Origin of the sequence: Pseudomonas sp. TYF_14, from assembly GCF_043105275.1 — a bacterium.
In the GTDB taxonomy this organism is placed as follows: domain Bacteria; phylum Pseudomonadota; class Gammaproteobacteria; order Pseudomonadales; family Pseudomonadaceae; genus Aquipseudomonas; species Aquipseudomonas alloputida.
On record NZ_JBICLK010000027.1, the window covers coordinates 1 to 57,671 of the forward strand.

At 63.4% G+C, this 57,671-nt stretch carries 49 protein-coding genes and 2 pseudogenes (1 of these 51 running past the window's edge); 28 read left to right on the forward strand and 23 right to left on the reverse strand.

The genetic code is table 11. The features are described 5' to 3' along the window. Positions 1-29: 29 nt before the first annotated feature. From ACF8O8_RS06985 to ACF8O8_RS07010, 6 genes are read right to left on the reverse strand one after another with little or no spacing between them, the layout of a single operon-like run. Positions 30-503, reverse strand: coding sequence for a chemotaxis protein CheW (locus ACF8O8_RS06985; RefSeq protein WP_003249336.1), 474 nt, complete (start codon positions 501-503; stop codon positions 30-32). Next, complete coding sequence (locus ACF8O8_RS06990; RefSeq protein ID WP_392509437.1) at positions 496-5,436, reverse strand: Hpt domain-containing protein; 4,941 nt, start codon at positions 5,434-5,436, stop codon at positions 496-498. Before ACF8O8_RS06990 ends, ACF8O8_RS06985 begins: the two co-directional genes overlap by 8 nt. 12 nt (positions 5,437-5,448) lie before the next feature. Next, on the reverse strand, positions 5,449-7,473 hold the full coding sequence (locus ACF8O8_RS06995; protein WP_232014163.1) for a methyl-accepting chemotaxis protein: 2,025 nt from the start codon (positions 7,471-7,473) through the stop codon (positions 5,449-5,451). 47 nt (positions 7,474-7,520) lie between these two features. Next, positions 7,521-8,075: a chemotaxis protein CheW gene (locus ACF8O8_RS07000; protein WP_010955559.1), complete on the reverse strand. Its 555-nt coding sequence runs from the start codon at positions 8,073-8,075 to the stop codon at positions 7,521-7,523. Beyond that, on the reverse strand, positions 8,072-8,437 hold the full coding sequence (pilH, locus tag ACF8O8_RS07005) for a twitching motility response regulator PilH (RefSeq protein ID WP_003249327.1): 366 nt from the start codon (positions 8,435-8,437) through the stop codon (positions 8,072-8,074). Before pilH ends, ACF8O8_RS07000 begins: the two co-directional genes overlap by 4 nt. Positions 8,438-8,484: 47 nt before the next feature. Further along, on the reverse strand, positions 8,485-8,886 hold the full coding sequence (locus ACF8O8_RS07010) for a PleD family two-component system response regulator (protein WP_010955560.1): 402 nt from the start codon (positions 8,884-8,886) through the stop codon (positions 8,485-8,487). A 238-nt stretch (positions 8,887-9,124) separates the two neighbouring features. Between ACF8O8_RS07010 and gshB the strand changes: the two genes are divergently transcribed. The 14 genes from gshB (at position 9,125) to ACF8O8_RS07080 (ending at position 23,206) form a co-directional block, all read left to right on the forward strand. Beyond that, positions 9,125-10,078, forward strand: coding sequence for a glutathione synthase (gene gshB / locus ACF8O8_RS07015; RefSeq protein WP_010955561.1), 954 nt, complete (start codon positions 9,125-9,127; stop codon positions 10,076-10,078). 91 nt (positions 10,079-10,169) lie between these two features. Next, positions 10,170-11,075 (forward strand): energy transducer TonB, encoded by a 906-nt coding sequence (locus ACF8O8_RS07020; protein WP_014592660.1) that lies wholly within the window; start codon positions 10,170-10,172, stop codon positions 11,073-11,075. A 355-nt stretch (positions 11,076-11,430) separates the two neighbouring features. After that, complete coding sequence (locus ACF8O8_RS07025; protein ID WP_003249318.1) at positions 11,431-12,000, forward strand: YqgE/AlgH family protein; 570 nt, start codon at positions 11,431-11,433, stop codon at positions 11,998-12,000. After that, entirely contained in the window at positions 12,000-12,425 is a 426-nt protein-coding gene (ruvX, locus tag ACF8O8_RS07030) for a Holliday junction resolvase RuvX (protein WP_010955563.1), read from the forward strand. Before ACF8O8_RS07025 ends, ruvX begins: the two co-directional genes overlap by 1 nt. Before the next feature lie 49 nt (positions 12,426-12,474). Next, complete coding sequence (gene pyrR / locus ACF8O8_RS07035) at positions 12,475-12,993, forward strand: bifunctional pyr operon transcriptional regulator/uracil phosphoribosyltransferase PyrR (RefSeq protein WP_392509438.1); 519 nt, start codon at positions 12,475-12,477, stop codon at positions 12,991-12,993. Between the two features lie 12 nt (positions 12,994-13,005). After that, entirely contained in the window at positions 13,006-14,010 is a 1,005-nt protein-coding gene (locus ACF8O8_RS07040) for an aspartate carbamoyltransferase catalytic subunit (protein WP_003249311.1), read from the forward strand. Next, the gene (locus ACF8O8_RS07045) at positions 14,007-15,278 is read left to right on the forward strand and encodes a dihydroorotase (protein ID WP_010955564.1); all 1,272 of its coding nucleotides are present in this window, start codon (positions 14,007-14,009) and stop codon (positions 15,276-15,278) included. The genes ACF8O8_RS07040 and ACF8O8_RS07045 overlap by 4 nt, the downstream gene beginning before the upstream one ends. A 212-nt stretch (positions 15,279-15,490) precedes the next feature. Beyond that, entirely contained in the window at positions 15,491-16,021 is a 531-nt protein-coding gene (hslV, locus tag ACF8O8_RS07050; protein ID WP_003249309.1) for an ATP-dependent protease subunit HslV, read from the forward strand. Positions 16,022-16,097: 76 nt separating this feature from the next. Then, complete coding sequence (hslU, locus tag ACF8O8_RS07055; RefSeq protein ID WP_119713224.1) at positions 16,098-17,441, forward strand: ATP-dependent protease ATPase subunit HslU; 1,344 nt, start codon at positions 16,098-16,100, stop codon at positions 17,439-17,441. A gap of 166 nt (positions 17,442-17,607) precedes the next feature. After that, on the forward strand, positions 17,608-17,985 hold the full coding sequence (locus ACF8O8_RS07060) for a gamma-butyrobetaine hydroxylase-like domain-containing protein (RefSeq protein WP_003249306.1): 378 nt from the start codon (positions 17,608-17,610) through the stop codon (positions 17,983-17,985). Between the two features lie 268 nt (positions 17,986-18,253). Beyond that, complete coding sequence (phaC, locus tag ACF8O8_RS07065) at positions 18,254-19,933, forward strand: class II poly(R)-hydroxyalkanoic acid synthase (RefSeq protein WP_010955566.1); 1,680 nt, start codon at positions 18,254-18,256, stop codon at positions 19,931-19,933. Between the two features lie 62 nt (positions 19,934-19,995). Beyond that, positions 19,996-20,847, forward strand: coding sequence for a poly(3-hydroxyalkanoate) depolymerase (gene phaZ, locus ACF8O8_RS07070; RefSeq protein ID WP_010955567.1), 852 nt, complete (start codon positions 19,996-19,998; stop codon positions 20,845-20,847). 49 nt (positions 20,848-20,896) lie between these two features. Next, positions 20,897-22,579, forward strand: a complete 1,683-nt coding sequence (gene phaC, locus ACF8O8_RS07075; protein ID WP_392509439.1) for a class II poly(R)-hydroxyalkanoic acid synthase — start codon at positions 20,897-20,899, stop codon at positions 22,577-22,579. Positions 22,580-22,591: 12 nt separating this feature from the next. Then, positions 22,592-23,206 (forward strand): TetR/AcrR family transcriptional regulator, encoded by a 615-nt coding sequence (locus tag ACF8O8_RS07080; RefSeq protein WP_010955569.1) that lies wholly within the window; start codon positions 22,592-22,594, stop codon positions 23,204-23,206. A 111-nt stretch (positions 23,207-23,317) separates the two neighbouring features. Here ACF8O8_RS07080 and ACF8O8_RS07085 read toward each other — a convergent pair whose 3' ends face one another. Beyond that, positions 23,318-24,103, reverse strand: a complete 786-nt coding sequence (locus ACF8O8_RS07085) for a phasin family protein (protein WP_010955570.1) — start codon at positions 24,101-24,103, stop codon at positions 23,318-23,320. A 10-nt stretch (positions 24,104-24,113) separates the two neighbouring features. Next, entirely contained in the window at positions 24,114-24,533 is a 420-nt protein-coding gene (locus ACF8O8_RS07090; protein ID WP_010955571.1) for a phasin family protein, read from the reverse strand. Positions 24,534-24,713: 180 nt separating this feature from the next. On the opposite strand from ACF8O8_RS07090, the gene ACF8O8_RS07095 reads away from it, so the two are divergent. Further along, entirely contained in the window at positions 24,714-29,474 is a 4,761-nt protein-coding gene (locus tag ACF8O8_RS07095; protein WP_010955572.1) for a DUF6543 domain-containing protein, read from the forward strand. Between the two features lie 18 nt (positions 29,475-29,492). On the opposite strand, the gene ACF8O8_RS07100 is transcribed toward ACF8O8_RS07095, so the two are convergent. Further along, entirely contained in the window at positions 29,493-29,768 is a 276-nt protein-coding gene (locus tag ACF8O8_RS07100) for a polyhydroxyalkanoic acid system family protein (RefSeq protein ID WP_003249289.1), read from the reverse strand. Between the two features lie 124 nt (positions 29,769-29,892). On the opposite strand from ACF8O8_RS07100, the gene ubiE reads away from it, so the two are divergent. The 13 genes and pseudogenes from ubiE (at position 29,893) to ACF8O8_RS07165 (ending at position 40,396) form a co-directional block, all read left to right on the forward strand. Beyond that, positions 29,893-30,663, forward strand: coding sequence for a bifunctional demethylmenaquinone methyltransferase/2-methoxy-6-polyprenyl-1,4-benzoquinol methylase UbiE (gene ubiE / locus ACF8O8_RS07105; protein ID WP_004576729.1), 771 nt, complete (start codon positions 29,893-29,895; stop codon positions 30,661-30,663). Then, positions 30,663-31,286: an SCP2 sterol-binding domain-containing protein gene (locus tag ACF8O8_RS07110; protein WP_350298488.1), complete on the forward strand. Its 624-nt coding sequence runs from the start codon at positions 30,663-30,665 to the stop codon at positions 31,284-31,286. The genes ubiE and ACF8O8_RS07110 overlap by 1 nt, the downstream gene beginning before the upstream one ends. After that, on the forward strand, positions 31,283-32,905 hold the full coding sequence (gene ubiB, locus ACF8O8_RS07115; RefSeq protein ID WP_049587492.1) for a ubiquinone biosynthesis regulatory protein kinase UbiB: 1,623 nt from the start codon (positions 31,283-31,285) through the stop codon (positions 32,903-32,905). The genes ACF8O8_RS07110 and ubiB overlap by 4 nt, the downstream gene beginning before the upstream one ends. Positions 32,906-32,977: 72 nt before the next feature. Continuing rightward, positions 32,978-33,370, forward strand: coding sequence for a phosphoribosyl-AMP cyclohydrolase (gene hisI / locus ACF8O8_RS07120; RefSeq protein ID WP_003249284.1), 393 nt, complete (start codon positions 32,978-32,980; stop codon positions 33,368-33,370). Between the two features lies 1 nt (position 33,371). Next, positions 33,372-33,707 (forward strand): phosphoribosyl-ATP diphosphatase, encoded by a 336-nt coding sequence (locus ACF8O8_RS07125; RefSeq protein WP_350298487.1) that lies wholly within the window; start codon positions 33,372-33,374, stop codon positions 33,705-33,707. Between the two features lie 81 nt (positions 33,708-33,788). Further along, entirely contained in the window at positions 33,789-34,061 is a 273-nt protein-coding gene (locus tag ACF8O8_RS07130) for a twin-arginine translocase TatA/TatE family subunit (RefSeq protein ID WP_010955575.1), read from the forward strand. A gap of 3 nt (positions 34,062-34,064) precedes the next feature. Continuing rightward, complete coding sequence (gene tatB / locus ACF8O8_RS07135) at positions 34,065-34,442, forward strand: Sec-independent protein translocase protein TatB (protein ID WP_010955576.1); 378 nt, start codon at positions 34,065-34,067, stop codon at positions 34,440-34,442. Continuing rightward, positions 34,439-35,227, forward strand: a complete 789-nt coding sequence (gene tatC, locus ACF8O8_RS07140; RefSeq protein WP_010955577.1) for a twin-arginine translocase subunit TatC — start codon at positions 34,439-34,441, stop codon at positions 35,225-35,227. Before tatB ends, tatC begins: the two co-directional genes overlap by 4 nt. Then, the gene (locus ACF8O8_RS07145; RefSeq protein ID WP_020192065.1) at positions 35,224-35,931 is read left to right on the forward strand and encodes a 16S rRNA (uracil(1498)-N(3))-methyltransferase; all 708 of its coding nucleotides are present in this window, start codon (positions 35,224-35,226) and stop codon (positions 35,929-35,931) included. Before tatC ends, ACF8O8_RS07145 begins: the two co-directional genes overlap by 4 nt. A 218-nt stretch (positions 35,932-36,149) precedes the next feature. Next, a pseudogene (locus tag ACF8O8_RS07150) lies at positions 36,150-37,094 on the forward strand (methyl-accepting chemotaxis protein); the annotation flags it as partial. A 141-nt stretch (positions 37,095-37,235) separates the two neighbouring features. After that, positions 37,236-37,949 carry a methyl-accepting chemotaxis protein gene (locus ACF8O8_RS07155; RefSeq protein WP_371928153.1) on the forward strand — a complete coding sequence of 238 codons (714 nt, stop codon included), beginning with the start codon at positions 37,236-37,238 and terminating at the stop codon, positions 37,947-37,949. A 503-nt stretch (positions 37,950-38,452) separates the two neighbouring features. Further along, a pseudogene (locus ACF8O8_RS07160) lies at positions 38,453-39,541 on the forward strand (methyl-accepting chemotaxis protein); the annotation flags it as partial. A gap of 150 nt (positions 39,542-39,691) precedes the next feature. Continuing rightward, on the forward strand, positions 39,692-40,396 hold the full coding sequence (locus ACF8O8_RS07165; protein ID WP_392509470.1) for a methyl-accepting chemotaxis protein: 705 nt from the start codon (positions 39,692-39,694) through the stop codon (positions 40,394-40,396). Positions 40,397-40,504: 108 nt separating this feature from the next. On the opposite strand, the gene ACF8O8_RS07170 is transcribed toward ACF8O8_RS07165, so the two are convergent. From ACF8O8_RS07170 to hutC, 14 genes are all read right to left on the reverse strand, one after another. Beyond that, complete coding sequence (locus tag ACF8O8_RS07170) at positions 40,505-41,239, reverse strand: amino acid ABC transporter ATP-binding protein (protein WP_003249271.1); 735 nt, start codon at positions 41,237-41,239, stop codon at positions 40,505-40,507. Further along, positions 41,232-42,194: an amino acid ABC transporter permease gene (locus ACF8O8_RS07175; protein WP_392509440.1), complete on the reverse strand. Its 963-nt coding sequence runs from the start codon at positions 42,192-42,194 to the stop codon at positions 41,232-41,234. The genes ACF8O8_RS07170 and ACF8O8_RS07175 overlap by 8 nt, the downstream gene beginning before the upstream one ends. 79 nt (positions 42,195-42,273) lie before the next feature. Beyond that, positions 42,274-43,071 carry a transporter substrate-binding domain-containing protein gene (locus ACF8O8_RS07180; RefSeq protein ID WP_026031986.1) on the reverse strand — a complete coding sequence of 266 codons (798 nt, stop codon included), beginning with the start codon at positions 43,069-43,071 and terminating at the stop codon, positions 42,274-42,276. A 296-nt stretch (positions 43,072-43,367) separates the two neighbouring features. Then, positions 43,368-45,941 (reverse strand): glucans biosynthesis glucosyltransferase MdoH, encoded by a 2,574-nt coding sequence (gene mdoH, locus ACF8O8_RS07185; RefSeq protein WP_010955584.1) that lies wholly within the window; start codon positions 45,939-45,941, stop codon positions 43,368-43,370. Next, the gene (locus tag ACF8O8_RS07190; RefSeq protein ID WP_218277938.1) at positions 45,934-47,673 is read right to left on the reverse strand and encodes a glucan biosynthesis protein G; all 1,740 of its coding nucleotides are present in this window, start codon (positions 47,671-47,673) and stop codon (positions 45,934-45,936) included. The genes mdoH and ACF8O8_RS07190 overlap by 8 nt, the downstream gene beginning before the upstream one ends. A gap of 263 nt (positions 47,674-47,936) precedes the next feature. Then, complete coding sequence (dtd, locus tag ACF8O8_RS07195) at positions 47,937-48,374, reverse strand: D-aminoacyl-tRNA deacylase (RefSeq protein ID WP_003249262.1); 438 nt, start codon at positions 48,372-48,374, stop codon at positions 47,937-47,939. Next, positions 48,371-49,342: a prolyl aminopeptidase gene (gene pip / locus ACF8O8_RS07200; protein ID WP_003249260.1), complete on the reverse strand. Its 972-nt coding sequence runs from the start codon at positions 49,340-49,342 to the stop codon at positions 48,371-48,373. The genes dtd and pip overlap by 4 nt, the downstream gene beginning before the upstream one ends. 169 nt (positions 49,343-49,511) lie before the next feature. After that, positions 49,512-50,315, reverse strand: coding sequence for an N-formylglutamate deformylase (hutG, locus tag ACF8O8_RS07205; protein WP_010955586.1), 804 nt, complete (start codon positions 50,313-50,315; stop codon positions 49,512-49,514). A gap of 10 nt (positions 50,316-50,325) precedes the next feature. Next, positions 50,326-51,531, reverse strand: a complete 1,206-nt coding sequence (gene hutI, locus ACF8O8_RS07210) for an imidazolonepropionase (protein ID WP_392509441.1) — start codon at positions 51,529-51,531, stop codon at positions 50,326-50,328. Between the two features lie 15 nt (positions 51,532-51,546). Further along, positions 51,547-52,950, reverse strand: a complete 1,404-nt coding sequence (locus ACF8O8_RS07215; RefSeq protein WP_010955588.1) for an amino acid permease — start codon at positions 52,948-52,950, stop codon at positions 51,547-51,549. A gap of 156 nt (positions 52,951-53,106) precedes the next feature. Further along, positions 53,107-54,639, reverse strand: a complete 1,533-nt coding sequence (gene hutH, locus ACF8O8_RS07220) for a histidine ammonia-lyase (protein WP_392509442.1) — start codon at positions 54,637-54,639, stop codon at positions 53,107-53,109. 108 nt (positions 54,640-54,747) lie between these two features. Then, positions 54,748-56,421 (reverse strand): urocanate hydratase, encoded by a 1,674-nt coding sequence (gene hutU, locus ACF8O8_RS07225; protein WP_004577162.1) that lies wholly within the window; start codon positions 56,419-56,421, stop codon positions 54,748-54,750. A 201-nt stretch (positions 56,422-56,622) separates the two neighbouring features. Next, positions 56,623-57,195 carry a HutD family protein gene (locus tag ACF8O8_RS07230; RefSeq protein WP_350298483.1) on the reverse strand — a complete coding sequence of 191 codons (573 nt, stop codon included), beginning with the start codon at positions 57,193-57,195 and terminating at the stop codon, positions 56,623-56,625. Further along, positions 57,192-57,671: the 3' portion of a histidine utilization repressor gene (gene hutC / locus ACF8O8_RS07235; protein ID WP_172830964.1), read on the reverse strand. It continues 231 nt past the right edge of the window; the window shows 480 of its 711 coding nt (coding positions 232-711); the start codon falls outside the window, past its right edge; its stop codon occupies positions 57,192-57,194. Before hutC ends, ACF8O8_RS07230 begins: the two co-directional genes overlap by 4 nt.

The window sequence follows — 57,671 nt, forward strand, 5'->3', positions numbered from 1 at the left end:
CCAGACCACCAGGCCCTGCGCCTCACATCCTAACCAAGGTCAGGTTGCAGATCCGCGTCACGCACCAGCCTTTCCAATGCGACCAGGTCCGGTACCCGCGCCACCTGCTCACCCACCTGCACCGCTGCCAGCTCCAACCTGCCCAGCGCCACATCCACGTAGTTCAGCTGGCTGTCGAGCTTGCACGAGCGCGGAATGTCCTGCAGCAACAGCGCCAGGTAGCGCAAACCGGTATCGCCCAACGCATTGAGCACCACCACGCGAGCCCGCTCGCCGCACGGCGTCTCACCACCGCACGCGGCCTCGAAACCGATCAACGGCAGGCGTTGCTGACGCCAGTCGATCCACCCCAGGTGCCAGGCGGGGTCGCCATGCTGGCACACCAGGTTACGCTGCCCGCTCAACTCGGCCACCGCCACGTTGGGCAACACCAGCGTGCGGTCGCCCAACGGCAGCAACAGCCCGGTCAGGCTGCTGCGCTGGCCGGAAATCAGTTCAAGCATGGGCCTGGCTCCAATGGGCGATGCTCTGCAACAGCAGCGATTCCTGGTACGGCTTGCCCAGGTATTCGTTGACGCCGATGACCATGGCGCGGTCCCGGTGCTTCTGCCCGGTACGCGAGGTGATCATGATGATCGGCAAGTCTTTCAGCCGTGCGTCACGGCGGATGCGTGTGGCCACCTCGAAGCCGTCCATGCGCGGCATTTCGATGTCCAGCAACAACACGTCGGGCCGGTGCTCTTCCAGCAGGGCCATGGCATCTACACCATCCTTGGCCGTAAGCACGCTCATGCCGTGGCGCTCCAGCAGGCGGCTGGTTACCTTGCGTACGGTTACCGAATCGTCCACCACCATCACCAGCAAGGCACGGCGCGGCGCCGGGCCAAGCAACTGGCGTTGGCTACCGCCACCAGGCAAGCGGGCCAGCCGTCGCTGCTGGCCGCGCAGCTGGCCCAGCAGGTCAAGAATCAGCACCACCCGGCCATCGCCCAGCAGTGTCGCCCCCGATAACCCGGCAACCGCGGCAAACTGCGGCCCCAGGCTTTTCACCACGATCTCGCGGCTGGGCGACAGGCTGTCGGCCTGGATGGCGAACGACTGCTCCTTGGAATGCACCAGCAGCACCGGCAACGGCACGCTCTGCCCCAGCAGCGCGGGGCGCGGCAGGCCTTGCAGCAACTCGCCCAGGTAGCGCAGCTCGTATTCGTGGCCGGCATAGACATAGCGCGGCGAGTCCAGCTGGTAGCACGCCGCAAGCTCGGCAGGTGGCACGCGGACGATGCCCTCGATGGTATTGAGCGGAATGGCGTATTGCTCTTCGCCCAGGTGCACCATCAGCGCACGGTTGATCGACACGGTGAACGGCAGGCGGATCAGGAAACGCGCCCCCTTGCCCTGCGCCGACTCGATACTCATCGAGCCACCCAGTTGCTTGACCTCCTCGTGCACCACATCCATGCCCAGCCCGCGCCCGGAAATCTGGGTGATCTTTTCGGCGGTGGAAAAGCCTGGCCGCAGGATGAACTGCAGGATCTCGTGGTCACTCAACTGCGCCTGCGGGTCCAGCAGGCCGCGCTTGATGGCCTTGCGCCGCACCGCCTCCAGGGGCACGCCGGCACCATCATCCGTCATTTCGATGACGATATCGGCGCCCTCATGCAGCAAATTCAGGTGAATGGTGCCCTGCTCCGGCTTGCCGGCGGCCAGGCGCATTGCGCGGCTTTCCAGGCCGTGGTCAACGGCGTTGCGCAGCATATGCTCCAGCGGCGCCACCATACGTTCCAGCACGCTGCGGTCCAGTTCGCCCTCGGCATTGCCAACCACCAGTTCCACCTGCTTGCCCAACTCGCTGGCCACCTGCCGCACCACGCGCTGCAAGCGCGGCACCAGGCGCTCGAACGGCACCATCAGGGTGGCCGTCAGGCCCTCCTGCAACTGGCTGTTCACCCGCGCCTGCTGTTGCAGCAGGCTGTAGGCCTCCTGAGCGCGCTGAGCCAGGGTCTCCTTCAGGTCGAGCAGGTCCGAGGCAGACTCGAAGAGGGCCCGTGACAGCTGCTGCAGCTGGGAGTGGCGGTCCATTTCCAGCGGGTCGAAGTCGTCATAGGCATCGCCTTCGAACTGCTGCCGGCTGGAGATTCGCCCCTGGGTCTCGACATCCAGACGCAGCAACTGATCACGCATGCGCTCGAGTGTGGTCTCCATCTCGTTGAGGGCGAACTGCGCGTCGTTGACCTGTTGCTCGATGCGCCCCCGGATGATCGAGTGCTCGCCTGCCAGGTTACCCAGGTCGTCGAGCAGCTCGGCGTCGACCTTGACCATGTCACCCGGTGCCCGCTCTGGCGCTGCTGCCGGTATTTCGGCGGTGGCAGCTTCTGGCGGCCCCTGGCCCGCGGCACTGTCTGTCAGTGCGGCGCTACTGAAGTTGCGAATGTAGTCGATCAGCGCTGTAGCGGCATGCAGCGGCTGCCCCAGGCGCACAGCGTCAAGCATATGCGCCAGCCGGTCGTGGCAGTTCTGCAGCAGTGCGAACAGTGGCGCGCTTGGCGGCAATCTACCCGCAGCCAACAGCTCATAGAGGAACTCCAGTTCGTGGGCCAGGTCGCCGATCGGGGTAATTTCGACCATGCGCGCCACGCCCTTGAGGGTGTGCAGGTCGCGCATCAGGTTGTCCACCTCGACGCTGCTGCGCGGGTCGGCCTGCCAGCGCGCCAGGGCCGCCGCGGCGCTCTCGACGATGTCCGAGCTTTCTTCCAGGAACACTTCCAGCAGCTCTTCGCCGGGGCTTTCCGGCTCCTCGGCAAGCGGCTCGGCCACCTGCGGCTGCAACGGCGGGCGTGGCAACCCCAAGGTATCGGACAGGTCCATGTCCGGGTGCAGTGGTGTGACCGTATCGATGCCCACCAGGCCGGTGGCATCTGGCGCCAGGGCCTGGTCCAGCAGGTTGCGCAGGCGGTCGACCAGCTCCGGGCGCGGTGGAATATCCTGCCCGGCCGCCACTTCGTCCAGCATGTCCAGCAAGGCTTCATGGGCCCGCTGCGCCTGGCTGAAGAAGCGGGCATCGGCAGGCAGGCTGCCCTCCTCCACAGCGCCATACAGGTCCAGCAACGCCTCGCACACGTCATCCATCTGCCACAGGTCGGCCAGGTGCGCAGCGTGCCCCAGGGTGGTCATCTGGTCGAGCAGGTTATCCAGAGCGTCACGCTGGCCGGGCTGTTGCTGCCAGCGCGACAACAACGTCTCTGCATCGAGCAGGATGTCCATGGCCTGGGCCAGGAAGCTGGCGACCAACTGCGGATCACGCTTGCTGCGGCCGGCATGGTGCGGGTCTTCATGCAGGCTGGCCAGGCGGCGGTCCACGGCCTGGCCAACCTGCTCGATCAGTTCCGCGGCACCGGGGATGGCGGCCAGGGGCGTGCTATCGAGTTGCGCCAAGCCCAGATGGAACAACGACCGCGCAGCCTCCAGCCATTCCATTTCGGCCATTTGCAGTGGCAGTTGATGGCCCTTGTACTCACGGGCCAGGCGGTCGAAGGCAGTGGCCAGTTCGGCCACCGGCATCACACCGGCCATGGCGGCACTGCCTTTGAGTGTGTGCAAGGCACGCTGCAAGTCATCGCTGACCGGCGTGTCGTGGCCGCCGGTGCTTTGCAGATAAACCTCAAGGCTGGCCAGATGGCCCTGCGCCTCGCTGCGAAAAATGCCCAGCAACTGCGGATCGAGGCCATCGACACCGGCAGCCGCCGGGGCATCGTTTTCGGCCAGGCTGTGCAGATGCCCGGCCAATTGCTCGATTTCAGTCAGTTGCGGCAACTGGCCGGCGGCAAAGTCGGCCAGCAGGTCAGGCAGGTGAACGAACACCTGCTGCAGCGCTACAACCCCTTCCGGGCTGAGCACGCTGCGGCCCTCGAGCACCCGGTTCAGCAGGTGCTCGGCGCCCCAGGCCAGTTCAGCCACCGCCTCGGCATGGACCATGCGGCCGCTGCCTTTGAGTGTATGCAGCGCGCGACGCACTTCACCCAGTGCCTCGCGCTGCTGGTTGTCGGCACGCCAGCGCAGCCAGTGGCGCTCGATTTCCGGCAGCAGTTCGCCCGCCTCGTCAAGGAACACTTGGCGAAGCTCATCATCGATGCCATCGCCATTGCCGTCCTGGTCTGGGCTGGCCCCGACCACCACGCACTGCACACCCAGCGCCGCCAGGCTGGCCCGTGCCATCTCGATAAAGGGTTGGCCATCGGCCAGCGGGTCTGCCGCCCGCCATTGCAGATAGCATTCGGCAGCGCTCAGTGCCTCGGCCAAGTGCGTCAGCTCATCAATCGGCGGCTCTTCCTCCAGGTGCTGCAACCAACGCTGCACATAGCTTGCGCAGCCGACAAACAGCTCGGCCACGGCGGGCAGCATCAACATGGCCAATGCCCCGCGGATCTGCTGCAACAGCCCCGGCAAGGGCTGCAGGCGTTGCCGGGGCCAGTCGGACTCCAGGTAATCGCCGATCAGATCCTTGGCCTGCTGCAACACGTTCAGCGATTCATTCAGCACCAGCTGGCGTATCTCGGCCAGGTCCGAGCCCGGCAGGCTGCCTTGGCCGTTTTCCTCCAAAGGGCCGACCATGCCGTTCAGGGAGGCTTCCACGTACAACAGAGCCCCCGCCACATCCATCAACACCGCGTCGTCCACCGCCCGCTCGCCCTGAGCCAATGCCTGCAACGCCAGCACCTGGTCGATGATCACCCGCCGCGGTTGCTGAAAGCCCAGTACCGCCAGGGTGTCAGCCACGTGGCGCAACGGCGCCAACAGCGCATCGAGCTGTTCGCGGTGCTGACGGTCGCCGCGCCCGAACTGGTCCAGGCGCTCCTTGATGCGCATCAAGTCATCGCACAGTGCAGTCACCACCGAACGCAGCGCATCGCGCCCCGACCCGGCCTGCAGTTGGTCACGCCAGTTGCCCAGCGACAGGTCGAGGTTGGCAAGGTCATCGTCACCCGCGAAGCGTTGGGCGGCGCCGGTCATCAGGCTGGCCTGAGCCAGCGGTTCCTCCCCCCGGCAGGCGCGCAGCTGGTTGAGCAACGGCAGCATCACCAGTGGCAGGTCATGGCGAGCACCGCGCAACCGCTCCAGGTACGAGGGCAACTGCTCCAGGCCGCGGAACAATGCACCCAGGCAATCACCCCGGGGGCTGACCTGGCCGTCGGCCAACGCCCTGGCAAACAGCTCCAGCTCCTCCGCCAGGCGCGTGGCGCCTCGCAGTTCGAGCATGCGCAGGCAGCCGTGCACCTGGTGCAGGTTGTCGACCACGAAAGCCATCATCGACAGGTCTCCCGTCTCGCCGGCAAAGCGCTCCAGCGCCTGCCGTGCCTGGCCCAGGCAATCGAGGATGGCGGCCTTGGTCCAGGCCAGCGCCACTGTTTCGTGACGCTCGGGGCTTACTGCAGAAGCCATGGTCACTATTCCTCAACGCGGCTCGGTAGGGGGTGGCAGGGTGAAACCGGACACCGAACGGCGCATCTCGCTGGCCATGCGGGCCAAGTGGCGGATGCTGTCGGCAGTGGCACCGGAGCCGGCAGAGGTTTGCGCGGTAATCTGCTGGATCACCGCCATGGTGTGGGAGATCTGCCCGGCCGACGAGGTCTGCAACTGGGCAGCGTCGGAGATGCTGTGGATAAGGTCGGCGAGGTTCTGCGACACCCCTTCGATCTCGGCCAGCGCCACCCCGGCATCCTGGGCCAGGCGTGCGCCACGCACCACTTCGGCGGTGGTCTGCTCCATGGAGATCACCGCTTCGTTGGTATCGGCCTGAATGGTACGCACCAGCGCCTCGATCTGGCGGGTGGCAGACGATGAGCGTTCGGCCAGGCGCTGCACCTCGTCGGCAACCACGGCAAAGCCGCGGCCGGCCTCACCGGCCAGCGAGGCCTGGATGGCGGCGTTCAGGGCGAGGATGTTGGTCTGGTCGGCAATGTCGTCGATCAGGCTGACGATGTCGCCGATTTCCTGTGAGGACTCGCCCAGACGCTTGATCCGCTTGGCGGTGTCCTGGATCTGCTCGCGAATGTTGTCCATGCCGTTGATGGTGTTGTGCACCACCTCGTTGCCCTTGTTGGCAATGGCCACCGAACGCTCGGCCACCTTGGCCGATTCGTAGGCATGCGCCGAAACCCGGTCGATCGACTCGACCATGTCACCCACCGCCTCGGAGGCCTCGCTGATCTGTGCAGCCTGGTGCTCGGAGGCCTTGGCCAGTTGCCGCGCAGTGTTCTGCGTGTCCTGCACGGCGGCGGCGACCTGCACTGCACTGTGGTTGATGGTGGCGACCAGGTCGCGCAACTGGTCCACGGAATAGTTGATCGAGTCGGCAATGGCACCGGTGAAGTCTTCAGTCACCGATACGGTCACCGTCAGGTCGCCATCTGCCAGCTCTTCGATTTCGTCGAGCAGGCGCATGATGGCCTGCTGGTTGCGTTCGTTCTTTTCTGCGGTCTCGCGCAGTTGGCGGTTGGTGGTGCGCACCATGACCAGGCCGATGAGGATGATCGAGGCCAGCGCCAGCAGCCCCAGGACATAGCCGCCAACGGTGTCGAGGGTGCGCCCGCCAGCCAGGTTCTCGAAACCGTTCGCCAGGTGCGACGCTTCGTCGAGCAGGGTTTGCGAAAGGCTGAAGATGTTGCCCGCGGCCTCTCGAACACGGAACAGTTCGGGCGAGGTTTCGAGGATTTCATCCACCGAACCGGCAACGAACTGGAACAACTCGGCGATTTCGGCCAGCCGCGCACGCGCGTCGGCGTCCTCGACGCGGGTGACCTGGATTGTCGCATTGCCATTGATCATGCCCTCCAGCACCTGGCCAAAGCGCCCGGCGTCACGGCCGAAGGCGTCGGCCGCCTGGGCGGCGCTGTCGTCACCGGCCAGCACGGTGTTGACCGAGCCAAGGATGCGTTCGGCCAGCAACAGCTGGCGCTGGGCCACCGCAACCTGATTGGCTGGGGCACCGCTCTGCAGCAGGATCTCGACCACTTTTTCGTATTCCACCTGCAGCTGCGGCACGGTCTCGGCCAGGGTCGCTGCCACCTGGTGCAGCGACAGCACGGTCTGCTCGCTGGCCAGGATGATGTCGGTGTTCTTGCGCAGGTTTTCCCAGTCGCGGCGTACCGATTCCATCTCGTCACGCACCGCAGGTGGCGCAGGCGGCAGGCCAGTGGACTTGTCACCCTGGCGCAGGTAACCCCAGCGTCGTTCGAAGTCATTGCGCGCATCCGACAGCAGCTTGAAGGCCAGGGCCTTGCCGGTGGCCGCCTCGGTGGCGTTCTTGGCGATACGCTGCGACAGCACGCGCAGCTCGCCGGCATGGCCGATGTACTGCTTGTCGTAGTTGGATTGGGTATTCAGGTAAGCAAAGTTGGCGAACAGCAAGATGATCGAAAGGATCAGGATCAGGAACAGCACGGTGATCTGCGCGATGCTGCGGGTACGTGGGCTCACGGTGGTGGCAGTGACGGGGGTGGCAGGCTTGTTCACGTTCGCAGGTCCTATAACGCCACATCGAGAAAGCCCGGCGCCTGGGCCAGGGCAAAGGGGCTGAAGATCGCCCAGTTACGTTCACGCGGAAAATACCCCTGCACAAAGCGTGCAGCGGCAGGGATCAGCGGCTGCGGCGGCGACAGCTGCAGGCTGTCGAGGGCAAAGTGCTGAAGGCCCAGCACCTCGTCGACCAGCAAACCGACGAACAGGTCGTCGTGATCCAGCACCAGCACTCGCCGCTGCTTGCCCGGTGCGGCGTGGCCAAGGCCGAAGAAGCAGCTCAGGTCCATCACCGGCAACAGCCGGCCACGCAGGTTGGCCACCCCGCACACCCACGGCTGCACGCCGGGAACGCGGCTACTGCGCGGCTCGCGCAGCACCTCGGCCACTTCGCCCATGGGCGCGACGAACCACTGCCCGGCAATGCGAAAGCCAATGCCGCTCCACTGCTGCACGCGGTTGTCCTGCGGCGGCTGGTCGGCAACCAGCAGGCGACAGCGCCGGTCGATGTCCAGCAACAACTCAAAGGCGGTCAGCGACGCGCCTTGCGGGCGGGTGGTCAAGCCCCCAGCACTTCTTTGAGCTTGGCGATCAGCGCCTCCTCTTCCACCGGTTTGGTCAGGAAGTCACGGGCACCCTGGCGCGTGGCCCAGATACGGTCGGTTTCCTGGTCCTTGGTGGTTACCACGATCACTGGAATAGCGCTGGTGTCCGGGTCCTTGCTGAGCTGGCGGGTGGCCTGGAAGCCGTTCATGCCAGGCATGACGATGTCCATCAGCACCGCGTCGGGCTTGTCCTGCCGGGCCAGGGCCACGCCGTCGGCACCGTTGCTGGCCTTGAGCACCTGGTAGCCGTGCTTTTCCAGCCATTCGGTCAATCTGTACATCTCTGTCGGCGAGTCGTCGACAATCAGAACTCGGGCCATGCTGTTTCCCCATCAGGAAAGTAGGACCGCGCCATGGCGGGGCTCGGTCAGGGTGCGTGTTGTTGAGGTGCGGCAAACCCGGGCACATGGGCGCGGATCGCGTCGAGCAGTTCTTCCTTGCTGAACGGTTTGGTCAGGAACTGATCGGAACCGACCACCCGCCCGCGGGCCTTGTCGAACAGGCCATCGCGGGACGACAGCAGGATAACCGGGGTGTCCTTGAAGGCACTGTTGTGCTTGATTACCGCGCAGGTCTGGTAGCCGTCCAGGCGTGGCATCAGCACATCGACGAAAATGATACTGGGCTGATGGTCGACGATCTTGGCCAGGGCATCGAAGCCATCGCTGGCGGTGATCACCTCGCAGCCCGCTTCACCGAGCAACATCTGCGCGGTGCGGCGGATCGTGCGGGAATCGTCGATCACCATCACCTTCAGGGGTTGTTCCATAGACGCCTACCAGTAGGATTGAAGCCGCAAGTTGCAAGCGGCAAGCTGCAAGAAAGCAGCTCGGCGCATGGATGCTCTTTTCTTGAGGCTTGTAGCTCAAGGCTTGCAGCTGCATTTTTAGCATACTCCGGGTGGCCATTCCATCTGCCGCGCCCCTTGACCGTCGGCGTTCGCGGCGCCACCCTGAGCCACTTTTCTTTCGATCCACCGCGGCCACCTGCCGCCAAGAGGACCACCCATGAGCGTTCGCCTCGGCATTGTGATGGACCCCATCGCGTCCATCTCCTACAAGAAGGACAGCTCGCTGGCCATGCTGCTGGCCGCCCAGGCACGCGGCTGGAGCCTGTTCTACATGGAACAGCAAGACCTGTATCAGGGCGAAGGCAAGGCCCGCGCCCGCATGCGCCCGCTGAAGGTGTTTGCCGACCCTGCACGCTGGTTCGAACTGGGCGAGGAGCAGGACAGCCCGCTGGCCGAGCTGGACGTGATCCTGATGCGCAAGGACCCGCCCTTCGACATGGAGTTCGTCTACAGCACTTACCTGCTGGAACAAGCCGAGAACGACGGCGTACTGGTGGTAAACCGCCCACAAAGCCTGCGCGACTGCAACGAGAAGATGTTCGCCACGCTGTTCCCGCAATGCACCACCCCGACCCTGGTCAGCCGCCGCCCGGACATCATTCGCGAATTCACCGCCAAGCATGCCGACGTGATCCTCAAGCCACTGGATGGCATGGGCGGTACGTCGATCTTCCGTCACCGGGCTGGCGACCCCAACCTGTCGGTGATCCTGGAAACCCTGACCGCACTGGGCACCCAGCAGATCATGGCGCAGGCTTACCTGCCGGCAATCAAGGACGGCGACAAGCGCATCCTGATGATCGATGGCGAGCCAGTGGACTATTGCCTGGCACGCATTCCGGCCAGCGGCGAAACCCGTGGCAACCTGGCCGCAGGCGGGCGTGGCGAAGCCCGCCCACTGACCGAGCGCGACCGCTGGATCGCCGCTCAGGTCGGCCCGACGCTGCGCGAGAAGGGCCTGCTGTTCGTTGGCCTGGACGTGATCGGCGACTACCTCACCGAAATCAACGTCACCAGCCCCACCTGTATCCGCGAAATCGATGCCGCCTACAACACCGATATCGGTGGCAAGCTGATGGATGCCATTGATCGCAAGCTAAAGGCACGCTGACAGCCAACGCGAAGTAAAGCCGTAGAGTGGGGTATGATGCCGGTCCTATTCGACTGAGCTGCTGCCCCGCCCTGCGGTTGCTGGATACCTGATGACGCACCCCGCTGACGTCCCTGCCGACCTGCTGCCTCCCCGTGTTCGCCCTGCGGACCGGCTTGGCTTCACCCTGTTCCTGGCTGCGCTGGTGCACCTGGCGCTGATCCTTGGCGTCGGCTTCACCGTGGTCAAGCCTGCCGAAATCCGCCACACCATGGACATCACCCTGGCCACCTTCAAGAGCGAGAAACCGCCCGAGAAGGCTGACTTCCAGGCCCAGGACAACCAGCAAGGCAGCGGCACCCTGGACAAGAAAGCGGTGCCCAAGACCACCGAGCTGGCGCCGTTCCAGGACAGCAAGATCAACAAGATCACCCCACCGCCTGCGGCCAGGCCCGAGGTGGTCCCACCCCCTCCCCCGAAAAAGTCGGCAGTGGTGACGACGGCGCCCAAGCCGCACAAGGTCGAGCCCAAACCCAAGGAAAGCAAGGCGCAGCCCAAGCCAGCCGCGCCGGCGCCGGACTTCGACAGCTCGCAGCTGTCCAGCCAGATCGCCAGCCTGGAGGCGGAGCTGTCCAACGAGCAGCAGATGTACGCCAAGCGCCCGCGCATCCATCGCCTGAACGCCGCGTCGACCATGCGCGACAAGGGCGCCTGGTACAAGGAAGAGTGGCGCAAGAAGGTCGAGCGCGTGGGTAACCTCAACTACCCCGACGAAGCACGCCGACAGCAGATCTACGGCAACTTGCGCATGATGGTGTCGATCAACCGCGATGGCTCGCTGTACGAGGTGCTGGTACTGGAATCATCCGGGCAGCCCGTGCTGGACCAGGCGGCGCAACGCATCGTGCGGCTGGCCGCGCCGTTTGCACCGTTTACCGGGGATCTGGCCGAGTTCGACCGGCTGGAGATCATCCGCACCTGGCGCTTTGCCCGTGGGGACCGTTTGTCCAGTAACTGAGTTTAGCCTTGGTGTAGGGCTTTCGGGGTGGGCTAGCGCGGATATCGAGCGCCGCCCGCGCGGCGCATCGCGAGCAAGCTCGCTCCTACATTTGTTTCGGGCCAATGAATCCTGTGCCCATCGCGCGCGACCGACTTGGCGCAAGGCTCGATATCGAAGGGTACAAACAAGGCGGCCGCGCGCCGGCAACACAGGCGTGACTGGCCCGAAACAAATGTAGGAGCGAGCTTGCTCGCGATGCGCCGCGCGGGCGGCGCTCGATTTCAAAGGCGCCAAAAACCTCACGACAAGCGCCAACCAGACGACACAAATCCGCATCTTGTCAGTCTCGCCACCTGGCGCCACACTATCCCCCATGAAAACCCTCGCACCCAGCTACCTCAAGCACCAGTTCCTGATCGCCATGCCGCACATGGCCGATCCGAACTTCGCCCAGACCCTCACGTATATCGTCGAGCACAATGAGCATGGCGCCATGGGCCTGGTGGTCAACCGACCACAGGAACTGAGCCTGGCCGACATCCTCGAGCAACTGCGCCCGGACGAAACGCCGCCGGCCAGCACCTTGCAGGTGCCGATCTACCAGGGCGGCCCGGTACAAACCGACCGCGGCTTCGTGCTGCACAGCAGCGAGTGCAGTTTCCAGGCCAGCGTGGCGCTGGAAGGGCTGTCGCTGACCACGTCACAGGACATATTGCTGGCTATCGCCGCCGGTGTGGGCCCGAAACAGAGCCTGATCACCTTGGGCTATGCCGGTTGGGAAGCGGGCCAACTGGAAGCGGAACTGGCCGACAACGCCTGGCTGAACTGCCCGTTCGACCCGGAAATCGTCTTCGGCATGGCCAGCGACCTGCGCCTTGAGGCTGCGGCCGCCAGCCTGGGGATCAACCTGCACCTGCTGACCAGCCAGGCGGGCCACGCCTGATGGCTGATCTACGCCTGCTGCTGGGCTTCGACTATGGCAGCAAACAGATCGGCGTGGCCGTCGGCCAGGTGATTACCGGCCAGGCCCGCGAACTGTGCACCCTGAAGGCGCAGAACGGCGTACCGGACTGGGCCCAGGTGGAAAAGCTGATTGCCGAATGGAAGCCAGATGCCATTGTCGTCGGCCTGCCGCTGAACATGGACGGCACACCCAGCGAAATGAGCGCCCGCGCCGAAAAGTTCGCCCGCCGCCTGAACGGCCGCTTCAACCTGCCCGTGCACACGCACGACGAGCGCCTGACCACCTTCGAGGCCAAAGGCGAGCGCATGGCCCGTGGCGGCCAGCGTGGCAGCTACCGCGACAACCCGGTCGATGCCATTGCCGCCGCCTTGTTGCTGCAAGGCTGGCTGGAGGCCAATACCTGATCATCTTTGCCGCCGGGCCCACCCGGCGCACCCTTCCGAGGAGCCCGCAATGAGCCTACCCAATCCCGCCGAGCTGATCCGGCAGATGGCTGTCGACCTTCGTGCCCACCTGACGCGCCGGGCAATCACCGAGCCCCGTTACATCGGTATCCGCACCGGCGGCGTCTGGGTTGCCCAGGCCCTGCAGGATGCCATGGGCGACACCAGCCCAATGGGCACCCTGGACGTGTCGTTCTACCGCGACGACTTCAGCCAGAACGGCCTGCACCCACAAGTGCGCCCGTCCGAGTTGCCGTTCGAGGTCGAAGGCCAGCACCTGGTGCTGGTGGATGACGTGCTGATGAGCGGTCGCACCATCCGCGCGGCGCTCAACGAACTGTTCGATTACGGCCGCCCGGCCAGCGTCACCCTGGTCTGCCTGCTGGACCTGGATGCCGGCGAACTGCCGATTCGCCCGAACGTGCTCGGCGCCACCCTGTCGCTGGGCGCCCATGAACGGGTAAAATTGACCGGACCCGCACCGCTCGCCCTCGAGCGCCAGGACCTCGCCTCCGCTTCCGCCCTTTAAGAGTCCCCCGCGATGACGCCAATCGACGCCAAGCGCCCGCTGCAGCTCAATGATCAGGGCCAGCTGCGCCACTTCCTCTCGCTTGACGGTTTGCCCCGCGAACTGCTCACCGAGATCCTCGACACCGCCGACTCCTTCCTGGAAGTCGGTGCCCGGGCTGTGAAAAAAGTCCCGTTGCTGCGCGGCAAGACTGTGTGCAACGTGTTCTTCGAGAACTCGACCCGTACCCGTACCACCTTCGAACTGGCAGCCCAGCGCCTGTCGGCCGACGTGATCAGCCTGAACGTGTCGACCTCCTCGACCAGCAAGGGCGAAACCCTGTTCGACACCCTGCGCAACCTCGAAGCCATGGCCGCCGACATGTTCGTCGTACGCCACTCCGACTCCGGCGCCGCGCACTTCATTGCCGAGCACGTGTGCCCGGAAGTGGCCGTGATCAATGGCGGTGACGGCCGCCACGCGCACCCCACCCAGGGCATGCTCGACATGCTCACCATCCGCCGTCACAAAGGCAGCTTCGAAAACCTGTCCGTGGCGATCGTCGGCGACATCCTGCACTCGCGTGTGGCCCGTTCCGACATGCTCGCGCTCAAAGCGCTGGGTTGCCCGGACATCCGCGTGATCGGGCCGAAAACCCTGATCCCGATCGGTATCGAGCAGTACGGCGTAAAGGTCTACACCGACCTCGCCGAAGGCCTGAAAGACGTCGACGTGGTGATCATGCTGCGCCTGCAGCGTGAGCGCATGGCCGGTGGCCTGCTGCCCAGCGAAGGTGAGTTCTACCGCCTGTTCGGCCTGACGACCGCCCGCCTGGCCGGGGCCAAGCCTGACGCCATCGTCATGCACCCGGGCCCGATCAACCGTGGCGTGGAAATCGAGTCGGCGGTTGCCGATGGCAAGCACTCGGTGATCCTCAACCAGGTCACCTACGGTATCGCCGTGCGCATGGCCGTGCTGTCCATGGCCATGAGCGGGCAGAACGCGCAACGTCAATTGGACCAGGAGAACGCCCAGTGACCATCAGTATTCTCGGCGCCCGGGTCATCGACCCCAACAGCGGCCTGGACCAGGTCACCGACCTGCACCTGGACGGCGGCCGCATTGTCGCCATCGGCGCCGCACCGGCCGGTTTCAGCGCCAGCCGCACGATCCAGGCTGATGGCCTGGTCGCTGCGCCCGGCCTGGTCGACCTGGGCGTGTCCCTGCGCGAGCCGGGTTACAGCCGCAAAGGCAACATCGCCAGTGAAACCCGCGCTGCCGTTGCCGGCGGTGTCACCAGCCTGTGCTGCCCGCCACAGACCAAGCCGGTGCTGGACACCTCGGCGGTAGCCGAACTTATTCTTGACCGCGCCCGTGAAGCCGCCAACAGCAAGGTCTACCCGGTCGGCGCCCTGACCAAGGGCCTGGAGGGCGAGCAACTGGCCGAACTGGTGGCCCTGCGTGACACCGGTTGCGTAGCGTTTGGCAACGGCCTGAAGGAAATCCCCAACAACCGTACCCTGGCCCGCGCCCTGGAGTATGCCGCCACCTTCGACCTGACGGTGGTGTTCCACTCCCAGGACCGCGACCTGGCCCAGGGCGGCCTGGCCCACGAAGGTGCCATGGCCAGCTTCCTCGGCCTGCCGGGCATCCCGGAGAGCGCCGAAACCGTGGCCCTGGCGCGCAACCTGCTGCTGGTGGAACAGAGCGGCGTGCGTGCGCACTTCAGCCAGATCACCAGCGCCCGTGGCGCGCGGCTGATCGCCCAGGCCCAGGCCTTGGGCCTGCCGGTAACCGCCGATGTAGCGCTGTACCAGCTGATCCTCACGGACGAGTCGCTGCGCGAGTTCTCCAGCCTGTACCACGTGCAGCCGCCGCTGCGCACCGCTGCCGACCGTGACGGATTGCGCGAGGCGGTGAAGTCGGGGGTGATCCAGGCCATCTCCAGCCACCACCAGCCGCACGAGCGCGACGCCAAGCTGGCCCCGTTCGGCGCCACCGAGCCGGGTATCAGCAGCGTCGAGTTACTGCTGCCACTGGCCATGACCCTGGTGCAGGACGGCCTGCTCGACCTGCCGACCTTGCTGGCCCGCCTGAGCAGCGGCCCGGCTGCCGCCCTGCGCCTGCCGGCCGGTGAGCTGAAAGTGGGTGGCGCGGCCGACCTGGTGCTGTTCGACCCGCAAGCGTCCACCGTTGCTGGCGAACAATGGTTCTCCCGTGGCGAGAACTGCCCGTTCATCGGCCACTGCCTGCCGGGCGCGGTGCGTTATACCTTGGTCGATGGGCACATCTGCCACGAGGCCTGAGTACCATGCTTAGCGGGCACGCCCGCCCCCACAGGATCACCACAATTCCAAGGCATGTGGTAACCCTGTGGGAGCGGGCATGCCCGCGAATGCCTTCACATAGTCCCCCCCGCCAAGCGCGACCATTCATCCCCCCCGGTTGAAATCCTTCCCCCCACCCCCATATGAGTCTGCATCAGGCACTTTCGCCCCGCTGCGTGGAGACTCTCCCCTTGACCACAATCGTTTCTGTCCGCCGTAACGGCAAAGTCGTCATGGGCGGCGACGGCCAGGTATCCCTCGGCAACACCGTGATGAAAGGCAACGCCAAGAAGGTGCGCCGCCTGTACCACGGCCAGGTCATCGCGGGCTTCGCCGGCGCCACTGCCGACGCCTTCACCCTGTTCGAGCGCTTTGAAGGTCAGCTGGAAAAACACCAGGGCCACCTGGTACGCGCCGCCGTCGAGCTGGCCAAGGAATGGCGTACCGACCGCTCCCTGAGCCGCCTGGAAGCCATGCTGGCCGTGGCCAACAAGGATGCATCCCTGATCATCACCGGTAACGGTGACGTGGTCGAACCCGAAGATGGCCTGATCGCCATGGGGTCCGGCGGCGCCTATGCCCAGGCCGCAGCCCGTGCCCTGCTGAACAAGACCGACCTCTCGGCCCGCGAAATCGCCGAGACCGCCCTGAACATCGCCGGCGACATCTGCGTGTTCACCAACCACAACCTGACCATCGAGGAGCAGGACCTGGCCGACTGATTCAGCTGTTCTGGCGCCCCTTCCCGGTGAAGGGGCTTTTCCACGCTGACTCACCTGCCCAAGGACCGTATTGATCATGTCCATGACCCCCCGCGAGATCGTCCACGAACTCAACCGCCACATCATCGGCCAGGACGACGCCAAGCGCGCCGTGGCCATTGCCCTGCGCAACCGCTGGCGGCGCATGCAGCTCCCTGCCGAGCTGCGTGCCGAAGTCACCCCCAAGAACATCCTGATGATCGGCCCTACCGGCGTCGGCAAGACCGAAATCGCCCGCCGGCTGGCCAAACTGGCCAACGCGCCGTTCCTCAAGGTCGAGGCCACCAAGTTCACCGAAGTGGGCTACGTGGGCCGCGACGTCGAGTCGATCATCCGTGACCTGGCCGATGCCGCGCTGAAGATGCTGCGCGAGCAGGAAATCATCCGCGTGCGCCACCGCGCCGAAGACGCCGCCGAAGACCGCATCCTCGACGCCCTGCTGCCCCAGGCACGCGTCACCAGCTTCAGCGAAGAAGCCGCACAGACCAGCAGCGACTCCAATACTCGCCAGCTATTCCGCAAGCGCCTGCGCGAAGGCCAGCTGGACGACAAGGAAATCGAGATCGAAGTGGCCGATGCCGTCGGTGTCGAAATTGCTGCGCCGCCTGGCATGGAAGAAATGACCAACCAGCTGCAGAGCCTGTTTGCCAACATGGGCAAGGGCAAACGCAAAGCGCGCAAGCTGAAGGTGAAAGAAGCGCTGAAGATGGTTCGCGATGAAGAAGCGAGCCGCCTGGTCAACGAGGATGAGCTCAAGGCCAAGGCCCTGGAAGCAGTCGAACAGCACGGTATCGTGTTCATCGATGAAATCGACAAGGTTGCCAAGCGTGGCAACGTTGGCGGCGCCGACGTGTCCCGTGAAGGCGTACAGCGCGACCTGCTGCCGCTGATCGAAGGCTGCACCGTCAACACCAAGCTGGGCATGGTCAAGACCGACCACATTCTGTTCATTGCCTCGGGTGCATTCCACCTGAGCAAGCCGAGCGACCTGGTGCCCGAGCTGCAAGGCCGTCTGCCGATTCGTGTCGAGCTCAAGGCACTGACCCCGGAAGACTTCGAGCGCATTCTGCAGGAGCCGCACGCGTCGCTGACCGAGCAGTACCAGGCATTGCTGAAGACCGAAGGCCTGAACATCGAGTTCCTCGCCGACGGCATCAAGCGCCTGGCCGAGATTGCCTACCAGGTCAACGAGAAGACCGAAAACATCGGTGCCCGCCGCCTGCACACCCTGCTCGAGCGTTTGCTCGAAGAGGTGTCGTTCAGTGCGGGCGACCTGGCCAGCACCCATGACGAAGCGCCGATCCAGATCGACGCGGCGTATGTGAACAGCCACCTGGGTGAGCTGGCACAGAACGAAGACCTGTCGCGTTACATCCTGTAAGACCGGTTTCGACAGTTTCGCGGGCAAGCCCGCTCCTGCACATGTCACCCCATCCCTTGGGCCTGTGGTGATCCGTGCAGGGGCGGGCTTGCCCGCGAAGAGGCCCTTGAATCCCTCCCCCATAAGCTGGAAGCTGTGCTTCATCAGCTCCCGAGAGATTCTGCCCATGGCCCGCCTGCCTACCGCCATCAACCTGCACAAAGCCTCCAAGACCCTCAGCCTCACCTACGCACCCGGCGAGGTCTACCACCTGCCCGCCGAATTCCTGCGCGTGCACTCTCCCTCCGCCGAGGTCCAGGGCCACGGCAACCCCATCCTGCAGTTCGGCAAGATCAACGTCGGCCTCAGTGGCTTGGAACCTGCCGGCCAATATGCACTGAAACTGACCTTCGACGACGGCCATGACAGCGGCTTGTTCACTTGGGAATACCTTGAGCAACTGTGCCTGCGCCAGGAACAACTGTGGGCAGAATACCTCGACGAGTTGCACAAGGCCGGCAAATCCCGCGACCCAGCCGAATCTGTGGTCAAGCTCATGCTCTAGCGCAAGGCCTGCGGGGTTTAGAGCGCATTTTCTAAATTCATCTGTTTGAATGACTTGCAGACAGCCCAGTGAAGGGCTGTCTTGCGCATTACACGAAAGTCGGGTAACCAATGGGTGTGGCAAGTTCCCTGCATGACTTTGCAGGTCGGCAGAACCCACGCAGCACCGCTGTTCCTTATCACTGGTCACCCGAGTAGCAGTACCGGGCTCAGGGCTGTGCACCCGCCACAGCAACCGGTACTCGTCTCAGGACAACGGAGCGTCGTAGATGAGTAACAAGAACAACGATGAGCTGCAGCGGCAGGCCTCGGAAAACACCCTGGGGCTGAACCCGGTCATCGGCATCCGCCGCAAGGACCTGTTGAGCTCGGCACGCACCGTGCTGCGCCAGGCCGTGCGCCAACCGCTGCACAGCGCCAAGCATGTGGCTCACTTTGGCCTGGAGCTGAAGAACGTGTTGCTGGGCAAATCCAGCCTGGCCCCGGACAGCGACGACCGTCGCTTCAATGACCCGGCCTGGAGCAACAACCCGCTGTACCGCCGCTACCTGCAAACCTACCTGGCCTGGCGCAAGGAGCTGCAGGACTGGGTGAGCAGCAGCGACCTGTCCCCCCAGGACATCAGCCGCGGCCAGTTCGTCATCAACCTGATGACCGAGGCCATGGCGCCGACCAATACCCTGTCCAACCCGGCTGCGGTCAAACGCTTCTTCGAAACCGGCGGCAAGAGCCTGCTCGATGGCCTGTCCAACCTGGCCAAGGACATGGTCAACAACGGCGGCATGCCCAGCCAGGTGAACATGGATGCCTTCGAAGTGGGCAAGAACCTGGGCACCAGCGAAGGCGCGGTGGTGTACCGCAACGATGTGCTGGAACTGATCCAGTACAGCCCCATCACCGAACAGGTGCATGCCCGTCCGCTGCTGGTGGTGCCACCGCAGATCAACAAGTTCTACGTGTTCGACCTCAGCCCGGAAAAGAGCCTGGCGCGCTTCTGCCTGCGCTCGCAGCAGCAGACCTTCATCATCAGCTGGCGCAACCCGACCAAGGCCCAGCGTGAATGGGGCCTGTCCACCTACATCGATGCGCTGAAAGAAGCCGTCGACGCGGTGCTGTCGATTACCGGCAGCAAGGACCTGAACATGCTCGGCGCCTGCTCCGGTGGCATCACCTGTACCGCACTGGTGGGCCACTATGCCGCCATTGGCGAGAACAAGGTCAACGCCCTGACCCTGCTGGTCAGCGTGCTGGACACCACCATGGACAACCAGGTTGCTTTGTTTGTCGACGAGCAGACCTTGGAGGCCGCCAAGCGCCACTCCTATCAGGCGGGCGTGCTGGAAGGCAGCGAAATGGCCAAGGTGTTCGCCTGGATGCGCCCCAACGACCTGATCTGGAACTACTGGGTAAACAACTACCTGCTCGGCAATGAGCCCCCCGTGTTCGACATCCTGTTCTGGAACAACGACACCACGCGCCTGCCGGCCGCCTTCCACGGCGACCTGATCGAAATGTTCAAGAGCAACCCGCTGACCCGCCCCGACGCCCTGGAAGTGTGCGGCACCGCGATCGACCTGAAACAGGTCAAATGCGACATCTACAGCCTAGCCGGCACCAACGACCACATCACCCCCTGGCCGTCATGCTACCGCTCGGCACATCTGTTCGGCGGCAAGATCGAATTCGTACTGTCCAACAGCGGGCATATCCAGAGCATCCTCAACCCGCCGGGCAACCCGAAGGCACGTTTCATGACCGGTGCCGATCGCCCGGGTGACCCGGTGGCCTGGCAGGAAAATGCCATCAAGCATGCAGACTCCTGGTGGTTGCACTGGCAGAGTTGGCTGGGCGAGCGTGCCGGCGCGCTGAAAAAGGCACCGACCCGCCTGGGCAACCGTACCTATGCCGCCGGCGAAGCCTCCCCAGGCACCTACGTTCACGAGCGTTGAGTTACAGCGCCGCGGCGGCCTGCACGGCGCCACGGTGTTTACTTCACCCAAGAGTCACGTGCATGCCGCAACCCTATATTTTCAGGACCGTCGAGCTGGACAACCAGTCCATCCGCACCGCTGTTCGCCCCGGCAAGCCGCACCTGACGCCGTTGCTGATCTTTAACGGCATCGGCGCCAACCTCGAGCTGGTGTTCCCGTTCATCGATGCACTTGACCCGGACCTGGAAGTCATCGCCTTCGATGTGCCCGGGGTCGGCGGCTCGTCTACGCCACGCAACCCGTACCGCTTCCCTGGGCTGGCCAAGCTGACCGCGCGGATGCTCGACTACCTCGACTACGGCCAGGTCAACGTGATCGGCGTGTCCTGGGGCGGCGCCCTGGCCCAGCAGTTTGCTCACGATTACCCCGAGCGCTGCAAGAAGCTGGTGCTGGCCGCCACCGCTGCCGGTGCGGTAATGGTGCCAGGCAAGCCCAAGGTGCTGTGGATGATGGCCAGCCCCCGGCGTTACGTGCAGCCATCGCATGTCATCCGCATTGCGCCGATGATCTATGGCGGCGGCTTCCGACGTGACCCCGACCTGGCCATGCACCATGCCGCCAAGGTGCGCTCCGGCGGCAAGCTGGGCTACTACTGGCAGCTGTTCGCAGGGCTCGGCTGGACCAGCATCCACTGGCTGCACAAGATCCGGCAGCCCACCCTGGTACTGGCTGGCGACGACGACCCGTTGATCCCGCTGATCAACATGCGCCTGCTGGCCTGGCGGATTCCCAATGCCCAGCTACACATTATCGACGACGGCCATCTGTTCCTGATCACCCGTGCCGAAGCCGTCGCCCCGATCATCATGAAGTTCCTGCAGGAAGAACGTCAGCGTGCGGTCATGCATCCCCGTCCGGCCTCGGGGGGGTGAAACAGCTGCGGCCTGACAGGGGAAATGGATCAGACGAGGGAGTGTTGCCATGACAGACAAACCGGCCAAAGGATCGACAACGCTCCCCGCCACCCGCATGAACGTGCAGAACGCCATCCTCGGCCTGCGCGGCCGCGACCTGCTTTCCACGCTGCGCAACGTCGGCCGCCACGGCCTGCGCCACCCGCTGCATACCGCGCATCATCTGCTGGCGCTTGGCGGGCAGTTGGGGCGGGTGATGCTGGGGGACACGCCCTACCAGCCGAACCCGCGTGACGCACGCTTCAGTGACCCGACCTGGAGCCAGAACCCGTTCTACCGCCGCGGCCTGCAAGCCTATCTGGCCTGGCAGAAGCAGACACGCCAGTGGATCGATGAAAGCCATTTGAACGACGATGATCGAGCCCGCGCCCACTTCCTGTTCAACCTGATCAACGATGCGCTGGCGCCCAGCAACTCACTGCTCAATCCGTTGGCGGTCAAGGAGCTGTTCAACACCGGCGGCCAGAGCCTGGTGCGCGGCGTGGCTCACCTGCTCGACGACCTGCGTCACAACGATGGGCTGCCTCGTCAGGTGGACGAGCGCGCCTTCGAAGTGGGCGTTAACCTGGCCGCAACCCCTGGCGCAGTGGTATTTCGCAACGAGCTGCTGGAGCTGATCCAGTACTCGCCGATGAGCGAAAAGCAGCACGCACGCCCACTGCTGGTCGTGCCGCCTCAGATCAACAAGTTCTACATCTTCGACCTCAGCGCGACCAACAGCTTCGTCCAGTACATGCTCAAAAGCGGCTTGCAGGTGTTCATGGTCAGCTGGCGCAACCCCGACCCACGCCACCGTGAATGGGGCCTTTCCAGCTATGTGCAAGCCCTGGAGGAAGCGCTCAATGCCTGCCGCAGTATCAGCGGCAACCGCGACCCCAACCTGATGGGTGCCTGTGCCGGCGGCCTGACCATGGCCGCACTGCAAGGCCATCTGCAAGCCAAGAAGCAATTGCGCCGGGTGCGCAGTGCCACGTATCTGGTCAGCTTGCTGGACAGCAAGTTCGAAAGCCCGGCCAGCCTGTTCGCCGATGAGCAGACCATCGAAGCGGCCAAGCGACGATCCTATCAGCGTGGCGTGCTGGACGGTGGTGAAGTGGCGCGGATCTTCGCCTGGATGCGGCCCAACGACCTGATCTGGAACTACTGGGTAAACAACTACCTGCTCGGCAAGACACCGCCGGCGTTCGACATCCTGTACTGGAATGCCGACAGCACGCGCCTGCCCGCCGCGCTGCATGGCGACCTGCTGGAGTTTTTCAAGCTCAACCCCTTGACCTACGCGTCCGGGCTGGAGGTGTGCGGTACGCCGATCGACCTGCAGCAGGTCAATATCGACAGCTTTACCGTGGCCGGCAGCAACGACCACATCACACCATGGGATGCGGTGTACCGCTCGGCCTTGCTGCTGGGTGGCGAGCGGCGCTTCGTGCTGGCCAACAGCGGGCATATCCAGAGCATCATCAACCCGCCAGGCAACCCCAAGGCCTACTACCTGGCCAACCCCAAGCTGAGCAGCGACCCACGCGCCTGGTTCCACGACGCCAAGCGCAGTGAAGGCAGCTGGTGGCCGTTGTGGCTGGAGTGGATCACCGCACGCTCCGGCCTGCTCAAGGCACCGCGTACTGAACTGGGCAACGCCACTTACCCACCGCTAGGCACCGCGCCAGGCACCTACGTGCTGACCCGATGAGCTGCTGACTGGATGAAAACCCGCGATCGTATCCTTGAATGCGCCCTGCAGTTGTTCAACCAGCAGGGCGAACCCAACGTATCCACCCTGGAAATTGCCAACGAACTCGGCATCAGCCCAGGCAACCTGTACTACCACTTCCATGGCAAGGAGCCCTTGGTTCTGGGCTTGTTCGAGCGTTTTGAAGAAGCGTTGATGCCGTTGCTGGACCCACCGCTGGAGGTGCGGCTGGACGCAGAGGATTACTGGCTGTTTCTGCACTTGATCGTCGAGCGCATGGCTCAGTACCGCTTCCTGTTCCAGGACCTGTCCAACCTGACCGGGCGCCTGCCCAAACTCGCCCGAGGCATGCGCAGCCTGATCAATGCAATCAAACGCACGCTGGCGGCGCTGTTGGCCAGCCTCAAGAGCCAGGGGCTGGTAGAAAGTGATACCCAGGCGCTGGGGCAACTGGTCGAGCAGATCACACTGACGCTGATGTTCTCGCTGGATTACCAGCGTGTGCTGGGGCGCGAGGGGGATGTGGGGATCGTGGTGTATCAGGTGATGATGCTGGTGGCGCCGCATCTGCAGGCCCAGGCCCGGGCGGCGGCGGAGCAGCTGGCAGTGAAGTACCTGGAGGGGTAGGCCTGCTGGAGATGTAGTGTTGCAGCCGACGCATTCGCGGGTAAACCCGCTCCTACAAGGTTTGGCGCATCTTGTAGGAGCGGGTTTACCCGCGAAGAAGGCGACGCGGTATCAGATCAGGGTACCGGTGCCAGTCGGTGCCGACGGCGTGCTGCTGGCCGGGGTGGCGGCAGTTGCCGGTGCTGTGGTCGCTGCAGGCGCAGCGCTGGCAGCTGGTGCTGCTGGTTTGGCCGCTGCCGGTTTGGCTGGAGCTTTCTTCACCGCAGGTTTCTTGGCTGCCGCAGGTTTGGCCGCTGCAGGCTTGGCTGCTGGCTTAGCTGCAGGTTTTTCCGCTGCGGTTTTGGCTGCGGGTTTGGCCGCTGCGGTTTTGCCAGCAGGTTTGGCCGCCGCCGTTTTCGCCGCAGGCTTGGCTGCTGCCTTGGCCAGTGGCTTGGCCGCAGCCTTGCTTGCAGCCGGCTTGGTTGCTGCAGCGCGCGACGAAATCGGCGTAACCGAAGCACCGGTCAGCTTCTCGATCTGCTTGGTCAGGCTGTCCACCTGCTGGTGCAGTGCCTTGATCTCGTTGCGGCTCGGCACGCCAAGGCGCGAGATGGCGCTGTTAAGGCGCTTGTCGAAGGCTTCTTCAAGTTCGCTCCACTTGCCCAGCGCACGGTCCTTCACGCCCGACACCCGCGAAGTGGTCGAAGACTTGGCAGTCTCGGCAACATCTTCAGCCGTCTTTTTCGCCTGCTTCTCGGCCTTCTCGCCATCCTTCACCAGCGAGTCGAACAGCTTCGGGCCGTCCTGGTCGATCTTCGAATAGATACCCAGCCCCGCCAGCCAGATCTTGCGGGAGTATTTCTCGATCCCGCCGACCCAGGAGCTGCCTTCTTTTTCGGTGTTCTTCTTGCCAGCCATCCTGCTCTCCTTATGGTTTGTGCGCGACGCGCTCAAGCAGCTCATGCAACTGTTCAAGCTTGATCGACAACGCCTCAACGTCATGTTTAGACGGAATACCCAGGCGATTCAAGGCGCGACCGACCCGTGCGTCGAAAGCTTTTTCGATCTTGTCGAGTTGAATTTCTACCTTGCCGCGTACGCGGCTCACTTCTTCACCGACTTCGTCAAGCTGGTGGTTGGCGGCATCGAGCTCTTTGTCGATGCGCTTCTTGCCGCGCTTCTCGACACCTTCACCCGCCCTGACCAGCTCTTTGAAGTAGTCAGCGCCTTCCTGACCGACGCGGGCGTAGGCGCCGATACCGGCCAGCCAGATCTTGCGCGCATAGCCGCGCACCTCGCCAAGCGTGTCCAGGGCTTCGTCTTTTTTCTTCGCAATCACTTTGGCCATGCTGTGTACCTCATGCTCATGAGTGGTGGAAAACCGCCCATGGAGGCTGGGCTTGAGCATTAAGGTAGGGAAGAAAATTAGAAACCTCACCCTAAGGTCGTCGTTGTCGCATCTATATACCGCAAGCCCCGTTGACCATAGCGCTAGCGTCGCAGGCTTCACCTCACGGACATCGACGCCATGACTGCTGTAGCAAACCCACCCAGGCTGACGTTCAAGCAAAGCGTGGCAGCCTGTTTCTCCAAACGCCCCAGCCTGAGGGACGTCTTATCAAAAGAAGCATTTCAGGTTTTCAGCGACCGGTATCCATGGTTGCACCGCAACCACCCTCACATCACATCGCTCGATCCTTTCGTCATCCTGCATGAACCGGCCAGCACAGGTGATCTCCCAGGTCAGAGCGGGCTGCTGGACGAGCTTCTCAGGCATTTTCTGGCCAAGGAACGTGTGCAACTAAGCGCCGCAGACAAGCTGAGCATCAGCCCACCCCATGTGTTTCAAATTCAGGAGCAAGGCCCGGACAACATCCGCCAACCCGAAATCATGCCGGACCTGTCGAAGCTCAACGATGACTTCGATACAGTGCTTGGCGTGTTGATACCCGCCTTCCAGCAAGCCCAGATCGGCTTCTGGAACGGGCTCGACGAAGACAGCCAAGTCTCGCGCATGCTCTGGCTGGAGCACACCATCAAGGCTGCATTGCTCGAGAACCTCCCTCGCCAAGGCCTGGCAGATGATGCAAAAGCTGCAATGTACGCCCTGCTCGACGGGGTACACGACAGCCTGGCTGTCGAGGCGATACAAGTCACGCTCGGAACGGATGGCGGGGCACACACCGTTACCCTACCGGATCTATTGCTCATCACCACAAGTGGCAACCGCAACCTGGTTCTGCAATGCAAGCCCTGCGGTTCGGTTCGTCGCCATGTCGACCTGCCCAGCTTTGCCACTGCGCTGCAACGGCAGCTAGCGCAACGCTATCGCTTCGAGGCGTTGTCCTGGGCGCACAGACCGGTGATCGGACAGCCTTTCGCCTTCCAGGCCAGGCAGCTGCTGAACGATATCCTTGACGACATCGGACGCCTGCGTCTTGGTGGCCTGGCAACCGTCGACGAGCTGGAGCGACAACTGCGCCAGGTAAGCGACCCGTCAGCTTACTTCTTCGACCTGCCTTCGCAGGAACGAACTGCGCCCGCTGTCAGCCCACCGCGATGGCTGCTCAATGCCAGCGCTGAGGACCGCTACGCCTATCACACGGCACTGCTCGATCTGGCGGCGAACCAAGGTCGGTCGAAGGGCTGCACATCGCTGGGCGATGTCGAAGATATCCGTGATTACGCCGCTCGCCGCTTGCGTGAGACCCTGCAGACCAGCTATCCAGACAAGGCAGTACACGACCCGAACGATGTGCACATCCGCATTTCCCAAGCCATCATCGGCGCCGGCACACAAGGGCAGTCACTGTTCTTGCGCACGGTGCCCCTGACCGACTTGGCAGTTTCACGCCTGCGGCTGGAGGCTGGCGAGGTGATGAGCGGGATGAATTTCGAGGACGGCTCGCCTGTGACCGACTGGCTGAGCATCGACCAGATCAGGGGCCTGATTCATCAGGTCGACATCGGCGGTCACTACCCCTCCTACCTGAAGGACCAAGTCAACACCCAACCGCGCAGGGCCGAGCGAATCCGACAGCATGCCAGGGAATGGCGTTACGCCCTTCGGTTCAGCACCCTGAAAGCCAAGATCGAGCAACAGCTTGGCGAAACGGCAAGCCAGGCAATTCTCAGGTTCTGCCAGCGCATGTCCAATGGCGTGGACCTTCTGCGCATCGCCCCCCTGGCGTTTCTTTGCGCACCTGGCGCTTCGGCAAGCGATGTGGCGCACGGGATGTTCATTATCGAAATACCGGCAAGCGGCAGCTGGGTCTTGTACCGCCCCTTCTATGCCGACAGGGCGTTGCAGGAATTTCCGACCCTCGAATTGCTGATGGACGCAATCCGCAACAGGGGCGAACTGCAAGAGAGCGTATTGGCCTGGCTCGACGATGACGCGCGCCCGATTTACCAGAACGACGGGTTCAAGCACCCGCACTTGCACCCGAACATTACAGCGCTGACGCACTTGCTCAATGTGCCGGTCGAGCTACTGGACGGCCTTTTGCAACGCCTCAGACGCCCGGTCCAGGTCTCGTTCGAGGCGTGGACGGAAGATCTGGACACCCACCTGTTCAACGCGCGTATCGAGACCATGTTATTGGCCTCAGCCAGCAACAGCGTCTCCAATGCCCAGGAAGTGCGGGCTTTGGTGAAGGAGGCTGCGTGGGCGATCTTCAATACCGTCACCCAACTTTGGCATGGCCCGATGACCACGCTGGTGTGGCTGGTGGTGGCGCTGTCGGCAGCCAAGGAAGACGTGGAGGCGCTGATCAAGCGCAGCGGTGACAACAAGATCGTCGCAGCCATAGACCTGATCACCAACCTGGCCTTGCTCCTTGCCCACCGCCCTGCAACGCCACCCACCAACAGCGAAGAGGCCGCTACGCTCCGTTTTTCAGGCCCTGCGCCGAAGGAAGATTCCCCGCCGCCAGCGCTCGAGCAGCCACAGGAGAAACCCTGGCAGGCCCCCGTCGAGCCGCCGCCGCCCAGGATCATGCGGGTAAATGCCTGGCGTGAGGAGCAGAGCCTGAGCAAGCTGTCGCCCCAGGTGCGTCAGTCAATGGCCCAATTGCAGGCTTCGCAGCCGCTGGAAGGGCACGTGCCACTGGCTAAGGGCCGTCTGCGGGGGCTGTACAGCATCGCCGACCGGTACTACGTCAAGCTCGGCGATGACGCCTATGAGGTCATCGAGACCTGGAACGGCATGCAGATCATCGGGCCCGAGCCGAGCAGCAGCGAATGGGTGTCGCAATGGAATGGCGACCCGGACGGTTACCACATCGTGGGTCGTGAACGGCAAAAAGGGCCATGGCTTACGCGCTGGCATGAACAATGGACTTTGAACGTGAGCCTCTTTGGCGGCATGCCAAAGGACAGGCACACCATCAACGCTGAAAACCGCCAACGGTTCGACACGTTGAGTGCAACCGCCACGGCGAATCAACAAATGCTTAATCAGATGGCGCCACTGATGGAACGCAGCCAAGTGCAACTGCAGGCTTATGACGACCTCGCTCTGGAGTACAGCATGGCTATCGACGCACTGCCTGCACATGAGCGCGCTTCACCGCCGCCAGCATTGCAGGTTCAGAGGCAAGCACTCAAAGCCCAACGCCTGCGCCATTTGCCGGAAATCCGGGCATCCGCGCTCTACCTGGAACGGCAGAGCACGCTGCTGCATGGAAACATTGAAGTATTCAAGGAGATGGCCGAACCCAGGTTCAGCAAATTCGACACCCGAGCCCCGAACCGACGCCGATACGGCAATTGGTACGGTGCAGCCATCGAAAACGACATGCTGCTGTGCCGCCGCTTGCTGGAGCAGGTCGACCACCAGGCGCTGAGTGCACAGTCCATCGGGCTGCCCCGCGTTCCAGAGACTGCCGAGCAGATTCAGCAATACCTCGATTATCGCGAACGGGTCCGCGATTCCAGCCAGGCCAGCCGCCGCCTGCTTGTCGTCAGCCAGCGGCTGGATCGGATCCTGGCGGAAACACTGCAGGACCCCAAGATCGATTTTCCCAATAAAGCCACGAAACTAGCCAAGACCATTGAACGCAGGACGTATTCGACACTGGTCATTCGGGCCCAGCTGCTCAGTGACCTGGCCTACCTCGCCGTGGACAAGACCCGCCTCACTGCGGACACGGCCGAGGATTTGCTTGCGATGCGCGCGCCGCTCAGCGGCATCGAATTCAGCCGCACAATATGGAGCCACGACGGGCTGGCAGCCACCGAAGAGACGGCCCAGGTCAAAGCCGAACTGCTTGAGGATATCCTTCAGAAATACCGTAACGTGCTGGATCGCGCCCAATACATGAGGACACTGGACTCGCCTGCGCTGGTCGCTGACGTGCTGGACGAATACATACGCGAACTGTCCAGCATTACCCAGATCACGGAGCAGCAACTGAGCGCGACCCTGACCAACCTCGACAGCGGCATCAGTCCCCCCTCGCCAGCGCCCTACCATCGCCCCGCAACGATCAGGCGCCGGGTCATCCGCGTTGACCGAGGTCGACCGCTGCTGGTGGAAATCGACCAAATGGGCAACCGGGCCATCCAGCGCAGTGCATTCAACCAGGAGCCTGCGGGCAGTTTCGCGCAACGCGACGGGGTGTGGCATGCCGTGCCTGAGCAAGCGCGGCCGGCCCCGCGCGACCGGGCACAGCTTCGCCAGCGAGCAAACCGCCTGCTGGCAGAGGTGGATGGAAAAATCGCCTTCGCCGCTCACTATGCCGATGAGCCCAACAGCCTGAGCGACTTTCTGGAATGGCCGGCCGGTGACATGCGCGAAGTCCAGCAGCAACTGACCGAGCTGAACAACCCACTGGATTCCAGCTTGGTCGACCTCCTTCGGGCTGCGGTAGACCGCATCCATCAAGAGAGGCTTCGGCTGCTCACCGACGCGTATCTGAACACCCGCCATCCCGACGGCAAGGCCCTTCGCTTCCTGGCTGAGCAGAAGCGGATTCGGATAAGGCAGACCGTGATTCGCCGGCAGCTACGTCACGCCAATGATTACCTCGACGTCTACGAGATTCGCGATGTGCAAGCGCCACAGCGGGTACTGTGGGAGGCGCATTTTCACTACCCCAGCCTCGAAGCGAGGGGGCATGACTTCGTCAAGGGCCACCTCAAATTCTGGGATGCAGGTGTAAGGGGCCGAAAGGCCATGCTCGAGCAGGCCGCAGACGCACACGAGCGCATCGCGATCTACCGCGGCGATCTGCGCCTGGAGCAGGTGATTGGCATCATTCCCTTTCCGGCGGACGCGCCGCAGTAATCTGAGAGCGGCTCTGGCTCAGGCCAGGGCCTTGTCCAGCGCCCGCTCGATCTCACCCTTGATGGTGCCGCTCATCATCGACAGCATCATGCCCAGCTTCAATTCGACACGGATGCTGTCGTCGCCAATGTGCACACTGCCATTGGCGCCACTGCGCGCAACGTCCACCCGGTCACCGTTCCAGGTGGCCTTGAGGTCGTACTCACGGCTGAGCTTGTCGACCAGCGCTTCGGCCTTGGCGCGGGCGGCATCACGGCCGAGGGAGTGTTTGCGTTCGACGCTGATCTGGGTCATGCGGGCGTTCCTGAAGATGTAGACATAATGAGCATTATGCCCGCCCCTGCCGACTGGCACACCCCGCCAAGACAAATCCGCCCGTTCGCCCTAGAATGGCGGTAATTTTTTCCGGTGAAGCGATATGAACGACCAGCGCAAAGGCGACCACGCCGAACCCACCACCCATTTCGGCTACCAGGACGTGCCTGAAAGCCAGAAAGCGAAGAAAGTCGCCGAAGTGTTCCACTCGGTAGCAGCCAAGTACGACCTGATGAACGACGTGCTTTCCGGCGGCATGCACCGCCTGTGGAAGCGCTTTACCATCGAGCTGTCGGGCGTGCGCAGCGGCAACCGCGTGCTGGACATCGCCGGCGGTACCGGTGACCTGGCGGCCAAGTTCTCGCGTCTTGTCGGGCCGACCGGGCAGGTGGTGCTGGCCGACATCAACGATTCGATGCTCAAGGTTGGCCGTGACCGCCTGCTTGACCGTGGCGTGGCCGGCAACATCGAGTTCGTCCAGGCCGACGCTGAAAAGCTGCCGTTTCCGGACAACCACTTCGACTGCGTGACCATCGCTTTCGGCCTGCGCAACGTCACCCACAAGGACGCCGCCATCCGTTCGATGCTGCGCGTGCTCAAGCCCGGTGGCCGCCTGTTGATCCTGGAGTTCTCCAAGCCGACCAACAAGCTGATGTCCAAGGCCTACGACGCCTACTCGTTCGCCTTCATGCCGCTGGCTGGCAAGCTGATCACCAATGACGCCGAGAGCTACCGTTACCTCGCCGAGTCGATCCGCATGCACCCGGACCAGGAAACCCTGAAGAGCATGATGGTCGAGGCCGGCTTCGACCGCGTCACCTACCACAACATGACCAGCGGCATCGTTGCCGTGCACCGGGGGATCAAGCCCTGATGTTGCTGGCCGGGCTGCTCGCCAGCGTCGAACATGGCCTGAACCGCGTCCTGCGCCTGGACAGCACGGCCCTGCCGCGGCTGGCCGCGCTGGAAGGCAAGGTCATCGAGATCGACTGCCGCCAACCGGCCCTGCAGGTGTTCATCCTGCCCGATGAAGAGGGCCTGATGCTCGCCGCCCATTGGCAGGGCGAGGTCGACTGCCGCCTGCGCGCCCCCGCCGGTAGCCTGGCGCAACTGGCCTTGGTCAAGGACAAGACCGCTGTGCTGCACAGCCCGCAGGTCGAGCTGCACGGCGACAGCGCCGTACTGCTCGACCTGTTCGGTGTGCTGCAGGACCTGGAGCTGGACTGGGAGCACGAGCTGCAACGCTGGCTTGGCCCGGTCGCCACGGCAATGCTGGCCGGCCATATCCGCCTGCGCGCTCGCTGGACTCGCCAAGGCCTGGCACGTTTCAGCCAGAACCTGTCCGAATATCTGGCCGAAGAATCCCGTACCCTGGTCGGCAAGCGCGAGGCCGAAGCCGCCTTCAGCGAGCTCGATGCCTTGAAGCTTGATACAGAACGCCTAGAAGCGCGCCTCAGGCGCCTCTCCCGATCCCTTGATACCAGCGATAACGCATGAAGCTGCTCGCCGTCCGACGTCTTTTTCGCATCCAGCGTGTGGTGATCCGCTACCGCCTCGATGACCTGCTGTTCGACCAGCCCTTGCTGCCCTGGTGGCTGGCCAGCCTGCGCCTGTTGATGCCGTGGCGCTGGCTGCCACGCAAGCCCACCGAACTCAGCCGTGGCGCGCGCCTGCGCCTGGCACTGCAAGACCTGGGGCCGATCTTCATCAAGTTCGGCCAGCTGCTGTCCACCCGCCGCGACCTGCTGCCCCCCGACATCGCCGACGAGCTGATGCTGTTGCAGGACCGTGTGCCACCGTTCGACCCGACACAAGCCGTGGCCTTGATCGAGGAACAGCTCGGTGCGAAGGTCGGCGAGGTGTTCAGCCGCTTCGACGTCGAGCCTCTGGCCTCGGCCTCGGTGGCCCAGGTGCACGCCGCACGTCTTAAAACCGGCGAAGAGGTGGTGGTCAAGGTGGTGCGCCCGGGCCTGAAGCCGGTCATCGCCCAGGACCTGGCCTGGCTGTTCCTGATCGCCAAGGCCGCCGAACGCGCCTCGGCGGATGCCCGTCGGCTGCACCCGGTGGAAATCGTCGGCGACTACGAAAAAACCATCTACGACGAGCTCGACCTGCTGCGCGAGGCTGCCAACGCCAGCCAGCTGCGGCGCAACTTCGAAGACTCCGAGCTGATGTACGTGCCCCAGGTGTACTGGGACCTGTGCCGCCCCAAGGTGCTGGTGATGGAGCGCATCTACGGCGTACCGGTGACCGACATGGCCACCTTGGCCGACCAGCGCACCGACATGAAGCTGCTGGCCGAGCGCGGCGTGGAAGTGTTCTTCACCCAGGTGTTCCGCGACAGCTTCTTCCATGCCGACATGCACCCCGGCAACATCTTCGTCAGCACGGTCAAACCGTGGAGCCCGCAGTACATTGCCATCGACTGCGGCATCGTCGGCAGCCTCACCGCCGAGGACCAGGACTACCTGGCGCGCAACCTGTTTGCGTTCTTCAAGCGTGACTACCGCCGCGTCGCCCAGTTGCACATCGACTCGGGCTGGGTGCCGGCAAACACCAAGGTCAACGAGTTCGAAGCAGCGATTCGCACCGTGTGCGAGCCGATCTTCGAGAAACCGTTAAAAGATATTTCCTTCGGGCAGGTGCTGATGCGCCTGTTCCAGACTGCACGACGCTTCAACATGGAAGTGCAGCCACAGCTGGTATTGCTGCAGAAAACCCTGCTCAACATCGAAGGCCTGGGCCGTCAGCTGTACCCCGACCTGGACCTGTGGAGCACCGCCAAGCCGTACCTCGAACGCTGGATGCGCGACCGCTATAGCCCCAAGGCCGTGTTCGGCAACCTGCACAGCCAGGTAGAGCAACTGCCGCACCTGGCCGGCATGACCCGCGACCTGCTCGAACGCCTGTCGCAGCCTCACCTGCACGATCCACAATTGCCGGAACGGCGCCGCCAGGGCGACCGCTGGGCGCTGCGCCTGCTGGGTGCCGGCCTGCTTGGCGGTGGCGCAGTCTTGGCCGCAGGCGCTGCCGAAACCGCCAGCCTGGCCGCCCCGGCCGCCTGGCCCGCGTGGCTGATGCTGGCTGCGGGCCTTTACCTGATCGTGCGCCAATAGCCAGCCGCGCCTGTGGCTGGCACACTAGCGCAAAGGGCCCGGCACAGGAGCGGGCCCGCTTTGGAGTCGACGATGAAAGACTGGCTGGACGAGATCAAGTGGAACAGCGATGGCCTGGTACCGGCGATCGCCCAGGACCACAAGACCGGACGCGTGCTGATGATGGCCTGGATGAACCGTGAATCGCTGGCCCTGACCGCCGCCGAGCAGCGTGCCATCTACTGGTCGCGTTCGCGTGGCAAGCTGTGGCGTAAAGGCGAGGAGTCCGGGCATGTGCAAAAACTGCATGAGTTGCGCCTGGACTGTGACGCCGACGTGATCATCCTGATGGTCGAGCAACTGGGCCATATCGCCTGCCATACCGGTCGTGAAAGCTGCTTCTACCGCGTCTATGAAGACGGCCAGTGGAAAATCGTCGACCCGGTCCTGAAGGACCCGGATGCCATCTACAGCGCAGGACACTGACATGAGCGACACCCTCAACCGCCTGGCCGAAGTGCTTGAAGAACGCAAGCAAGCGGCGCCTGACAGCTCTTACGTGGCCAGCCTGTACCACAATGGCCTGAACAAGATCCTTGAAAAGCTCGGCGAAGAGTCGGTCGAAACGATCATTGCGGCCAAGGATGCCCAGATCAGCAAGGATTACAGCGATGTCATCTACGAAACCGCCGACCTGTGGTTTCATAGCCTGGTGATGCTCAGCGCGCTGGGCCAGCATCCGCAAGCCGTGCTGGATGAACTGGAACGCCGCTTCGGGCTTTCCGGGCATGATGAAAAGGCCGCACGCCAGCCATCTGCCTGATGTTTTATCGGGGACGCCCGCTCCCACAGGCGCCGGGTTGCCGCATCGATATGCTGTACACACAATTTTCAGGAGTACGAAATGGGTATCTTTGACTGGAAACACTGGATCGTCCTGCTGGTCGTCGTGGTCCTGGTGTTCGGCACCAAGAAGCTGAAGAACTTCGGCAGCGACCTGGGCGAGTCGATCAAGGGCTTCCGCAAGGCCATGAACGAAGAAGAGACCAAGCCGGCCGAGCAGACTCCGCCGCCTGCCCAGCCTGTGCCACCGGTGCAAAACACCGCGCAGCCGCAGCAAGGCCACACCATCGAAGGCCAGGCCCACCCGGTCCAAGAGCCGCAGCGGAAAGACTGACCCATGTTCGGCATGAGTTTCAGCGAGCTGCTGCTCGTCGGCCTGGTCGCCCTGCTGGTGCTCGGCCCCGAGCGCCTGCCGGGTGCCGCGCGCACGGCAGGGCTGTGGATCGGCCGGCTCAAACGCAGCTTCAACAGCATCAAGATGGAAGTGGAGCGCGAAATAGGCGCCGACGACATCCGCCGCCAACTGCATAACGAGCACATCCTGCAGATGGAAGAGGAAGCCAAGCGTATCCTCAACCCAATGACGCCACCCGCGCAGCCGCCGGTCACCACGGCCAGCGTGCAGCCACCTGCCGGGCTCGAAGCCAAGCCGGTCGAAGCACCCGCTGCCCCGGCCGCACCGTCTGAACCGCCTCAACCGCCGCGAGCCCCATGAGCGAGAACCCGGAACACGACCAGCCAATGCCGCTGGTTTCGCACCTGACCGAACTGCGCACCCGCCTGCTGCGCTGCGTTGCCGTCATTTTCCTGATCTTTGCCGGGCTGTTCTCCTTCGCCCAGCAGATCTACACACTGGTTTCCGCGCCACTGCGCGAGCACTTGCCGGCCAATGCAACGATGATCGCCACCGATGTGGCCTCGCCGTTCCTCACGCCGTTCAAGCTGACCATGATCGTCTCGCTGTTCCTGGCCATCCCGTTCATCCTTCAGCAGATCTGGGGGTTTATCGCGCCAGGGCTGTACCGCCATGAAAAGCGCATCGCCATTCCACTGTTGGTGTCGAGCATCTTCCTGTTCTATGCCGGTATGGCATTCGCCTATTTCCTGGTATTCCCGCTGATCTTCGGTTTCTTCGCCAGCGCTACACCAGAAGGCGTTTCGATGATGACCGACATCGCAAGCTACCTCGACTTCGTGATGACGCTGTTCTTCGCCTTTGGCGTGGCCTTCGAAATCCCAGTGGCGGTGGTGCTGCTGGTGTGGATCGGCGTGGTCGACGTGAAGTACCTGAAGAAAGTCCGCCCGTATGTGATCATCGGCTGCTTCGTGGTCGGCATGGTCCTCACCCCACCGGACATCTTCTCCCAGACCCTGCTGGCCGTGCCCATGTGGCTGCTGTTCGAGATCGGCGTGCTGTGCGGCAGCCTGATCCGCAAGCGCAGCGCCCACGACGAAACCGCCGACGACCATAACGACCAGCCACCAGCGACCCAACCGTGAACCTGTTGCTTCTTGAAGAGGCCGACTTCGTCTCGGCCAACCGCGTCGTTCTTGCTGATCGGCGCTTCACCCATATGCAGGAAATCCACCGCGTGGCAGTGGGCGACAACCTGCGCGTAGGCCGTATCAATGGCCTGATGGGCAAGGCCACGGTGCTGCGCCTGGAAAAGCACGAAGCCGAACTTGAAGTGGCCTTCGACCAGCAGCCACCGGCCAAGCTGCCGCTGACCCTGGTGCTGGCGGTGCCTCGCCCCAAAATGCTGCGACGGCTGTTCCAGACCGTGGCCACGCTGGGCGTGCCGCGGCTGATCCTGCTGAACAGCTACAAGGTCGAGAAAAGCTTCTGGCAAACGCCCTTTCTGCAGCCCGACACCATTCGCGAGAACCTGATCCTGGGCCTGGAACAGGCGCGTGACACCGTGCTGCCCGAGGTGATCATCGAAAAGCGCTTCAAGCCTTTTGTCGAAGACCGCCTGCCCACCATCGCCGCCGGTACCCTGGGCCTGGTCGGCCACCCCGGCCCTTACCCAGCCTGTCCGCGCGCCGTAGAACAAGCCGTTACCCTGGCCATCGGCCCTGAGGGTGGCTGGATCCCCTACGAGGTCGACCTGCTGGGCAAGGCAGGCCTGGCGCCGGTACAGCTGGGTGATCGCATCTTGCGGGTGGAGACCGCCGTCACCGCGCTGCTTTCGCGTATTTTCTGACACAAACACCCCTTCTTCGCCCATCAAGTTTCCCCCTCCCGGGCCGATGGCCTTGGCAACAATACAATTATTTGTGCTGCCAAGCCGCCGGGGAGTCGAACATGTATCAATGGTTAGCCCAATCGCTGGGCAATGTGAGCGTCAATCGCAAACTGGGGCTGGGTTTCGGCCTGGTGCTTCTGTTGACCTTGGCGATTACCCTGACCGGCTGGCACGGCATGGACAGCATCATCGACCGTGGCGACAAACTGGGAAACATCTCGGTTATCCAGCAATACACCCAGGAATTGCGCATCGCCCGCCAGCAGTACGATCGCCGCCGCGACGACGCTTCGCTGGCAGAACTGGAAAAAGCCCTGAGCAACCTCGACCGCCAGGTGCAGCTGATGCTTGGCCAGATCGAACAACCCGCCGATCGCCAACGCCTCGAACAGCAACGCGAGGCAGTGCGCATCTACCAGCAGGCATTCAACGAGCTGAAGCAGGCCGACCAACGCCGCGAAGCCAGCCGTGATGTACTGGGTAGCAGCGCCGATAAGGCCGTGGATTTGATAGGCCGCGTACAGCGCAGCCTGCTGCAAGGCGCAAACATCAACCAGTACCAGCACGCGGTGGACGTCAGCGCCCTGCTGCAACAAGCGCGTTTCCAGGTGCGTGGCTACACCTACAGCGGCAATGCCGATTACCAGCAAACGGCACTGAAGGCCATCGACCAGGCCTTGGCCGAACTGCGCGCCCTGCCGGCCAAAGTGCCAGCCGAACATGCTGCCAGCCTGGATGATGCCGCCACGGCCATGGGCGGCTACCGCGATGCGGTAACCCAGTTCGGCAATGCCCAGCTTGCCAGTGAGCAAGCGCTGCAACGCATGGTTGAACAAGGCACGGTACTGCTGCAGGCCAGCCAGATGATGACCACCTCGCAAACTGAGGTGCGCGATGCCGCGGCCGCGCAGGCCAAAACACTGCTGGCAGTTGCCACCGTGCTGGCACTGGCCCTTGGCCTGCTGGCCGCCTGGGCCATTACCCGGCAGATCATCATCCCTCTGCGCCAAACACTGCGCGCCGCAGAGCGTGTGGCCAGCGGAGACCTGACCCAGAGCCTGCAGGTGCAACGCCGCGACGAACTGGGCCAATTGCAGGCCAGCATGCATCGTATGACCCAAGGTTTGCGTGAACTGATCGGCGGTATTGGCGATGGCGTGACGCAGATCGCCAGCGCTGCCGAGGAGCTGTCGGCGGTCACAGAGCAGACCAGCGCCGGGGTCAACAACCAAAAGGTCGAAACCGACCAGGTGGCGACCGCGATGAACCAGATGACTGCCACCGTGCACGAAGTGGCACGCAATGCCGAGCAGGCTTCGGAAGCCGCCTTGATGGCCGACCAGCAGGCCCGCGAGGGTGATCGCGTGGTGGGCGAGGCAGTGGCACAGATCGAGCGCCTGGCCAGCGAAGTGGTCAACTCCAGCGAAGCGATGAACCTGCTCAAGACCGAAAGCGACAAGATCGGCAGCGTACTCGACGTAATCAAATCGGTGGCCCAGCAAACCAACCTTCTGGCCCTCAACGCGGCAATCGAAGCCGCCCGCGCCGGTGAGGCCGGGCGTGGCTTTGCCGTGGTTGCCGACGAAGTGCGCAGCTTGGCCCAGCGCACACAGCAGTCGACCGAAGAGATCGAAGAGTTGATTGCCGGCCTGCAAAGCGGCACCCAACGGGTGGCCAGCGTGATGGACAACAGCCGCCAACTGACCGACAGCAGCGTAGAGCTGACCCGCCGCGCCGGCAGCTCGCTGGAAACCATCACCCGCACGGTGTCGTCGATCCAGGCGATGAACCAGCAGATTGCCACGGCGGCCGAGGAGCAGACGGCGGTGGCCGAAGAAATCAACCGCAGCGTGATGAATGTGCGTGATATTTCCGACCAGACCTCGGCGGCCAGTGAGGAGACGGCCAGCTCCAGCGTGGAACTGGCGCGGTTGGGTACCCATTTGCAAGGGTTGGTTGGGCGGTTCAGGCTGTGATCTGAACTAGCGGTCGCCCGGTCGGGCCTCTTCGCGGGTAAACCCGGTAATGGGCCAAGCCGGCTGGCCAATCTCCACCCGCCGTTCACCGTTGCCGGCACCACCGTATTCGCGGGTAAACCCGCTCCTACACACAAATGCACAGGCCTTCGTAGGAGCGGGTTCACCCGCGAATGGGCCGGCCTTGCTGGCCAATCTCCACCCGCCGTTCACCGTTGCCGCCGCCACCGTATTCGCGGGTAAACCCGCTCCTACACACATGCACAGGCCGTCGTAGGAGCGGGTTTACCCGCGAAGAGGACGGGCCTGCTGGCCAATCTCCCCCCGCCGTTCACCATTGCCGCCGCGAAGAGACCGGCACAGGACGAAATATATCCTACTGTTCGCGGCGAATTTTCCTACTTGATTATCAGGTCAAGTCCTACAGCTCCGCTGCCGATGGGCAGAGATGTGATGCCAGCCATGCGCCTGCATCCTTTCTCTCACTCGCTCGGAGATTCCCCATGCTTGGCTCCCTCAACCGCAAGCTCGGCAACATCAGTGTCGCCGCCAAGCTGGCCCTCGGCTTTGCCGTGGTCCTGCTGCTCACCCTGGCCACCACCATCAGCGGCTGGCGTGCCCTGGATGGTGCCATCGTGCGCTCACAGCAACTCAGCGAAATAGGCCTGATCAACGACCTGACAAAAGACCTGCGCGCGGAACGCATCACCTACCGCGTGCTCAACGACGATGCCAGCAAAGCACGCATCAGCAACATCCTCGACCAGCTCAACAGCATGCTGACCACCCTGCAGCAACGCAGCAATGTCGATGAGTCACGGCAGTTGCTGACAGAAAAAATGGCATTGTTACAGCGTCTGCGCGACAACTTCAGCGAACTGCAGCGCAGCGTCGCCAGCCGTGTAGCCCTGCGTGAAGCCCTGCAGTCACAGGAGCATGCACTCAGCGAGGCGATTGACCAACTGCAGACCCAGGCCTTGCTGAAAATGCCTGACGACAGTCAGCAAAGTGGTGTGCTGGGCCTGATGGACACCCTCAGCCGGCATGTCGAAGGTGCCAACCAGCAAAGCCTGGTTCCAGCCTACACCTTCGTCCCGGTCGAGGATTTTGCCAAAGTCGGTGATAACGCCCTGAACGCCGCCGATAGTAGCCTTGCGCAACTGCTTGAAGGCCTTGCGCCCCTGGGCTTGCCACGCGCCATCAGTGAGCAACCCGGTGTCGAGCTGAGCAAGTACCGCACCAGCCTGGATCAGTACCGCCGCGCCGCCGTACGCGTCGAGCAGTTGCAGAACAACATGGAAATCATGGGCAATGAGCTGCGAACGGTGAGCCTCGAACTGGGCAAACGCAAGGTCGAACAACGCGACAGTGAGGCCCTGGCCGCCCGGTCGCTGCTGACCAGTGTGGCGCTGCTGGCAATGGTGGTAGGGGCGCTGGCCGCCTGGCTGATCACCTTGCAGATTACCCAGCCGTTGCGCCAGACGCTGGCTGTGGCCGCCCGCATCGCCAAAGGGGACCTGAGCCAGGTCGACACCGTGCAACGTCGCGACGAAATGGGCCAGCTGCAAACCAGCATGCGCGAGATGACCTTGAGCCTGCGCGACCTGATCGGCGGCATTGATCAGGGTGTCGGCCAGCTGTCACAGGCCGCCACGCAGTTGGCGGCCAGTAGCGAAGACACCAAGCTGCGCATCAATCAGCAGCGCGAGGAAACCGACCAGGTGGCGACTGCCATGAACCAGATGAGCGCCACCGTACAGGAAGTGGCACAGAACGCCGAGCAAGCCTCCCTGGCCGCGACCAACGCTGACCAGCAGGCGCAGGTGGGTGACCAGGTAGTCTCCGAAGCCATCGGCCGTATCGAACAACTGGCCGGGCAGATGGACCATTGCCTGGCGGCCATGCAGCACCTGGCAGGCGAGAGCCAAAGGATTGGCAGCATTCTCGATGTGATCAAGTCGGTGTCCGAACAGACCAATCTGCTGGCGTTGAACGCAGCGATCGAAGCCGCACGGGCCGGTGAGGCCGGGCGCGGCTTTGCCGTGGTGGCCGATGAGGTGCGTGGCCTGGCCCAGCGCACGTCGACGGCGACCGAGGAGATCGGCCAACTGATCGACAGCCTGCACAACGGTACCGACGAAGTGACCCGCTTGCTGGACAGCAGCAAGAGCCTGACCGAACAAAGCGTGGAGCTGAGCCGCAGGGCCGGGCACGCATTGAGCCAGATCACCGACACGGTATCGAGCATTCAGGGCATGAACCAGCAGATCGCCACCGCCAGTGAGGAACAGAGCGTGGTGGCCGAGCAGATCAACCGAAGTGTGATCAATGTGCGGGATGTTTCGGATCAGACCAGCGCGGCCAGTGAGCAGACGGCAGCCTCGAGTGGAGAGCTGGAGCAGTTGGGGCAGCAGTTGCGGGGGATGGTGAGGCGGTTCAACATCTGAAACCGAGTCGCCCTCTTCGCGGGCAAGCCCGCTCCCACAGTTACAACGCAGGTTTCGGAGCAGCGCTGACCTGTGGGAGCGGGCTTGCCCGCGAAGAGGCCGGTGCGGTTACAGCACCTGGCGCAGGAAAGCCTGCGCACGCGGGTCCTTCGGCGCGGCGAAGAACGCGGCGGGAGCCGAGTCTTCCAACAACTTGCCATGGTCAAAGAACAGCACCCGGTCGGCCACTTCTCGCGCAAAGCCCATTTCATGGGTGACACAGACCATGGTCATGCCTTCCTGGGCCAGGGTCTTCATCACGTCCAGCACCTCACCGACCATTTCCGGGTCAAGCGCAGAGGTGGGCTCGTCGAACAGCATCACTTTCGGGTCCATCGCCAGGGCCCGGGCAATCGCGACCCGCTGCTGCTGGCCGCCAGAAAGCCGGGACGGGAATTCGTTGGCCTTCTGCGCGATACCGACCTTTTCCAGCAGCGCCCGGGCCTTGGCCTCGCGGTCAGCCTTGTTGCGCTTGCGCACCACCTTCTGCGCCAGGCACAGGTTTTCCAGCACAGTCATGTGCGGAAACAGGTTGAAGTGCTGGAACACCATGCCGACTTCGCGGCGGTAGGCATTGATGTCGGTCTTGGGGTCGGCCAGTTGCAGGCCGTCGATGGCCACATGGCCTTGGTCGAAATGCTCCAGGCCGTTGAGGCAGCGCAGGAATGTCGACTTGCCCGACCCCGACGGGCCGAGCACGACCACCACTTCGCCCTTGGCGACCTGAGTGGTGACGTTATCCACAGCCCTTACCACCTGGCCACGGGTGTCGAAGACTTTCAGCAGGTCACGGACTTCAATCACTTTGCGCAAGCCTCCGCTCGAGCCGGCTGGCGATGTGCGACAGCGGCAGGTTGATCAGCAGGTACAGGCCTGCCACGCAGAACCAGATCTCGAAAGTAGAGAACGAGGTGGTGATAGCCTCACGGCCACTCTTGGTCAGTTCGGTGATGGCGATCACCGACACCAGCGAGGTGTCCTTGACCAGGCTGATGAACTGGCCGGCCAGGGGCGGAAGCACGCGCTTGAAGGCCTGCGGCAAGATCACATGGCGCATCGACTGGCCAGCGTTCAGGCCCAGCGACCGGGCAGCCTCGTTCTGACCTTTGGCGATCGACTGCACGCCTGCACGGACGATCTCGGCCACGTAAGCACCGGTGAACAATGCCAGCGCCGCTACCCCGGCAAACTCGCGGGACAGGTTGAGCACGGTGCCGATGAAGAAGTAGAAGATGAAGATTTGCACCAGCAGCGGCGTGCCGCGCACCAGCTCGACATACACGGTCGACAGGTCGCGCAGGGTCGGGTTGTTCGACAACCGGCACAATCCGGCGAACAGGCCGATCACCAGGCCCAGCGCCCCGGACACCACCGAGATCCACAAGGTGGTCCACAGGCCCCATGCCAGCGGGCCCGCGGCCCAATGGCGGGTTACCCCGATCTGGTCGCCTTCGGCAACATCGTCGCCGCGGCTCAGTTGCAGGCTGTCCTTGTCCACATCGAGCACTTGCTCGGCACCACTTTCGTCCTTCAGCGTGACGCGGGCGTTGTCACCGGAAATGACGATTTCCTGCACAGTGCCGTAGCCGGCAGCGCGTTGTGTTTCCTCGGCCTTGTAGGCGAAGTACTGCGGTACGCGGTTCCAGCGCCACTCGTAGGAAATCATCGAGGTGGCCATGTAAAGGCTGAGCGCCAGGCCTACCAGGACCAGGGCAGTCAACCCATGCCAAGGCCAATGGGCTTTCTTGTGTTTGATCACGTGGGGTACTTCCGTAAATGCGAACGCGCAGGGTTTGCCTGCGCGTCGGGGTCATAAAGCCGGGCTTGTGGCCTGAGCCTTATTCCATTTCCTTCAGCCAGTCCTTGTTCTTGAACCACTTGTCGTGAATACGATCGTAGGTCCCGTCGTGCTTGATCTGGTGCAGGAAGTTGTTGATGAAGTTGATGCTGTCGTAGTCGCCTTTCTTCAGGCCGAAGGCCAGCGGCTCGTAGGTGAAGGGCTCGTCGAGGAACAGCAGCTTGCCTGCACCGGCTTTATCCACCGCCACCACGTTGTACGGCGCGTCATAGACAAAGGCGTCGGCCTTGCCGTTGACCACGTCCATGACGGCTTCCTGTTCGTTGTCGTAGCCGTGGTACTTGGCTTTGCTGATCAGCTTCTTGGAGACCATTTCGCCGGTGGTGCCAAGCTTGGAGGTCAGGCGGTACTTCTCGTTGTTCAGGTCCTTGTACGACTTGATCTCGCCAGCCAGCTCCTTGCGGATCAGCAGGGTCTGGCCAACCACGATGAAGGGTTCGCTGAAGTTCAGGCGCAGGTTGCGCTCCTGGGTCAGGGTCATGCCGCTGCCGATCATGTCGAACTTGTCGGTCAGCAGGGCCGGGATGATGCCGTCATAGGCGGTGGACACTGCCTCGAACTTCACGCCCATGGACTTGGCCATGGCTTTGAGGATATCGACTTCGAAGCCGATGATCTCGCCACGTTTGTTGGTCATCTGGAACGGCATGTAAGTCGGGTCCATGCCCACCCGCAGGGTGCCACGCTTGACCGCGTCGTCGATGGCGCCTGCCTGGGCCGCGGTCACGGCGACCAGGGCGGTCACACCGACCAGCAGTCGCGAAAGGTATTTCTTGATCATCACCAAGTCCCCTAGCAAGAAAAGTAGCGAATCTTATTGTGTTGGCACGGCCGTACTGGCCGAAGCGTCGTATCGGAGAGGGATGCTAACGCATGGCGGCCCGTGGACCTAGAGCCGCAGGGGGACTTTGTTGGCCAAAATGAGGGGGTTAGGCCAAAAAGCTTCGCGGGTGAACCCGCTCCTACAAGGGCATGTGTATCCCTGGTAGGAGCGGGTTCACCCGCGAAGAGGCCCGGTCATGCGCCCCGTAGGGCGGGTTCATCGGGGCGCCGAACCGCCGCGAACAGGCCCGATCAAGCGCCGACGAGGCTCGGTTGGCCTGCGTTTTCAGGGTGCAACGGCAACAGCGGCGAATGCGGGTCATTGTTGATCGACGCACGCCACACATCGATCCATGCCGCATTGTGCTCGGCCCACACCTGCTCGTGCAGGCGGCTCAGTGCCACCGGGTCGCTGAGCAGAGCCAGGCGAGTATTGAGGTCCAGGCCTTTCGGCCCGACTTCAATCGCCTTGGCAACGCGCTCGGCACGCAACGCTTCGATCGGTGCCGCCTGGCCATGGCGGGCAGTGGCCATGGCACAGGCCAGGGCATTCTGCCGCGGGTCGACCACGGCCCGCACGAAGCCATCATGCAGGGCATGCCAGCGGTTTTCGTGGGTGTACTGGTCGGTAGCCAACAGCTCTTGTGGCGTGGCGTATTCCTCTGGGATTAGGAACAGCTTCTCGTCCTTGGCCGCCAGGCCCAGGCGGGTGCGGCTGGAAATCACCGATACCGGGATCGACAGCACCAGCGAACCGACGATAGGCGCCAGCCACCACAGGAAGCTCGGGTTCAACCACGCCACCAGTGCGGCCCAGGCAATGCCCAGCAGCGTCTGCGGGCCATGCCGGCGCACCGCTTCGCCCCACGGCGTGGAGTCGTCGTCACGCTGCGGCGAGTTCCAGGTCGCAGCCCAGCCGAGGAATGCGGCCAGCACGAAGCGGGTGTGGAAGATCATGCGTACCGGTGCCAGCAACATGGAGAACAGCATCTCCATCAGCATCGACAAGGTGACCTTGACGCGTCCACCGTACTCGACGGCGCCCTTGGCCCAGATCAGGATGACGCTGAGCAGCTTGGGCAGGAACAGCAGCACAATGGTGGTGGAGAACAGCGCCACAGCCTTCTCCGGGTGCCACTGCGGCCACAGCGGGTAAAGCTGGTACGGCTCGATGAAATACTGTGGCTCCATCAGCGTGTTGGTTGCCAGCAGCGCGGTCGACAGCACCAGGAACAGGAACCACAGCGGCGCCGACAGGTAAGACATCACCCCGGTAAGGAACACCGCACGGTGAACCGGGTGCATGCCCTTGACCAGGAACAGGCGGAAGTTCATCAGGTTGCCGTGGCACCAGCGGCGGTCGCGCTTGAGCTCGTCAAGCAGGTTTGGCGGCAGTTCTTCGTAGCTGCCCGGCAAGTCGTAGGCAATCCACACACCCCAGCCGGCACGGCGCATCAGCGCAGCTTCGACGAAGTCGTGGGAAAGGATGGCACCGGCGAACGCGCCTTTGCCCGGCAACGGCGCCAGGGCGCAGTGCTCGATGAACGGCTTCATGCGGATGATCGCGTTGTGGCCCCAGTAGTGCGACTCACCCAACTGCCAGAAGTGCAGACCGGCAGTGAACAGTGGGCCGTACACGCGGGTAGCGAACTGCTGCATGCGTGCATACAGGGTGTCCATGCCCGAGGCTTTCGGCCCGGTCTGGATGATGCCGGCGTCCGGGTTGGCCTCCATCAGGCGCACCAGGCTGCTCAGGCACTCGCCGCTCATGACGCTGTCGGCGTCGAGCACGACCATGTACTTGTACTCGCCACCCCAGCGACGGCAGAAGTCGTCGAGGTTACCGCTCTTGCGCTTCACACGGCGCCGACGGCGGCGGTAGAAGATGCGGCCAAAGCCTTTGGTTTCACGGCACACATCCAGCCAGGCCTGTTGCTCGGCCACGGCAATGTCGGTGTCGTTGGTGTCGCTGAGCACAAAGAAGTCGAACCGGTCGAGGTTGCCGCTGGCGGCCACCGACTCGAACGTTGCGCGCAGGCCGGCGAACACCCGCGGCACGTCTTCGTTGCAGATCGGCATCACCAGCGCGGTACGCGCCTCGGGCGCGATCGGCTCGTTGCCTGCGCTGCTACCGGAAATCTTGTATTTGTCACGCCCGGTGAGCAGCTCGAGGAAGCCCATCAGCGCGGTCCAGAAGCCCGCCGACACCCAGCAGAACAGGATGCCGAAGAGGATCAGGATGGAAGTTTGCAGGGCATACGGCCACACCTGCACCACCGTGTCCCACAGCGGCTGGTTGACGATTTCGTCAAAGTCCACGAACGACCAGCCCTGGTACGGCAGGATGCCTTTCATGTACCAGCCAGCGACGATGGTCTGGCCGATCATCAGCGCCAGCAGAATGTAACGGCGGATAGAGCCGACCGTGCGCCAGCGGGCCGGCGGCAGCTCGCGCTTGGGCGGCTGCGGGGCATTGGGGCGGCCGGTCATGCGTCGCCACATGCGGATCAGCACATTGGTGCGCCATGGCTCGGGCACGACCTTGGTGCGTTTGATCGGCGGGGCGATCTTCAGGCACAGGCGGCCGCTGCCGTCGACGCCGAGCATTTCGGCTTCTTCCAGCTCGGCGGCGCTGCCCACGGTCAGGCGCGGGCCCACCGAGGCCTGCACGGCCTCGGCAGAGCTGGCGGCCGGGTTGGCCGCCAAGCGTTGGTGTAGCTCACTGAACGAGGTGCAGCTGGCAAGCTCAGCCCGCTGCTCGTCGCTCAGTGGTAGGTGGGCCAGGTACTCGCCAAGCGATTCCGGCCTTGCGCTTGAGTTACTCATCGGCAGGCAACTGATAGCTCCAGGTCTCGGTCAGCACCTTCTCGGTGGTGGCCGGGGCCCCGTTGGTGGGCGCCGCATCGGCGGCAGGTTGTTCGGCCTTGGCAGATTGCTCAGCCTTGACGGCTTTCTCGGCCTTGGCATGCTTGGCTGCGGCCTTGTCCTGCTTGGCGTCCTGGGCAGGCTTGGCAGGCTCGACCGGTACATCACGCACCAGTGCGGCGCGCATTTCGGTCGACTTGTTGGCTTCCTTGACCTTCAGGCGCAGGGTCAGGCGCCAGCCCTTGGTCTCAGGGTTATAGCGCAGATTGTTCTCGACCACCTCGGCGTTGTCGCCCACGCTGATCTGGCTGCGCACGGCGGCGTCTTCCGGCAGGGCGGCAAGCGCCGGGCCGGCGAAGTCGACCAGGAATGCCACGCTGCCATCTGGCTGGCGGATCAGGTTGGACTGCTTGACGTCACCCGTGGAACGCAGGGTCTGCTTGACCCAGCCCAGATCAGGGGCCTGGAACTTCGGCTCGTCGATGGTCCAGTGCAGGCGGTAGGCGTACTCGAACGGCTTACCTGGCTCCGGCAGTTTCTCCGGGCTCCAGAAGGCCACGATATTGTCGTTGGTCTCGTCGGCGGTCGGGATTTCGACCAGGTCGACGCTACCCTTGCCCCAGTCACCCTTCGGCTCGATCCAGGCGCTTGGGCGCTTCTGGTAGTTGTCGTCGAGGTCTTCGTAGTCACTGAAGGCGCGCTGACGCTGCATCAGGCCGAAACCACGTGGGTTCTCGACGCTGAAGTTACTCACGGCCAGGTGTTTCGGGTTGTTCAGCGGGCGCCACAGCCACTCGCCGTTGCCGGCATGGATCGACAGGCCTTCGGAGTCGTGCAGGGCCGGGCGGTAGTTGAGCACCTTGGACGGCTGGTTGGGGCCGAACAGGTACATGCTGGTCAGCGGAGCAATGCCCAGGCGGCTGACATGATCACGCAGGAACACGCGGGACTGCACGTCGACCACGGTGTCGTTGCCTGGACGCAGGGTCAGCTTGTAGGCGCCGGTGGAGCGCGGCGAATCCAACAGCGCGTAGATCACCAGGTGCTTGTCGGCTGGCTTGGGCTTTTCAACCCAGAACTCGGTGAAGCGCGGGAATTCTTCGCCCGACGGCAGGGCGGTGTCGATGGCCAGGCCACGGGCAGACAGGCCGTACACGTGGCCCTTGCCGACTACGCGGAAATAGCTGGCGCCAAGCAGGGTCATGATCTCGTCCTGCTTGTCGGCCTTGTTGATCGGGTACAGCACGCGGAAACCGGCATAACCGAGGTTTTTCGTGGTTTCCGGGTCGTGCGGCACGTCACCGAACTCGAAGCGGTCCGGGTCGTACTTGATTTCCTCGACCTTGGTGGCGGTGACCTCGTTGATTTTCACCGGGGTGTCGAAGTGCATGCCCTGATGATAGAACGACAGCTTGAACGGGGTCTTGTCCTTGGCCCACTCGGCCTTTTCCTGCAGGAAACGGATTTTCTGGTAGTCCGCGAACTTCATGTCGCGGAACACGGCCGGCAGGTTGCTTTTTGGCGCTTCGTACTTCTGGCCGGCCAGATCCTTTGCCTTGGCAGCAACATCGTCAAGATTGAATGCCCACAGCTGGCCCGCGCTCATCAGGCCGACCAGAGCCACACTGGCCATCAGCGCCTTGCGTAGCCCGACGCTGGGGATTCTTGATGCTTTTTGGGGACTAACAATCACGAGCAACCCTCGCCGAAAACAGATCATGAAACCAACGGCCAGCGACAAATGCCGGGTTGGCGAGCACTGTTCGGACCCCGAGAGGGCGTAATGATTCCCCAAACGGATCCAGACAATGCTCGAGTCAGAGTGAAACGGACCTACGAACGCAGGTCCATGCAGCGCGCGATTATCCAGCAGGTTGCGTGACAACGCATCAGGCTGGAGCAACTATTTATCGTACAAAACCCCTTGTTTTCCTGTGAACAACGGGTTTTTTGACCTCATATTTGTAACATAAATGTTACCGGGCCATCATTGACCAGGTGCACCTGCATATCCGCACCAAAACGGCCGCTGGCTACGTCGGCGTACTGAGCTTTTGCCTGTTGCAAAAGATAGTCGAACAACTCGGCGCCGAGGGCCGGTGGCGCTGCGGTCGAGAAGCTTGGACGCATGCCATTGCGGGTGTCGGCCGCCAAGGTGAACTGTGACACCAGTAGCAGGCCACCCCCGACATCCTTGAGCGACAGGTTCATCTTGCCCTGCTCGTCACTGAACACCCGGTAGTTCAGCAGCTTGTGCAACAGCTTATCGGCCTGTTCACGGGAATCTTCAGGCTCGACCGCGACCAGCACCAGCAACCCTTGGTCGATGGCGCCGACCACCTCCCCCGCCACTTCAACCCGCGCACCGCGCACGCGCTGCAGCAGGCCCCTCATGCTTCTTCCAGAGGCAAATCGAGCAGGCGCCGGGCCATCTGGTCGGCGGCACGCACCAAGGCATCGGTGATGCCAGGCTCGGAAGCCGCGTGACCGGCGTCACGGATCACTTTCAACTCACTGTTCGGCCAGGCCTGGTGCAACGCCCAGGCGTTGTCCAAGGGGCAGATCACATCGTAGCGACCATGCACGATCACCGCCGGCAGGTGGGCGATTTTGGGCAGATCGCGGATCAGCTGGTCCGGTTCGAGGAAGGCGTTGTTCATGAAGTAGTGGCATTCGATGCGGGCGATCGACAGCGCCCGCTGCGGTTCGGAAAAGCGGTCGACCACCAGCGGGTTGGGGCGCAGGGTGGCGGTACGGCCTTCCCAGGTGGACCACGCCTTGGCGGCGTGCATCTGGGCGATCTGGTCGTTACCGGTCAGGCGCTTGTGGAAGGCCCTGACCAGGTCGCCGCGTTCCTCCGGTGGAATCGGTGCGATGTAGTCCTGCCAGTAGTCGGGGAACAGGCGGCTGGCGCCTTCCTGGTAGAACCACTCGATTTCCTGCGGCCGGCACAGGAAGATGCCGCGCAGGATCAGGCCGTGCACGCGTTCGGGGTGAGCCTGAGCGTAGGCCAGGGCCAGGGTCGAGCCCCAAGAACCACCGAACAGCACCCACTTGTCTATGCCAAGGTGTTCGCGAATGCGCTCCAGGTCTTCGACCAGGTGCCAGGTGGTGTTGTTCTCCAGGCTCGCATGGGGCGTGGAGCGGCCACAGCCGCGCTGGTCGAAGGTGATGATGCGGTACAGGTTGGGATCAAAGTAGCAGCGGCTCTGGGCGTCGCAGCCAGCACCGGGGCCTCCGTGGATGAACACCACGGGCAGACCTTCCGGCGAGCCGCTTTCGTCGACATAAAGCACATGCGGCGCTTCCACGGCCAGATCGTGCCTGGCGTAGGGTTTGATCTGCGGGTAGAGGGTCTGCATTGCGCACTCCGTGTGAGGATTATTCGGCCGTGGGCCATCATAAACCTGAATTGCGCTTTCAGCACCGTCCTTGCTGACGCGTTCGAACGGCGCGAATTGACCCTTGCGCAGAATTCCGGCAACTGCCTCCCACGGTGCCTGGCGACGCCGATAGCGTCGCCGCCTCCACTCAACGCTTGTAACGCTCGTCGCCCCAGGCCAGCAGCGCTTGCAGTAGCTGCCTCAATACCGCTTGCGTCGGTTGCGCCAAGTCTTCCCGGTAGGCAAAAGGCTCGACTTCCTCCATATAGGTGCTTTGCGCCAGCTCCAGTTGCACAGCATGGATATGGTTGGCCGGGTCGCCATAATGCCGGGTGATGTGACCGCCTTTGAACCGACCATTAAGCACATGGTTGTAACCTTGCACCTTGGCGCACACACCCTGCAGCCGATCAGCCAGTGCAGGATCGCAACTGGCGCCGTTGAAAGTACCCAGGTTGAAGTCCGGTAACTTGCCGTCGAACAGGTGCGGGATCAGCGAACGGATCGAATGGGCATCCCACAGCAGCGCATAGCCAAACTGCTCACGCAAGCGATCCAGTTCACGACGAATAGTCGTGTGATAAGGGCGCCAGATTTGCTCCAGGTAGCGTTTGCGCTCTTCGCCAGACGGCGCCAGCCCGTCTTTGAAGAGGGGTTCGCCGCCGAACAAGGTCGCCGGGTACAAGCCCGTGGTGGCGCCGACGTACAGCGGCTTGTCGTCCTCCGGACGGTTCAGGTCGATGACGAAGCGTGAGTACTCTGCGGCCACCACGCTGGCGCCCATGTCACGGGCAAAGTCGTACAACTGCGGGATGTGCCAGTCGGTGTCCGGCAAGCTTTGCGCCTGGTCGACCAGGCCGTCGCGCACGGCGTCGGTCAGACGCAAGCCAGCGTGCGGCATGCTGATCAGCAGCGGCAGGCGACCTTGGTGAAAACTCAATACCTTGTCCATCGTGCCTCGCTCAGTTGGAGATTTCGTGGCCCATGCGCACTACACGCTTGGGCAGGTCGCCACCCAGCCAGTAGGCCAGGTCGGCGGGGCGTTCGATTTGCCAGGCAACGAAGTCAGCCACCTTGCCCACTTGCAGCGAACCGTGGCTGTCACCCAAGCCCAGCGCCGTGGCAGCGTGCACCGTAACGCCTGCCAGGGCCTCTTCCGGCGTCATGCGGAAGCAGGTGCAGCCCATGTTCAGCATCAACCGCAGCGACAACCCTGGCGAGGTGCCGGGGTTGAGGTCGCTGGCCAGGGCAATCTTTACCCCGTGGCGGCGCAATGCATCCATTGGCGGCAGCTGGGTTTCACGCAGGAAGTAGAAAGCACCCGGTAGCAGCACGGCGACCGTGCCGGCGCTTGCCATGGCCACGGCGTCTTCCTCTGTCATGAACTCCAGATGGTCAGCCGACAGTGCCTGGTAACGCGCGGCCAGGCTTGAGCCGTGCAACGATGACAGTTGTTCGGCATGCAGCTTGACCGGCAGGCCCAGTTCGCGCGCCTTGATGAACAGCCGCTCGACCTGGGCCGGCGAGAACGCGAGGTGTTCGCAGAAGGCATCCACCGCATCCACCAGGCCTTCGCCGGCCAAGGCCGGCAACATCTCGTCACAGATGTGCGCGATGTAGTCGTCGGCCCGACCCGCGTACTCCGGGGGCAAAGCGTGCGCCGCCAGGCACGTGGCACGCACCGTCAGCGGCAGCTCGTCGGCCAGGCGGCGGGCCACTCGCAGCATCTTGCGCTCGTTGGCCAGGTCCAGGCCGTAGCCGGACTTGATCTCGAGGGTGGTCACGCCATCGCGCATCAGTGCCTGAACGCGCTGGCGAGCACTGGCGAACAACTCGTCTTCGCTGGCCGCACGGGTAGCCCGCACAGTGCTGGCGATACCGCCACCCTGTGCGGCGATTTCGGCATAGCTCACGCCCTGCAGGCGTTGCTCGAACTCGCCGCTGCGGTTGCCGCCGAACACCGCATGGGTGTGGCAGTCGATCAGCCCGGGAGTGACCCAGGCACCACCCAGGTCAACCGTGCGGTCAGCTTCGACGGGCGCCAGCTCGGCGCGCGGGCCTATCCACTCGATCAGCCCGGCGCTGGTGACGATCGCCGCATCCTCGATGGCCGAGTAGCGGCCATCGGCCATGGTTGCAACATGGCAATGCTGCCAGAGGGTTCTCATGCACAATCTCCTTTGCTAGCGGTGCAGCTCGGCCGGCTCCGCTACCGGCTGGCCCTGCCCTGCGCGCGGCTTGCACCACAGCAGGTAGGACGCCACCAGGAATACCACCCAGATCACGCCGACGATCAATGCCGCCTGGGTGTCCGGGAAGTAACCGAGCACGCCAAAGATGAACACCATGAACGCAATGGCCATGGCCGGGCCGTATGGCCAGAACGGTACCGGAAACTTGAGCTGGGCCACTTGCTCGCGGCTCATGCTGCGGCGCATGGCTACCTGGGTGAGCAGGATCATCAGCCACACCCACACCGTGGCGAAGGTGGCGATCGAGGCAATCAGCAGGAACACATTTTCCGGGATCAGGTAGTTGAGCAATACGCCGATCAGCAGCGCAGCCCCCATCACCACGACGGTCATCCACGGTACGCCATGTTTCGACAACTTGCTGAAACCGCGCGGGGCGTGGCCTTGCTGGGCCAGGCCATACATCATGCGGCCAGCGCCAAAGATGTCGCTGTTGATGGCGGAGATGGCAGCGGAAATCACCACGACGTTCAGCACGGCAGCGGCAGAGCCAATGCCCAGGTTGCTGAAGATCTGCACGAACGGGCTGCCCTGGCTGCCGATCTGCGGCCATGGGTACAGGCACATCAGCACGAACAGGGTGAGCACGTAGAACAGCAGGATACGCAGTGGCACCGCGTTGATCGCTTTGGGAATGACGCGCTGCGGGTCTTTTGCCTCGCCGGCGGTGACGCCGATGATCTCGATACCGCCGAAGGCGAACATCACCACGGCAAACGACGCAATCAAGCCCCCCACGCCGTTAGGCATGAAGCCGCCGTGGTCGAACAGGTTGCTCATGCCCACGGCATGCCCGGTACCCACCTGGCTGAAACCGAAAGCCATGATGCCGAGGCCGGCCAGGATCATCGCCACGATGGCGCCGACCTTGAGCAGCGACAGCCAGAATTCCATTTCGCCGAATACCTTGACGTTGCACAGGTTGAGGCCGCCGATCAGGAAAACGATGCCCAGCACCCAGATCCAGCGGGCTACCTCCGGGAACCAGAAGCCCATGTAGATACCGAACGCGGTGACGTCGGCGATGGCGACGATGACCATCTCGAAAGCGTAGGTCCAGCCAAGGATGAAGCCGGCCATTGGGCCGAGGTAGGTGGTGGCGTAGTGGCCGAAGGAGCCGGCCACCGGGTTGTGCACGGCCATTTCGCCAAGGGCGCGCATGACCATGAACACTGCAGCGCCGCCGATCAGGTAGGCCAGCAGAACGGCCGGGCCTGCCATCTGGATGGCCGAGGCAGAGCCGTAGAAAAGGCCGGTGCCGATGGCGGAGCCGAGGGCCATGAAACGGATGTGGCGGGCACTTAGCCCGCGCTTGAGACCTTGAGCTTGTTGCATGTCACGTCCTTGAATTGTTTTTGTGGTCGTGAGATTCAGGGGGCTGCTGCGCAGCCCCTTCGCGGGTACGCCCGCTCCCACAGGGGATGGTGTTTTGCACCTACTTCTGTGGGAGCGGGCGCGCCCGCGAAGGGCCGCCCAGCGGCCCCAGGGGCGTTACAGGCTTGGCAGTACACCCGCCGGCAGCAAGCCGGTCAGACTACCCTTGGCCAACAGGTCCACGGCCTTTTCGATATCCGGCGCGAAGAAACGGTCACGGTCGTAGTGCGGCACCTCACTGCGCAGCGCCTGGCGCGCCTGCTCCAGCTTGGCCGAAGTCTTCAGGCCTTTGCGCAGGTCCAGGCCCTGGCACGCGCCCAGCCATTCGATGGCCAGCACGCCACGGGTGTTTTCGGCCATTTCCCACAGGCGCTTGCCGGCGGCCGGGGCCATCGACACGTGGTCCTCCTGGTTGGCCGAAGTTGGCAGGCTGTCGACGCTGTGCGGGTGCGACAAAGCCTTGTTCTCGCTGGCCAGGGCGGCAGCGGTGACCTGGGCGATCATGAAGCCGGAGTTGACCCCACCGTTTTCCACCAGGAACGGCGGCAGCTGGGACATGTGCTTGTCCATCATCAGCGAGATGCGGCGCTCGCTGAGCGAGCCGATTTCAGCGATGGCCAGGGCCAGGTTGTCAGCCGCCATGGCCACCGGTTCGGCGTGGAAGTTGCCGCCGGAGATCACATCACCTTCGGCAGCGAACACCAGCGGGTTGTCCGACACAGCGTTGGCTTCGATGCCCAGTACCTCGGCGGCCTGACGCAGCTGGGTCAGGCAGGCACCCATGACCTGCGGCTGGCAGCGCAGCGAGTACGGGTCCTGGACCTTGTCGCAGTTCTTGTGCGACAGCGACACTTCGCTGGAGTCGCCCAGCAGGTCGCGGAAGCAGGCCGCGGTGTCGATCTGGCCGCGTTGGCCACGCACTTCGTGGACACGCGCATCGAAGGGCGAGCGCGAGCCCAATGCGGCTTCGACGCTCAGGCCGCCGCAGGCGATGGCCGCGGCATACAGGTCTTCGGCCTGGAACAGGCCACGCAAGGTATAGGCGGTGGAGGCCTGGGTACCGTTGAGCAGGGCCAGGCCCTCTTTGGCGGCCAGGGTCAGCGGTTCGAGGCCGGCAATCGCCAAGGCTTCGGTGGCCGGCAGCCACTGGCCCTTGTAGCGGGCCTTGCCTTCGCCCAGCAGCACCAGCGACATATGCGCTAGCGGGGCAAGGTCACCGGATGCGCCTACCGAGCCTTTCAGCGGGATGTGCGGGTAGACTTCGGCGTTGACCAGGGCAATAAGCGCGTCGATGACTTTGCGGCGGATGCCGGAGAAGCCACGGCTGAGGCTGTTGATCTTCAGTACCATGATCAACCGCACCAGGTCGTCATCCAGCGGCGCGCCGATACCGGCGGCGTGGGACAGCACCAGCGAGCGCTGCAGGTTCTCCAGGTCATGGCTGGCGATGCGGGTCGAGGCCAGCAGGCCGAAACCGGTGTTGATGCCGTAGGCAGTACGGTCTTCGGCAATGATCTGCTCGACACAGGCGACGCTGGCGTCGATGGCCGGTGCGGCGCTGGCATCCAGTTGCAGGCGCACGGGCGCGGCATGGATCGCGCGCAGCTGGGCCAGGGTCAGGGTGCCAGGCTTGAGGGTGAGTTCGGTCACGTTACTACTCCAAATCGCGTGGAGCCGCAGGCCCGCTTGTGGGTACCTGCGCGCTCCTTCTTGTTGTTCAGTATCACCCCTTGCAGGGTGCGATCCAAAGCGTGGTGATCAGCCGGTGATCATCGGCAGGTCCAGGCCCTGCTCCTTGGCGCAGTCGATGGCGATGTCATAACCGGCATCGGCGTGACGCATGACGCCAGTCCCTGGGTCGTTGGTCAGTACCCGGGCGATGCGCTCGGCGGCCTCATCGGTACCGTCGCAGACGATGACCATGCCCGAGTGCTGCGAGAAGCCCATGCCCACGCCACCGCCATGGTGCAGCGATACCCAGGTGGCGCCGCCTGCGGTGTTCAGCAGGGCGTTGAGCAGCGGCCAGTCGGAAACAGCGTCCGAACCATCACGCATGGCCTCGGTTTCGCGGTTCGGGCTGGATACCGAGCCGGAGTCGAGGTGGTCACGGCCGATCACCACCGGTGCCGACAGCTCGCCGCTGCGGACCATTTCGTTGAAAGCCAGGCCCAGCTTGGCGCGAAGGCCCAGCCCCACCCAGCAGATACGTGCCGGCAGGCCCTGGAAGCTGATGCGCTCGCGGGCCATGTCCAGCCAGCGGTGCAGGTGGGCGTCGTCGGGGATCAGTTCCTTGACCTTGGCGTCGGTCTTGTAGATGTCCTCGGCTTCACCGGACAGCGCCGCCCAGCGGAACGGGCCGACGCCGCGGCAGAACAGTGGGCGGATGTAGGCCGGGACGAAGCCTGGGAAGTCGAAGGCATTGGCCACGCCCTCCTCCTTGGCCATCTGGCGGATGTTGTTGCCGTAATCGAAGGTCGGGATGCCCTGCTTCTGGAAGTCCAGCATGGCCTGCACGTGCACGGCCATCGACTGCTTGGCGGCCTTGACCACTGCAGCCGGTTCGGTCTGCGCACGATCGCGGTACTGTTCCCAGGTCCAGCCGGCTGGCAGGTAGCCGTTCAGTGGGTCGTGGGCGCTGGTCTGGTCGGTGACCATGTCCGGGCGGACGCCACGTTTGACCAGCTCTGGGAGGATTTCGGCGGCGTTGCCGTGCAGGGCGATGGAGATGGCCTTGCCTTCGGCGGTGTACTTGGCGATGCGTGCGAGGGCGTCGTCGAGGTCAGTGGCCTGCTCGTCGACGTAGCGGGTTTCCAGGCGGAAGTCGATACGGCTCTGCTGGCATTCGATGTTCAGCGAGCAAGCCCCAGCCAGGGTCGCGGCCAGTGGCTGGGCGCCGCCCATGCCGCCCAGGCCAGCGGTGAGTACCCACTTGCCTTTCAGGCTGCCGCCGTAGTGCTGGCGACCGGCTTCGACGAAGGTTTCATAGGTGCCCTGGACGATGCCCTGGCTGCCGATGTAGATCCAGCTGCCGGCGGTCATCTGGCCATACATCGCCAGGCCCTTGGCGTCCAGTTCGTTGAAGTGTTCCCAGTTGGCCCAGTGTGGCACCAGGTTGGAGTTGGCGATCAGCACGCGCGGTGCGTTGCTGTGGGTCTTGAACACACCGACCGGCTTGCCCGACTGCACCAGCAGGGTTTCGTCGTCCTCCAGGCGGGTCAGGGTTTCGACGATCTTGTCGTAGCAGGCCCAGTTGCGCGCGGCGCGGCCGATACCGCCGTATACCACCAGCTCTTTCGGGTTTTCCGCGACCTGTGGATCGAGGTTGTTCATCAGCATGCGCAGTGGCGCTTCGGTCAGCCAGCTTTTGGCGGTCAGCTTGTTGCCACGTGGGGCACGGATTTCAACGTCACGGTATTTGTTGTTGTCGGTCACGGGAAAGGTCCTCTGCGGTCGTCCGCGGGCGGGTATGTCGTGGTCAATATACAAACACACCTTTACTTGTATGTACAAGCATGGACAACCAAAATAATCGGACCTTGCCGTTCCTGGCTTGAGATTTATGTTGGGGTATAGATCGAGCGCCGCCCGCGCGGCGCTCGATCTCACAGGCGCCAAAAATCTACAGCCGAACCTTCAGCGCCCATCAAGTTCGATCAGGCAGAACCGCCCCTGAACCTCCAGCCCCAGCAATTCATCATTGCCTTCCAGCCGCAAGCAGTCGAACAACCCCAACCGCTGCGTCTCGCGCCCGGAAATAGTGACTTCGACCAGGCTGCTGGCAGCAAACAACAACACCGTCGACGCCGAGCTGTACACCCGGCTGGTGCCATCCAGCCACTGCAGCCGCGCCCGATATCGCTGCGGTGCATAGATCAGGTTGAAATCGCGGATCGCCCCGCCCAGCAACTTGCAGCTGACCTGGCTCTCGCCGCTGAACGCAAACGCATCGAACGCCAGCAATGGCCGACTGGCCTGGCCATCGACCAGCAGGCGCATGCCGTCGCCCTGCAGCACGGTGATGATCCGCTGGTAGCCGGCGAAGGTGGAAAAGCCCCCCGACTCTTCGATGTCGGCAATCGACAGACGCCAACCAAAACCGTCCAGACCCTCGCCACTGTCGCGGGTGATCTCTTCGGTGAAACCACCACCGTTCTTCCAAGGCATGCGCGGGTAATCGTGCGCACGCAACAATTGCAGCTGACTCATTTGCTGAAACGTCCTTCCAGGCGATGACGGGAACCGGGGTGGATCAGCCGTGCAGCGGTCACCGGCTGGCGGCCGGACCAGGTGCGACGACGAATCAGCAGGCAAGGCTCGCCCCGGTCGATCTGCAACAGGGTGCATTCTTCCGGCTCGGCCAGGATTGCCTCGACCACATGCTCGCCCTCCGTCAGCGGCGCCACCTGGGACAGGTAGGCGTAAGGCGTCTGCCGGGTGAAGTCCTGCTTGAGGTAATCGGGCGCAATGGCCGCGTTGACGTAACGGTCCTCGATCTGCACTGGCACGCCGTTCTCGAAATGCACGATCAGCGAATGGAACACGCGCTGACCTTCACGCATGTCCAGCGCCAGCGCCCGTTCGGAGCCGGCCGCTTCTTCGGCAAGCGTGATCACCTGGCAGCTATGCTGGTGTCCGCGCGCGGCAATTTCGTCGGCAATGTTGTTGACCTCGAACAGCGCCGA

What these genes read in the sequence shown, in the direction of transcription:
- ACF8O8_RS06985 (WP_003249336.1), bottom strand. Translation starts at nt 503, where the DNA reads ATGCTTGAACTGATTTCCGGCCAGCGCAGCAGCCTGACCGGGCTGTTG.
- ACF8O8_RS06990 (WP_392509437.1), bottom strand. Translation starts at nt 5,436, where the DNA reads ATGGCTTCTGCAGTAAGCCCCGAGCGTCACGAAACAGTGGCGCTGGCC.
- pilH (WP_003249327.1), bottom strand. Translation starts at nt 8,437, where the DNA reads ATGGCCCGAGTTCTGATTGTCGACGACTCGCCGACAGAGATGTACAGA.
- ACF8O8_RS07010 (WP_010955560.1), bottom strand. Translation starts at nt 8,886, where the DNA reads ATGGAACAACCCCTGAAGGTGATGGTGATCGACGATTCCCGCACGATC.
- gshB (WP_010955561.1), top strand. Translation starts at nt 9,125, where the DNA reads ATGAGCGTTCGCCTCGGCATTGTGATGGACCCCATCGCGTCCATCTCC.
- ACF8O8_RS07020 (WP_014592660.1), top strand. Translation starts at nt 10,170, where the DNA reads ATGACGCACCCCGCTGACGTCCCTGCCGACCTGCTGCCTCCCCGTGTT.
- ACF8O8_RS07025 (WP_003249318.1), top strand. Translation starts at nt 11,431, where the DNA reads ATGAAAACCCTCGCACCCAGCTACCTCAAGCACCAGTTCCTGATCGCC.
- ruvX (WP_010955563.1), top strand. Translation starts at nt 12,000, where the DNA reads ATGGCTGATCTACGCCTGCTGCTGGGCTTCGACTATGGCAGCAAACAG.
- pyrR (WP_392509438.1), top strand. Translation starts at nt 12,475, where the DNA reads ATGAGCCTACCCAATCCCGCCGAGCTGATCCGGCAGATGGCTGTCGAC.
- ACF8O8_RS07040 (WP_003249311.1), top strand. Translation starts at nt 13,006, where the DNA reads ATGACGCCAATCGACGCCAAGCGCCCGCTGCAGCTCAATGATCAGGGC.
- hslU (WP_119713224.1), top strand. Translation starts at nt 16,098, where the DNA reads ATGTCCATGACCCCCCGCGAGATCGTCCACGAACTCAACCGCCACATC.
- ACF8O8_RS07060 (WP_003249306.1), top strand. Translation starts at nt 17,608, where the DNA reads ATGGCCCGCCTGCCTACCGCCATCAACCTGCACAAAGCCTCCAAGACC.
- phaC (WP_010955566.1), top strand. Translation starts at nt 18,254, where the DNA reads ATGAGTAACAAGAACAACGATGAGCTGCAGCGGCAGGCCTCGGAAAAC.
- phaZ (WP_010955567.1), top strand. Translation starts at nt 19,996, where the DNA reads ATGCCGCAACCCTATATTTTCAGGACCGTCGAGCTGGACAACCAGTCC.
- phaC (WP_392509439.1), top strand. Translation starts at nt 20,897, where the DNA reads ATGACAGACAAACCGGCCAAAGGATCGACAACGCTCCCCGCCACCCGC.
- ACF8O8_RS07080 (WP_010955569.1), top strand. Translation starts at nt 22,592, where the DNA reads ATGAAAACCCGCGATCGTATCCTTGAATGCGCCCTGCAGTTGTTCAAC.
- ACF8O8_RS07085 (WP_010955570.1), bottom strand. Translation starts at nt 24,103, where the DNA reads ATGGCTGGCAAGAAGAACACCGAAAAAGAAGGCAGCTCCTGGGTCGGC.
- ACF8O8_RS07090 (WP_010955571.1), bottom strand. Translation starts at nt 24,533, where the DNA reads ATGGCCAAAGTGATTGCGAAGAAAAAAGACGAAGCCCTGGACACGCTT.
- ACF8O8_RS07095 (WP_010955572.1), top strand. Translation starts at nt 24,714, where the DNA reads ATGACTGCTGTAGCAAACCCACCCAGGCTGACGTTCAAGCAAAGCGTG.
- ACF8O8_RS07100 (WP_003249289.1), bottom strand. Translation starts at nt 29,768, where the DNA reads ATGACCCAGATCAGCGTCGAACGCAAACACTCCCTCGGCCGTGATGCC.
- ubiE (WP_004576729.1), top strand. Translation starts at nt 29,893, where the DNA reads ATGAACGACCAGCGCAAAGGCGACCACGCCGAACCCACCACCCATTTC.
- ACF8O8_RS07110 (WP_350298488.1), top strand. Translation starts at nt 30,663, where the DNA reads ATGTTGCTGGCCGGGCTGCTCGCCAGCGTCGAACATGGCCTGAACCGC.
- ubiB (WP_049587492.1), top strand. Translation starts at nt 31,283, where the DNA reads ATGAAGCTGCTCGCCGTCCGACGTCTTTTTCGCATCCAGCGTGTGGTG.
- hisI (WP_003249284.1), top strand. Translation starts at nt 32,978, where the DNA reads ATGAAAGACTGGCTGGACGAGATCAAGTGGAACAGCGATGGCCTGGTA.
- ACF8O8_RS07125 (WP_350298487.1), top strand. Translation starts at nt 33,372, where the DNA reads ATGAGCGACACCCTCAACCGCCTGGCCGAAGTGCTTGAAGAACGCAAG.
- ACF8O8_RS07130 (WP_010955575.1), top strand. Translation starts at nt 33,789, where the DNA reads ATGGGTATCTTTGACTGGAAACACTGGATCGTCCTGCTGGTCGTCGTG.
- tatB (WP_010955576.1), top strand. Translation starts at nt 34,065, where the DNA reads ATGTTCGGCATGAGTTTCAGCGAGCTGCTGCTCGTCGGCCTGGTCGCC.
- tatC (WP_010955577.1), top strand. Translation starts at nt 34,439, where the DNA reads ATGAGCGAGAACCCGGAACACGACCAGCCAATGCCGCTGGTTTCGCAC.
- ACF8O8_RS07155 (WP_371928153.1), top strand. Translation starts at nt 37,236, where the DNA reads ATGAACCAGATGACTGCCACCGTGCACGAAGTGGCACGCAATGCCGAG.
- ACF8O8_RS07165 (WP_392509470.1), top strand. Translation starts at nt 39,692, where the DNA reads ATGAGCGCCACCGTACAGGAAGTGGCACAGAACGCCGAGCAAGCCTCC.
- mdoH (WP_010955584.1), bottom strand. Translation starts at nt 45,941, where the DNA reads ATGAGTAACTCAAGCGCAAGGCCGGAATCGCTTGGCGAGTACCTGGCC.
- dtd (WP_003249262.1), bottom strand. Translation starts at nt 48,374, where the DNA reads ATGAGGGGCCTGCTGCAGCGCGTGCGCGGTGCGCGGGTTGAAGTGGCG.
- pip (WP_003249260.1), bottom strand. Translation starts at nt 49,342, where the DNA reads ATGCAGACCCTCTACCCGCAGATCAAACCCTACGCCAGGCACGATCTG.
- hutG (WP_010955586.1), bottom strand. Translation starts at nt 50,315, where the DNA reads ATGGACAAGGTATTGAGTTTTCACCAAGGTCGCCTGCCGCTGCTGATC.
- hutI (WP_392509441.1), bottom strand. Translation starts at nt 51,531, where the DNA reads ATGAGAACCCTCTGGCAGCATTGCCATGTTGCAACCATGGCCGATGGC.
- ACF8O8_RS07215 (WP_010955588.1), bottom strand. Translation starts at nt 52,950, where the DNA reads ATGCAACAAGCTCAAGGTCTCAAGCGCGGGCTAAGTGCCCGCCACATC.
- ACF8O8_RS07230 (WP_350298483.1), bottom strand. Translation starts at nt 57,195, where the DNA reads ATGAGTCAGCTGCAATTGTTGCGTGCGCACGATTACCCGCGCATGCCT.